Genomic DNA, 47,718 nt, shown 5'->3' on the forward strand with positions numbered 1-47,718 from the left:
TCGAGAAGCTGTCAAACTGACCCAGCAGCCGGGTATCAGTTGTAGCCAAGTTGCCCTCGAAATCGGTGTGGCCGAGGGTGTAACAGTTTCGTCGTTACACTGGGATTGCTTAGAAAAAAGCTTGTTAAAACAGTGGGTTACCCATGGCAGGTATTCAACCCTGGGGTGTAACACGGGTTTTGTTACAGCGCACGATTCTGCTTGTTCATCATGGAAAGTGCCGGGTAGTGCTTTCGCGTTGGGCAGATGACCTGCTGCTCTGAGTGCGGCTGCAAAATGGTATTCAGGAAGCGGCTATTTAGGGTGTAACAAGGATCTTGTTACGCTTACAACTAATGAAAAAATATCAGGAATAACAGCAGGTTGGCTGATGTTGTGGAACCGATGGGATCTGTAACGTCGGATTTGCTACACATCCTGATATAGTAGTTATCCACAGCACCCGCTGAACTCAGCCTTCATGGATGGAGGCGGTTCAGCATCCCAGAGCTCGGTTCCTCACTCACATGCCCACCCTGGTTGGGTTGAGAAACCAGACTGAACAACCTCCCTGTTGTTCAGTGCCGCGATTAAGCGGCATAGCTGACAGGCAACCTGGCAGCAAAGGCCTGTCGTAAGTCTCCCAGGGTTTCAAACATCGGCGGGCGTACCTGCAACTGCAGCTCCACCCACAGCCGTACGGCGTTGTGATTACTGACGTTCGGACAAACATTCAGGTAAGGCGCCAGCCCATACCCCGGCTGAATCTCATAATGGTGAATCAGCCAGTTAGCGATACCGAAGGCACGGTCACTCACCTTCACCGGACGGGCGCAGCCATAAAGAACGTGGTTCATGCTTCATCCTCCATCATCTCAGGCTTGCGCGGTGGTACATCGCTCATGTTGTTCTCATACAGCAACCGGTCAAACGCTGAGCCATCCTGACGGGTCAGGTTCGGCACATAACGGGAGTACACCCGGAACAGCATCTCGGTGGTGGTGTGGCCCATTTGCCGCGCAATCCACTCCGGGCTTTCACCGGCGGCCAGCCACAGCGTCGCTGCCGTGTGGCGGGTCTGATATGGACGACGTTCCTTCAAACCCAGGTAGCGCAACAACGGATACCAGACGCGTTGGGTGACGTTGTTGTGTGAGATGGGCGTATCGTTCCGACTACCAAACACAAACTTCTGGCCGAATGTGTAGGCACGCTGCTGCAGAAAGGCATCGTAAACGGGCTGCGACATCTGGATATCGCGCTGCGAACCATCGGTTTTGGTGTACTCAATCGCACCATCGACCACGGTTTCACGCACCAGAATCAGGCGGCGCTCCATATCCACGTACTGCCATTGCAGGCCATCGATCTCACCGGTACGCATACCGGTGAAGAAGCGAATGGCGTAATACGGGCGGTAATCGGCCCGCACATTGGCAAGGATCAACCGCACTTCATCCAGCGAAAACGGCTCCACGTCGATCTTCTGCTTCTTCAGCGATTTAATCCCACGGTACGGCGAGTTAAACTCATAACGATCAGCGGCTTCATTCATAATCATCCTCAACGGGGTCATGATCTTGTTGATGGTGGCGGCCTTCAGTGGGCTGGATTTCCGTTTCGGGTCTTTGGCGAGGTTTGAACGGAAATTCAGTATGTCGGCCTTGGTGATGTCGCTGATCCTTTTCTCCCCAAAGGCGGGCAGGATGTAGGCGTTCAGGTTAATCATTACCGACTTTTTGTGGCTATCACGCCACTCCACCGACATATCGCTCAACCAGACTTCGGTGAACTCCTTGAATGTCGGAATATCCGAAGTGGTCTGGTTGGGTGACAGCCGGGCGGCAGCGACTTTCTTATCTAAAGCCTCGAAGGCCTCTGCCTTGGGACTGTCGGGGAAATAATCCCGGTACACGAAGGTTCCGAGGGTTATCTCCGCCTCAATCCGCTGCAGAATTTTCTCCATACGTCGACGATTCGGCAGGTTATCTTCCAGTTTGGTGTATTCACGGCAGCGCTCCCCCTTATAACGGAAGTCAAAGTACAGCTTGCCGGTTCGAGCACTGATGCTAGCCATAGCAGCCTCCTTAACGCAGGCCAGTCATCAATGTGTTGATGCTGGGAGCGCGGAACATATCCGCTTCAATCTTCTCCCAAACGTACAGAATCTTGCGGCCGCCGAACGGGCGGAAATAGTGAATCCCCTCCAGCAGGACAGAGTCTTTCAGTTGGTTGCGGATGGTGCGTGGGTCGTACTTGATGCGTACAGCCAGTTCTTCGGTGGTTAAGTAAGTTTGTGACATGAAATCATCCTCATTAGTTGATATTCTGGATGCACTAAAGCTATTCGAGTTGGCTAAATGTCATCCTGAATAACATTTTGCACGACAAAATGTATTTTGCAATGATTATTTGCCATTCTGGATGATTTTTTTTTATTCAGGAGTTATTTTTGTGATTCGATGTCATCTGGCGCGGTTGATGGGCGAGAAGAAACTGAAGATTGTGGATGTGGCCCGGGAGACAGGTCTGAACCGCAATACAATCACGTTGCTGTATAAAGAGACGGCTCAGCGCATAGATCTGGAAGCTATTGATAAGCTCTGTGAATTGTTTGAGTGCGAGGTTGGCGACTTGCTTGAGAAAGTTAACGATAAGTCTGAAAAATAGGGTAAATCACACCCTTGATTGGCATGGCCACATCAAGATGATGTGACTATTGGGTTTTTTATAAGCAGATTGGAGGATTTTAGAGTCTCTAATCACGACGAATCAGATTGCCGTATTACGTTACGCATTCAGAAAATCAACCCGCGACCAGTACAACGCGGTCTTATGTAGCTTCTGACTCTGCGTGCTTCACCGCTTGCGCTGGCAGCGAGAACACCTCTCCATATAGCGGCACCGCTAACACCATCAGGGTAACGGGCCTTCCAAGATTTAATGCCATTCGATACTCCCCCCGAAAACCTGCCTGTTCAGGGTATAGCAGCATTACCTGGTCACAGCAGTAGGCACTGGCATAGGTGCTGAGCTGATAAAGATCGGCAGAGGATAGGGATGCAAGGGGGTTTCCAGAGTCCAGCAGTTTCCACTTGGTATCCAGAATGACGACCGGCTGGTTCAGTGCATTCAAAAGGCTGATATCCGGCCGCATCAGAAGCCGGCCTTTGCCCGAGTCATCGTCGCCCAGATACTTGCGTGGGCCTTGTTCCATCAGGCGCAGGCCCATCTTTCTGGCTGTTGGCCTAAGTTTGACGGCTACAAAGCGCTCGAATAACTGGCTCATATCTAACAACAGGCTGTAAACCTGCTGCTGACCGGCTCTGGCATCGAGATACTGGCCGTCAATAAACAGCCGGGCCAGCTCCACCACGCTGGCATAGCGACGCTGCATCCGGTTCAGGTCGTCGGCGCGGGGTAGGTGTTCGCCTTTGTGAATGACACCGATGCCGCCAAAACGTATCCGCATACTTTGAATGTGTTGGCGGAGCATGGACGAGCTTGCCAAATTGCTCATACAGATCAGGGCGCTGTGTAACAGCCGGTTGACCGGAATATCCGCCACCAGTTCATTGAACCGGCAAGCCAGGCGCTGGGGCTTGAACAGGTTCTCCCGCTGCTGACGGATCAGGTCAATTCTGCCTCGAACCTGGTCGAGTGTATCCTCCACATCTCGGTAGTCCCGAAGCAGCCCCTGTTGAAGTTGAGCTTCAAGCAACTTCAGAAAGTGGCGTATGAATACATCCAGAAGTCGGTGATTGCTGACGCCCAGACCCGCTTGCTGGGCACTCAGTCCCTCGATATCGCCAGCGGTGTCCAGCATTTCAATCAGGGTAGTGCGTTGTTGATCCGGAGTCTGATACGGAAAGACCTTGGGAAGAATTTCGATTTGCAGTATCTGCTGAATCTGAACCACACCACAAAACTGCCGAAACTTTACCCGGTTACGGCCCCATTCAAGACAGTTCCTGGGAAGCGAGCTCTCTGCGCTAGCCAGTGCATCTGCCTCCGGGGCGGTCAGGTCGCCTTCTTTACCAATGGTTAGCCAGCCATGCTCAAAGGCACTAACCAGTTTCAAGATGGCATTTCCAATGAGTCATAGATTTTGCGCAGGGCGTCCGGCGTGATCTCGCCTGGCTGTTTCACCCGGAAATCAGGCTTCTCTGGCAGATCCACCTCTGCGCCCGCAAACAGTTGGCCAGGGTCCAGTATCTTGCGAGTAATAATCTGGTGCTCAACCGGCGCGGTGTCGTCCGCCAGTACTCTGCGAATCTGCTGCCAGTCGTCGTAGAAGTATTCCGCCAGCATGGGGATAATGTCGTACACCATCGCGTGGCGCAGGCTGTCGATATCCTTCACCTCCATAAAGTACGCGTGACCGAAGGTTTGATCCCGGTGCAACAGATAACGCAGGCGCAGGTTAATGGCGTTCAGCAAATCTCGCAGGCTCAGTAAGCCCCCTTCGCCATCCGGTATGTAGCCATCCCCCTGATTGCCGGTGATTTGTTTGGGCTCTGGCATCAGCTCAATAAAGCGGAACCGCCGGCGCAATGCGGCATCCATCAGGGCAATCGAGCGGTCAGCTGTGTTCATGGTGGCGTATATGTCCAGGTTCTTCGGCACACCAAAGCGTTCGCCAGAATAGGGCAGGGTGATTTCCATGCCGTCTACCAGTTGGCCCTCTTCATCCCACCAGGCCCGCTTGTCAGCTTCAATCAGGGTGATCAATTCACCAAAGATGCGGGATATGTTGCCCCGGTTAATTTCGTCGATGAATAGGGCGTAGCGCTGCTTTGGATCTTGCCGGGCCCGATTGCAAAAGGCTTTAAAAAGGCCATCCCGGACTTCGTAGCTGATGCCGCCATCAGTGGTTTGTGGTCTGATGCCTTCTACAAAGTCTTCATAGCTATAGGACTGATGAAAGGTCACCGTCAGGTGCCGCTTGATGCGTGCTTCTTGGCTTTGCGGTCCTTGTTGTAACTTTCGCAGCTGATCCCGCAGGCCGTCGCCAGCTTCATCCCAATCACCCGTCAGTATCCATTTGCCGCCGTGTTGCTTATCGAAGATCAAGGGCGATTGTCGCTTCTCAAGAGCCACATTCACCGTCTCTGATTCAATTACGGTGTGGTTTTGTAGTGAGGCCCAGCAAGTTGCCCGCAAATGCGGGCTGTCTGTCCGCCCCTGAACCCGCGCTTTGGCCTTGAAGAAAGGGTGAATCAGCAGGTCATTAACCGTTGTTCCCGCAGCCTTGCTCACCTGATCGGCCAGGGCCAGTGCAATAGTCTCCCACCAGGAGGTACTGGACAGCTGTTCTTCCAGCCACTCTCCCGTTGTCACATTGCCAGCCTGAGACTCGTATTTTGGCTGCAGGTGGCTGCGCAAGTGATGGGTCTTTCCTGTGCCTGGAGGGCCATAGAAAATATGGTTGACTGGCTTACCAATGTTGATCGCTTGTTGGCGGGGTGTAGGTTTATCTGTCTGAACCAGCTTGACCGGTGGCAGCTTATTCCATAACCCGTTGACCAGCTTTGCGGACCTTGGTTTGATTTCGATACCTGAGCCCTGAGGCGTCCAGTTCTGGCTATCAGTCGTCCCACTTTCCAGGTCAGAGAGGCTGATAGAGGCCTCTGCGTTAGGGTCTCGGAGATCCGTCAAGGTGATATCCACATACAGTGATTTCTCCCCTTGACTTGCCTTCTCTGGGTCGTAGTGGTCGTCCTCGTAGGGCTCGCTGGCTACGGTCCCCCGAGCTAGCAAACCTTTCGGCTTCTGGCCCAATCGCATCAGATAGGCAGTGTCACCTTCTTTGAGTTGTTTCGAGGATGTGCGCCAGGGCAGAGTGACGTTTTCCCCGCGGGCAACCCGAAGCCGGTCATCCTGAAAAGAATTCCACTCCCAATTCCCAGGATTCCAGGCCATTAGCCAGACTCGAGGCGATGGCCGCCACTGGTCGACCCAGGGCAAAGTGTGGAAATCGACCGGTTCGTCTTCCTGATCTTCCAGATTTGTTCTGAGATCCAGGAGCCTCTGATCTACTTCTCGGTGGCTCATGGTCTTCAGTTTGGTCTTGGGCACATCACCCAACACCCGAAGAATTTCTTTTTTGTCGTTTCCGACGGATGTGTGCTCAAAGCTATCCGGGAACAGTAGAAAACAGATGATATGGCGGAACTGTCTGGCGCCGGCATCTGGAATGCTCTCCAGCCAGTCCGCAAAGGACCAGGGGCTCTCAAGCGTTTGGCTTTGGGTTTCCGGCCCCAGCGTTTTGAAGGCTTTTATCAGTTCAATCAGGAATACCAATTCACGCCAACGCAAGGTATTGAAGCCAGTACCAGTGCTGCCGGCCCCACTGAGCGTGGCATCATCCAGCAGCCAGGAGCTGGGCAGGCTATCGCCGCTGATCTCCCAAATGGAACTCACCAGATCACGTTTGGTTGCCGGCTTGATATTGGTTGAAAACAGCAACAGCAGCCAGTGCAATTCGGCCATCAGTTTGATCGCTGCGGGACTGGCATCGGCAAGTTGCCGTTGCAGCTTCTTGATAAAGCTTTCGTCGCCTTCTTGGGGATTCTGGGTAAAGCGCTTATCCAACTCAACCAGATTGTCAGTGCTCCAGTATTGACCGTCATCCAGCAAGGGCCCGTCATTCAGCAGGCATTGGTTCTTCCATAGCTGGGCGGCCTCAAGCATGGCTTTGATGTCATGACGAGGGTTGTAACGACTCATAGGTACTTCCTCGGAAATGAAACTTTTTCATTAAATATCAATGGGAGAAGAGGTCTGGGGTGGGACCAGTCGAGCGCACAAACGCAGCGTCAGACGGAGAGGGCCAGTAACGGCCGCCATCGTATTCGCTGTCCAGGAAGGTGCCGATGTCCTCAGCTCTAGGCTGAATAAAGGAGCGGGTAAAGTCCCGGTAGTCATTAACCAGCTTATCCCTGAATTCAAAAACGTCCATCAGGCTTGGCGCCTCCCTTGCCTTGCTATTGGTGCCCCAACAGGCAGAATGCTGTTGGCATCCGGAGATTTAAACAGCCGCAATTTTTTTGTCAAAGTTTCATTAAGCTTGTCTATAGACAAAAGACATATTATTAGCCGCATACACAGAGAAATTGATGCTCAAAATGTGATCAATATTGGTGGTTCTGTAACTCTAAAGCCGTATAGGTAATGTAAGCTGGACATCAGTAATGCTTGTTAGTGGTCGCTGGAGAGTAGTGATCAAATACGAATGGTCAAAAAACACTCAGAAACCAAAGTGGTCTCAGAATGGTCTCAATCTGGTCTCAACCACTAAAACAGGCTTTTTTGGTCGCGGAGGGAAGCTATCAAATGGCCCGCCCTAGAGGATTCGAACCTCTGACCTCGGCCTCCGGAGGGCCGCGCTCTATCCAGCTGAGCTAAGGGCGGTCGTAGAAAAACCAGCTAAAGACTGTGCCGGTTTTGATATGTGCTCTCCAGTGTCTCTATCTTAGTGATAGCCGCCTCCGGAGGGCAACGCTCTATCCAGCTGAGCTAAGGGCGGTTTACAGTTCTGCCGGGGAGTCTGACGCTGTAAGTGCCCGCATTGTATACGTTTTTATAACCGTGCTCTACTGCCTTTACGGTGGGATTGATTGCCGGGCCGATACTGCTAAAGTCAGGCATCTGACTGATTCTATGATCGAGGATGCTATGACAGACCGTTTTGAAAAGGGCTTAAAAATCCGTCGCGAAGTGATGGGCGATGCTTTCGTTGATAAGGCGTTGGACAATGCCACTGCCTTTACTATGCCGCTGCAGAAGCTGGTCAGTGAGTTCTGCTGGGGTGATGTGTGGGGCCGTGAGGGCTTGTCTAAGCGCGAACGCAGCCTGCTGAATCTGGCGATGATTTCGGTGCTTAACCGACAGCAGGAGCTGGCAGGGCATGTGCGCGGTGCCATCAATAATGGCGTCACGCCGGAGGAGATCCGCGAAGTACTGTTGCAGGTGCTGGTGTATGCCGGTGCGCCGACAGCGATTGATTCATTCCGCACCGCATCTGCTGTTCTTACAGAGCTGGGGATTGATCTGAACGGAATGGAGGCGGAGTAAGGGTTGACCAACCTTTACCCTGCGCTCAGTTCGCTTCCGTTACCATAGTGCCCTTCGGTTTGTCAGAGGCTTCGTAATGTCTTCATCGTCTGTTCGTGTCTGGGATATTTTTACCCGCCTGTTTCACTGGTTACTGGTAGCCGCCATCGGTGTGGCTTGGTGGTCCGGTGAGCAGGGCGGTGAATGGATGAGCTGGCATCTGCGCGCAGGCTATCTGGTGCTGGGGCTGGTCATCTTTCGAGTGATCTGGGGCTTTGCCGGTAGTCACTATGCGCGCTTCGGGCAGTTTTTACGCTCGCCAGCGTCTACCTTGGGTTATCTGAAAAATATGCTCAAGGGGCGTGACGATGCGCACCTGGGTCACAACCCGGCAGGGGGTTGGGGTGTCATCGTGCTGTTGCTGCTATGTGCAGTGCAGGCAGGCACTGGCTTATTTGCCAACGATGATATTTTTACCGAAGGACCGTTAGCGTATCTGGTGGGTTACGACCTCAGCATTGAGATCACCCGCTGGCATAAGCTGATGTTCAATGCTCTGCTGGCGATGATTGCTTTGCATGTTCTGGCGGTGGTTTATCACCAGCGTTTTCGTAAGGAAGCCATCGTTCAGGCAATGATTACGGGTAAAAAGCCTGTGGCTGGTGAACTGGCCGGGGTGACCGTTAATCGCAGCCGTGAATGGCTGCTGGGAAGCACCGCCGTGCTGATCAGCGCGGCGGCGGTATGGGGGCTGATCAGTCTTTGAATTTGTCGTGACAGCCTTTGCAGGTACGGGCTACCTGCATAAAGGCCGGAGCAATCTGGCCTTTATCGCCGCTTTTGGCGGCTTCCGCTAATTCTGCTGTTTTACTCTGGAAGTTTTCCATACCCGCTGCGAAGGTTTGCCAATCGCTTTCGATGGCAGGCAGTGCGGCGGTTGAGCGCTCATAGGTACCCGGAATAAAGCCTTCCAGTGGCATGTGGCTCAGAGCTGCCAGGTTGTTGGCACGACGGGCAAATTCTTCGGCGTTAAATTCCACTTTGCCTTTCATCATGTCGCCCATGGGACCGAAGTTCCACTTCACGGCTTTGAAGATGCCTTTACGGTACTCAACGGCTTCGAAGGGTTTCGGGGCGGCCAGGGCGGCACCGCTGAAACCGATCAGCGCGGCGCTGATTGTTACAGTCAGCAGTTTGTTCATGGTGATTTCCTCTCTGCTTGGTCAGGTTCTGGGTCCCAGTGTATCTGCACAAGGCCTGCAGGCTATAAGCCATTACCAACCTTTACACTTTAACGATCAATCGTGAGTGGCTACTGCTGCTGTCTCATGCCTTCTGATAGATTGCTGTGAAACACAAGTGAGGACAGATCATGGCCTGGATCGTAATGGTAGTGTTGCTGGTGGCAGTCGTCTATTACTGGCGCACGGCGGCTTTGCAACCGCAGCTGGTGTATCAGGATAATCGTCAGAATCAGCAGATAATTCAGGCCTTACCGGCATTGTCGCGACGTTTCTTTCCAACCTTCTGGATGTTCAATACGCACCTGCAGTTGATTGTTCTGGGCCTGAAAAAAGGACTGGGAGCGCGGCTGGAGTACGACCAGGCGCAAACTCTGACCATGAGTGATGGCGGCACCACCGCGTTGTACTGGCTGGGGCTGGATAAACCGGCAGACACGCCAACCATTCTGGTGCTGCATACCATTACCGGTTCGCCGCACAGCATGCGCGGACTGGTGCGTGATGTTGCACGCTTTTCCGGTTTCCGCGTGGTGTTGTGTGTGCGCCGTGGCCACGGTGATCTGCCGTTAACTACGGCACGAATTAATACGATGGGCGACACCGCTGACCTGCGCGAGCAGATCAGTGAAATTCAGCAGCGTTTTCCCCAGTCTCCCTTGTATGCCATTGGCAGCTCTGCGGGGTCTGGCTTGCTGGTACGTTATCTGGGTGAGGCTGGTGATGATACGCCGGTTCAGGCGGCTATGGCCTTTTGTCCGGGGTACAATATTGAGGTCGCGTTTCAGCGCTCCCATTCGTTTTACAGCCGCATGATGGCGAAGAAACTGATTCGTCAGTTTATTACCTCGCATATACCGGCCTTCTCTGGGTTGCGCACCTACCAGCAGTGTATTCAGGCAGAAAATCTGCACGATTTTCATCAGAATTTATACGAATGTGCGGGCTTCGCCACGTTGCAGGATTTTATGGATGCCAGTAATCCGATGAAGGTATTCCGTGACATCCGTGTACCACTGCTGATTCTCAACAGCGAAGACGACCCGGTGTGTCATATCGATAATGCCTGGGAATACGAACAACAGATTCGCGCTATGCCAAACATGCTGCTGGCGGTAACCCGGCGCGGCAGTCATTGTGCCTATTTTTCCGGTCCGTTGGCGCACCCATGGGGTCATCAGCTGGCGGCAGATTATTTCCGCGCCAGCTACGAATCCGCGCAGAAATTACCAGCAACTCAGTCGTAACTGACGTAGCAGACACTGGCGTCGATATCGTGTTGCAGGAAAAAATCTAGCCATAAACGCTGGTGGTCCTGCAGCCGGTCGCCAGGTCCTTTCACTTCGATTAACGACCAGCCCGGTGGCTGTGTCTGCCCGTCGGCGAACCACACCAGATCCGGCAGCCCACGGCTGTGATGGCGCAGTTCGCTGAGCAGATGATGAAAAACAGCCTGTAAATGCGCAGCCGGAATATTCACCAGAGCCTGTTGCAGCAATTCCTTTGTTAGTGTCGGCCAGTGAATCAGCGGACAGCTGATGCCATATTTCTCATCATAGCGGCTGTGAATAATCTGCTGATACCGGCCCTCTTCAATCGCACGAAATGCGTCTTCAATTTCTGCGGTGCGAGCTGTGGAAAAATCATCGCGGAATAAATCAGCCGGCCCCGACTGAAACGGGTGAAAGAAAGCACCCGCCACCGGCTTGTATATTGCCGGCCAGAATAACAGCGCAAATAATGCAGGTAGCAGAGTGTTTTCAACATACCAGCACTGTCCTGAATTCTGCTGATTTAATGCATCCATTACCTGATATTCCACTGCATCAGCATTGTCGCTCAGGCTCAGGTAACGGCTGGGGTATTCCTTAATAGTGCGGCGTTTGGCGCTAACCTTAATGCCACACTTTCTGGCCATACGCTGGTATATGCGCTCCAGTGTAATACGTGATTCCGGGTGCTGAATATTATTGAGAAGCTGGTGAGCTCGTTCGGCAACGGCCTGATAATCGCTGCTGCTGACTGCCAGTAACTCGCTGACACGCAATGCTCTGACCTGTGCTTCACGGTGGCTGGATAACGCATACACTGACAGTGCTGTGTCCAGTGCGCCTGTGCGCTCAAGGTCACGTCCGATATCGGCCAGAAAACGCTGTCGCCGCTGCTCAAGCCAGGTGATGGATGGTGGTTCCGCCGCCGTTGCCTGCTGACTGACAGCCAGCAATGCCGCGGCGCATTGCTCAGCGCTGAGCTGCCGGTTTTTCCAGTCATCAACGCATTGGCTGTGCTGTTGCTGCAGTTCGCCCAGACGCTGAAAAAACAACAGGTCATTGCGCAGCGGAAAAGCCCGTGAAGACTCGGTTAAAGGCACAGCCTCATAGCGCTGGTGGCCGAGTTCGGTGAGAACAAATTCCGACCAGTCCTGCCAGTAATTACCAAAAAATAAAAGACGGATGGTATCGAACAGCGGCATACAGCGCAGTGATATATGTGCTGTGTTTTGGCCGGTCCACTGCTGGTAGGTCATGCGCTGGTCATTGCCTTCGCTGCCGGTGCTCAGCATCAGAGCCAGTTGCCAGAGCGCGTCTTTTTTCAGGGACTTTTTAACCGTTTGCAGGGCCGGGGTAAGATCTGAACGATATTGCTGCTGGTGTTGCAGCAGTTGCAGAATGTCATCTTTTCGCAGCAAGGGGTACAGCTCATCGAGACTGACCTCTGGCTGTTGTTCAATAAATCCGGCGTCGCTCAGCGCTGTCATTGCAGCATCGATATCGACAATCTCAGCGTAGTGAAATGAGCCTGGCAGAAACTGTTCGCCCTTGCGCATCACCATACGTAACAGCAGCGCGCGGGCATCGTCGGTGAGCAACTGAAAATCGTTAATCTGCTGCTGTTCTTCTGCGGCTAAAATATCGCTGCTGTGTTGCAGAACCCAGTTCAGTGCACTGTTAAAGTTATGCAGGTAATACAGAGGGTGATTCACGTCGGCCGGCGTAATCATTGTGCATCCTGTGCTGCTTTGGCCTGACGCAGCAGACTGTTACTCAGGGCAGAGAAGTAGGCTGAAAAGGTCCGGCGAATCGCCAGCCGCTGACGACCCTGAGGATACAAACCTAACTGTGCCTCGGCCGATTTTTGCGTACCGCGCACCAGAAAAGCGTTCTTGATACCTGCGTCCTGTACAAAGGCTTCAAATGCGCGGGCGCACATTTCCTCTGGCTGACTGAAATAAACCACACCCTGTTTTTTATCCTGCGCTACCGATGCTTTAAACATATCGCTGGCGCATTCGCCATCGTCACTGAGCATCACGGCGGAGAAGCACTGGCAGAGCAGGGCGGTCAGGCGGTGGGTCGGCGCTTCGTTGTTTTTAAGCCACAGTTTAGAGGCAAAGGCGAGTGGTTCGGCGCTGCTGAAGGCCTTGCTCGCCATGTGGTGATCAAAGGCATGAAACCACTCATGGGCAATACTGCCCGGGCCCGCGTTCTTGGCCAGCGCAAACGCCCGTTGCTGCGGAGCATAGTGAGCAGAGACACCCGGACGACCGCCTTTACCGTATTGCAGCGACAGCGTGCCACGTAGTGAAATCAGCTGCTGGCCCAGCAGCAGGTTATCGGTGTTGCTCAGCGGTTGCCCGGCCAGAATCTGAGTCAGATCACACAGCGCATCGAAGAACAGACCTGCCGCCTGTTCCTGTTCGCTGTTGGTTACCCATTTGCCGATTTCTACACCACGAAAATCAAACCACTGACGGATTGTGAGGAAATCAGGAATAACACCGCCCAGCAGCGCCCGATGGTCGGGGCCGGCACGATAGAAGGCACGCTTCAGCAGGGTGGATTCATTGGCTTTCATCAGGCACAGTGTGGCAGCAGTGAATGGATGATTATTACACAGGCTTAGCCGAAGTCAGCAATTCAACCGCCAGGCCGTTTTAAAAAGGGAATTGAATGAAAAGCGCAGTTTACGACCGTGAAGGCGATCTGTTTTGTCTGGATGATACGCGCCTGCTGCGCCGGGTTCTTCTCATTTTTGGTTTGCCATTTATCGTCGTTGGCACTCTGATGCTGGCCGACGTGCTCTTCACATGGCTATTCGATAGCGGCCAGATTGCTGGTGGGCAGATCTTTGCGACACTGCTGTTTCTGTTTTTTGGAGGGATGATCAGCACTCTGGAGTTTGGACGTTATCTGAGTGGCGATGGACGCTATCTGATCACCCGTCATCGGTACTTTTTTATCCGCTGGGAAGAAAAACAGCCATTGGCAGCTTACAGCCATATTCAGTTGAAACGTGTTCTGTCGTCTTCTTCTGGCAGTAACCGAACGTCTGCTATGTACGGTATCGTGCTTGATACTCGTTATATGGATACCGAATTATCCGCGGATTCTGATTATGTCAGTGCACGTGCCAAAGCCGAGCAGCTGGTAAAACAATTCAATCTTCCGCTGCAGGATTTTACGGGAGGCAAGCCGGTTATTACTCATCCTGAGGATATCGATCAGACGCTGACCTTGAGGCAGACTGAAATGCCATTACCTCCGGCTAATAGTGGCATTCGCATGACATACGGGCGCGATGGCTTACGGTTTGTCCTGCCATCCCGTAAAGGCTTGCCGTTAGTTGGAATCTTCAGGCTGTTGGTGATTGTGTTTTGTGGATTGTTTATGCAGGAAAAAGTCGGAATTGATGCGCCGCCGGCGTTTATGCTGGCATTCAGCGGAGTGCTGTTTCTGATAGTAGCTATCAGTGTTTTTGAGTCGTTTTATCCGTATTTTTTTCGCCCATGGATTGAGTTCAGTAAGTCCGGAACCCGTGCCAGGCTGTCTGCATTTTCCAAGCCGGTAGACATTAGCCTGAAGGCTTTAGAAGAAGCACGGGTAAGCCCGCGTGGGCGTGTTATTCTTCGTTCTGATCAATTTTATGCCGCGCTGCCGGTGCACAGCAGCCGGGAAGACGCTGAGTTTGTCTTGCAGCTTTTTCAGTGGCTGGCCACTATAGAGGCTGCTTCAGATTCTCAGCCTCTGAATTCAACACCCACAAATTAAGGAGTCATCGATGTCTGAGGACACTATTTTCGGCAAAATCGCCCGTGGTGAAATGGATGCCAACATCGTTTATGAAGACGATCTGTGCCTGGCATTCCGCGATCTGTATCCGGCCGCACCTATGCATATTCTGCTGATTCCACGTAAGCCGATTCCTCGTCTGTGTGATGCGGTGGAAGACGATAAAGAACTGCTGGGTCACTTGATGCTGGTAGCGACCAAAATCGCTGAACAGGAAGGCCTGGGCGATGCTTACCGTCTGGTGGTGAACAATGGCGAGAAGGCCAGTCAGTCGGTATTCCACCTGCACCTTCATATTATTGGCGGTCGTCCGCTGCAGTGGCCTCCGGGCTGAGGTCGGTAACGCATGATCTTTAACGATGTACTGGCTCGTCTTTACGACGGGCGTCATCTGCGTGTTGATCGCTGGCAGGTAAATGCCGGTGAATACTGGGCCATTGCCGGGACCAACGGCAGTGGCAAAACGGTGCTGTCGCGCCTGACCGCTGACGACGTGGTGCTGAATCACGGCGATGTCAGCAATCTGCCTGCGCGGGTGGAATTTGTCTCGCTAGAAGCCCAGGCTGCACAGATCGAAATCGAGCGTAAAGAAGACGAAAGCGATCTGAATGACTCGCCGGATAAAGGCACGCTGATTCGCGAGTATCTGGCACCACTGGCGGAGGTTGAAGAGTGGGTAGAGCGCTTTGGCATTCGTCATCTGCTCGATTCTGGTTTTCGGGCGTTATCCACCGGTGAAAGCCGTAAAGTACTGCTGATTCACGCTTTGCGTGAACGCCCGGATTTACTGGTACTGGATGAGCCGCTGGAAGGTCTGGATCAGGCCAGTCGCGCAGCGTTAACTGAAGCGCTGCAGCAGTTACAGCAGCAGGGGCAGGCCATGTTATGGGTCGCCAACCGTCTGGATGAACTGCCAGACTGGATTACCCATGTTGCCTTTATGCACGATGCCCATCTGCTGTATCAGGGCGAAAAAACGGAGGTGCTGGCAACGCCGGAACTGCAGGGCTTAATGCATTTCGACCGCCCGTTACCGGACTTTCCTGCTAGTGGCCGTGAGCCTCTGCAGCTGGCTGCTGGCGACCCGCTGGTGGGGATGAAAGACGTGTCCATTCGCTATGACGAACGCGAGCTGTTTGCGGGTCTGAACTGGCGCGTCGAGCCCGGCACGCACTGGGCCATTCAGGGGCCGAACGGCTGTGGTAAAACCAGCCTGCTGCAACTGATTACCGGCGATAACCCACAGTGCTACCGCAACGACCTGAAGCTGTTTGGTATTCAGCGTGGTAGCGGTGAAACCATCTGGGATATCAAAAAGCATATCGGCCTGGTGTCGGCTTCCCTGCAATGGGAGTACCGTGCCACCACTAACGTACTGAGCACGGTTATTTCCGGGCTGTACGACAGCATTGGCCTGTATCAGAGCACCGGTGACGACGACAAACAGCTGGCACTGAAATGGCTGGAAATTATCGGCCTGCGCGATAAAGCCAACAAGAGCCTGCAACACCTGTCCTATGGTGAACAGCGTCTGGTGCTGATTGCGCGCGCCCTGATTAAACAACCGCCGCTGCTGATTCTGGATGAGCCGTGCCAGGGGCTGGACGACCCAAGCCGTATGTTAGTGCTCGCTTTCATTAACCGGCTGGCCGAGCAGCAGGCGATTACTCTGCTGTATGTGACCCACCACGCGGATGAAATTCCGGCGGCTATCAGTCATCGACTGCAGTTTCAGTTCGAGGATGGTCACAGCACACTCCATCAGGTTGTGGTCTGACTCGTAATGGCTTGAGCTTGTGAGTTACTCGCAGGTTCAGGCTGAAACCGAACCCCATGGTTCATGAAAGTCACACTCATTCTTCTGGCTTAACGACCGTGCAGCGCTAAACTTAAATAAGTCATTATGGCTTCAGTTCAGGCAGCAACGTGCAGCGATCCGTTACCACGACCCGAGACGGTCGGAAATTCAGAGTACACAAACACCACAGCCGACGTCAGGTTGCCATTGGCGATCTGACCGTTGGTATGTATGTGGTGGAACTCGATATTCCCTGGGAGCAATCGCCATTTCTGTTTCAGGGCTTTCTGATTGAATCCGAAGCCGATATTCATGCTCTGCAGGATGTATGTCGGTGGGTGCTGGTGGATGTGGTTGAAGAAGAATGGGAAGCGATGGAAGGCCATGCCAAAGGCAGCAGCCAGCGCCGAACCCGTTATGTCGAAAAGCAGGACATGGCGAAACAGCTCACCGAAGCCAACCGCACGTATCAAAGCACTAAGTTACAGATCAAACGCCTGATGGCATCCGCTCAGCTGGGCGAAGCTATGAGCCTGAAAGAAGCCCAGGTCGTCGTCAAAGACTGCGTAAACCGCGTGGTCAGTAATCCCAACGCTATGCTCTGGCTGACGCGCCTGAAAAATCAGGATGAATACACCGCCGAACATTCAGTGAATGTTTGTCTGCTGGCTATCGCGCTGGGGCAGCAGCTCGACCTGGCACCTTACGAATTAGAAAACCTTGGCATCTGCGGGCTGATGCACGACATCGGCAAAATGAAAGTGCCGGATGAAATTCTGAATAAACCGGGGCGTCTTTCTCCGGAAGAATTTGAAGAAATGGCGCGCCACACCACCTATGCACGACAAATGCTGATGGGACGTTCCGATATTTACCCCGGCGCTGTCGATGTGGCGTTCAGTCATCACGAGCGATTGGATGGCAAGGGTTATCCGCGTGGTATCGATTCCACCAAAATATCCATGTTCACCCGCATCATTACCGTGGTCGATGCCTACGATGCCATGACCAGTGATCGCTGTTACAAGCCGGGGATGTCGTCGCTGGATGCGATGAAAATTCTGCACAAAAACTGCGGCACACAGTTTGACGAACAAGTGGTGCGCAAATTTGTTGCGATGGTGGGCTTATACCCGCCGGGTCATTTACTGGAAATGAGCAACGGCGAAGTGGGCATTATTATGTCGTGCGATCCGGGTTTTCAGTTAAAACCCAAAGCCATCATGATTCTCGGGCCGGATAAACAACCGCAGCCAGAGCGCATCATTAACCTCGCTCATAACCCGGTGGATGATCGCGGTGAAACCTACCGGCCTGCAGGTGTGTTTCGCAGTGGCTGCTTTGGTGTAAACGTCGCAGATTACATCCAGCGCGGCTTACGCATTAAAGGCTTTGAATACAGCCTGGCGGATTAATCCGCCAGACTGTTATGTTTAATTACTCTTAGTAGGTTCTTCTGCAGTTGCTTCTTCAGCGGCTGGTTCTTCAACCGCTGCTTCTTCAACTGCTGCTTCTTCAACCGCTGGTTCTTCAACAGCTGGTTCTTCAACAGCTGGTTCTTCAACAGCTGGTTCTTCAACAGCTGCTTCTTCAGCAGCTGCTTCTTCAACGGCTGCTGCTTCTTCAACAGCTGCTTCTTCGGAAGCAGGTTCTTCAACCACAGTCTCTGTGATAGCTGTTTGCTGCCGTACAGCTGAGATATGACTCTGCTGTTGTTCCTGAATAAACTGAATCAACGCCAGGGTCTGATCTTTAAAGGCCATATTACGGTTGTCGCCGGCACCTGCAGCAGTAGCAATCTGATGCAGCATATCTTCGTGGTTCAGTGCTGCTTGTTCGGCACCATCGGCAGTGAGCTTTTGCAGTTTGCGTGCCTCGCGTGCGATATACAGGGCGTGTTGCGCAGCCGTTAATGCACTGCGTCCCAGTGCTTCACTCTGAGCACGGTCGCTGTAGTTCTTGCTGATAAAGCGTTCGGCTTCTTCCGTTTGCTCTTCTGCCTGAACGAAGGTTTGTGGCGCATGATCATCTGCATCTTCGTCTTCGGCCTTATCCAGAGTATCGGCCGCTGGCTGCCAGTGAATGGCCAGCATGGTGTCGCGCTCCAGCTCCTGCAGGTCTTCCAGCAGACCCGGGGATTTTTCCAGAGCCTTGTTGCTCTCGCCGGCTTCAATCAGGCTGACCAGATCACGCAGATCATCCATGTTGTCGCGGTATGCTTTGGGGAGAACATTCTCGGCACGGATTTCGTTCAGCGTGGCCTTCTGTTGAAACAACGGCGCCAGCAGTTGTTTGGCGGTGGTTTTATTTTTCAGGCCATTGTCGAGCAGCGTCAGCACACGGGCAGATGCCTGAATGCTGGTATCGTTTTCACTTTTCAGTTCGGCTTCCTGTGCTGTTTTCAGTGCTTCTTCCAATTGCTGCATGGTCAGCGGAGCAAAGAACGCGAGCTCTTCTGCAACGGCGGTTTGATAAGCGGCCTGGGCTTCTTCCAGCGCTCGTTCACTATCGCTGCCAAGCTCGTTCGCTTTGGCAGTGGCTAATGCTGTTAAGGTTTCCTGGTTGGCAAGTTGCTTTGCGGCGCAGCCGGTAAACAGCAAGGCTGCCAGAAGTAATGTGGTAAAGCGCAACATAAGGTTTATCCCTTTTCCTGGGCAAAAAAATACCCGTACAAACAATCATCTGTACGGGCATTATACCGACTATTAAGAATGAGTCGTATGGCTCAGCACATTAGTCGAGCAGGCTCTTATCGCGAACGGCACCTTTATCGGCGCTGGTGGCGAATTTGGCGTAAACCTTCAGCGCAGTGCTCACTTTACGTGGGCGCTCGGCTGCTGGTTTCCAGCCTTTTTTGTCCTGCTCATGACGACGATGAGAGAGTTCTTCAACACTCAGGTCGACATTAATAGAACGGTTCGGGATGTCGATATTGATGATATCGCCGTCCTGCAGCAGGCCGATGGCACCGCCGGAAGCCGCTTCCGGAGAGCAGTGACCAATCGACAGACCCGAGGTACCGCCGGAGAAACGGCCGTCGGTCAGCAGTGCACAGGCTTTGCCCAGCCCCTTGGATTTCAGGTACGAGGTCGGGTACAGCATTTCCTGCATGCCCGGGCCGCCTTTCGGGCCTTCGTAACGGATAATCACGATATCACCGGCAACCACTTCATCGGCCAGAATGCCTTTTACCGCATCGTCCTGACTTTCGAAGATTTTCGCTTTGCCCTGGAATACCAGAATGGATTCATCCACACCGGCGGTTTTTACCACACAGCCATCGAGGGCGATGTTACCGTACAGAACCGCTAGGCCGCCTTCTTTCGAATAGGCGTGTTCCAGATCACGGATACAGCCGTTTTCACGGTCGCCGTCCAGTGTTGGCCAGCGGGTGCTCTGGCTGAATGCCGTCTGGGTCGGGATACCAGCCGGGCCAGCTTTATAGAACTTCACAACCTCTTCGCTCGGGCTGCGCATGATGTCCCATTTATCCAGCGCTTCTTTCATGGTCTTGCTGTGTACGGTTGGCAGGTCGCTGTGCAGCAGACCGGCGCGGTCGATTTCACCCAGAATACCCATGATGCCACCGGCACGGTGAACGTCTTCCATATGGTACAGCGGCGAGTTTGGCGCCACTTTACACAGCTGTGGAACCACACGTGACAGACGGTCGATGTCTTTCAGGTCGAAGTCGCACTCAGCTTCCTGAGCAGCAGCCAGTAAGTGCAGAATGGTGTTGGTTGAACCACCCATAACGATATCCAGCGTCATCGCGTTCTCGAACGCTTTAAAGCTGGCGATAGAACGTGGCAGAACCGACTCATCGTTCTCTTCGTAATAACGCTTGGTGATTTCCACGATGCGGCGACCTGCTTCAAGGAACAGCTGTTCGCGGTCGGCGTGCGTCGCCAGCAGCGAGCCGTTACCCGGCAGAGCCAGACCCAGCGCTTCGGTTAAGCAGTTCATCGAGTTGGCGGTAAACATACCGGAGCAGGAACCACAGGTCGGGCAGGCACTGCGCTCGTATTCGGCCACTTTCTCATCGCTGGCAGAATCGTCGGCGGCGATAACCATCGCATCCACCAGATCCAGCTTGTGCTCAGACAGCCTGGTTTTACCGGCTTCCATCGGACCACCGGACACAAAGATCACCGGAATGTTCAGACGCAGCGACGCCAGCAGCATCCCAGGGGTGATTTTGTCGCAGTTGGAAATACACACGATCGCATCGGCGCAGTGCGCATTCACCATGTACTCAACCGAATCGGCAATCACTTCACGCGATGGCAGGCTGTACAGCATACCGTCGTGACCCATGGCGATACCGTCATCCACAGCAATGGTGTTGAACTCTTTCGCTACACCACCGGCTTTCTCGATCTCGCGCGCAACCAGCTGACCCAGGTCTTTCAGGTGCACGTGGCCAGGTACGAACTGGGTAAAGGAGTTCGCAACGGCAATGATTGGCTTCTGGAAATCTTCGTCTTTCATACCGGTCGCACGCCACAGGGCGCGGGCTCCGGCCATATTGCGGCCGCCGGTAGACGTCTTGGAACGATACTCAGGCATGGTGTCTCGTCTCTCAATGCATGAAAAATGGCCGACATTGTATCAGCCACCGGGCAAATGCTCATCAGTGGATTTTGCTTCTAATAGCAGGAGCACTAAAGGACAAACTGCACAGTTATGCCCAGATTGTGTGGATAACTTTGTGGTTAAGTTCTTAGCAGATGGCTGCAGGCACGACAAAACGGGCCACGCGTTCAGATTGGTGAAAGTTTGAACGCTTGAACAGAAAAGCTGAAAACTCAGAAAAAGCCTGATGCAGCAAGGGTTTAATTAAGATTTTTTGTAACGCTTTCAGCGGGTTGCTGAAAAGTAATGAGGTTGGATGTCAAGTCTTGACATGCTGCTGTTGGTAAATCTTTCTGTGGATAAGTTTGGGGGTAAGGTGGTGGTGAATTGGGGAAAAGGCTGACTTAATTGATACGTAACGGTTTAGTGGTTAGATTCACCCTATCAAAAATGGAATGATGAACATGACCTTCGAAGAATGGATGCTCGCTCAGGGATTATCGGCCTCGTCAGTTAAAAAATATTTGTCGAGTGTTAATGGCGTAATGAGTACTTGGGCGAAAGATGCAGGATTAATTCACGGACCACTAACGTCGGTCACAAGCCTCAGTCAGTTTCATATCGTTGCGGAACAGTTATCGCTTTTGCCGCTGTTCGTTGAGCGCAACTCGGTTGGCAAGGGAATGTACAGCAGTGCATTAAATCGATACCGCGATTATCTTCAGTCAGGGTTCGACAACGATATAGAGCGCGATATCGATGATATTTTCCGCATAGCTAATATCGAAGAAACGGAGAAAAGTCGCTTGGTAAAAACCCGCGTTGGACAAGGGGACTTTCGGGCACGCTTGATTGAGTATTGGCAAGGCTGTGCTGTTACCCATTACCAAGACCCTGGCCTATTGGTTGCTTCACACATTAAGCCTTGGCGAGCATCTTCTAATAGAGAGAAGCTCGACCATTTTAATGGTTTATTGTTGCTACCGACGTTAGATAAAGCGTTTGATGCGGGCTTTATTAGCTTTCAAAAAACGGGTGAAATTTTACTGTCACCGCAGCTGTCCCAGCCAGATGTGTTAGGTATCAAAGGCGACATGAAAATTCAGCTCAATGCTTCGCACCTACCTTACATGGAATACCATCGAGATGAGGTGTTTCGCGTTAGTCACTATTAATTCGATGACCACTGTATACTCCCCCTTTCCCCAGCACACTGACGGACTGTAATGACCCCCACGGATAAGGACTTACTTTTCCTGCCTCTCGGCGGCACCGGCGAGATCGGCATGAACATGAACCTCTATGGCCACGATGGACAGTGGCTGATGGTGGATTGCGGCGTCACCTTTCCCAAACCCGGGCGGGTGAGTGCCGATGGCACTGTGCATCATTCCGGCGAGCCGGATATTCAGATGCCGGACCCGGAGTTCATCAGCAGTCGCCGCGATCAGCTGGCGGGGTTGGTGATTACTCACGCCCATGAAGACCACGTCGGTGCGGTGCCTTATTTATGGCCGAAGCTGCGTTGCCCTATTTATACCAGCCGGTTTACCGCTGAAGTGCTGAAAAAGAAGCTGGCCGAACATGCCATGCTGCATCAGGTCAAAATCATCATTGTTGAGGTGGGCGAGCGTGTGCATATCGGCCCGTTCGAGGTTGAGTGGTTGCCAATTACCCATTCTATTCCGGACCCCAATGCACTGATGATTCGCACGCCACTGGGTAATATTTTCCACAGTGGTGACTGGAAGCTGGACCCCGATCCGGTGGTCGGGCATGGCTATAAAGAAGACACCTTCCGCGCTCTGGCCGACGAAGGTGTGCTGGCCATGGTGTGCGATTCCACTAATGCCACCACGGTTGGCCATTCGGTATCGGAAAGTGAGTTGTACGATGGCCTGCGCCATTACATTGAGGGTGCCAAAGGCCGGGTGATCGTGACCTGTTTCGGCAGTAATATCGCGCGCCTGCTGACGTTGTCACACATTGCCGATGATACCGGTCGCTATATGGGACTGTATGGTCGTTCGATGGTGAATATGTATCAGTGCGCCAAACGTGCGGGTGTCTGGCCTTACAGTGCCGGCACTGTGGATACCGGCCACCTGGGTTATCTGCCGCGCCATGAAGTGCTGGCGGTGGCGACTGGTAGCCAGGGCGAACCACGCACGGCGTTGCGCCGTCTGGCGGCGGGTACACATCCGGACTTCGAGCTGGAACCCGGCGACCGTGTGATTTTCAGTGCCCGTGCCATTCCCGGTAACGAGCAGGCGATTCAGGGCTTAATCGACCAGCTGACGGCAATGCAGGTTGAGGTGGTTACTGTTGATGAGGCCGAGTACCTGATTCATGCTTCTGGTCATCCGGCGCAGGAAGAGCTGAAAACTCTGTATCAGTGGGTGCAACCTGAGATCTCGATTCCGGTACATGGCGAAGACGTACATATGAAAGCCCATGCCGGGGTGGCACGCAGTTGCGGTGTGCCGCGCAGCATGACGGGTCGCAATGGCGATCTGTTTATGTTGCGGCCGGTGCCTGGCATTCAGCGGCAGAAGGTGAAAACCGGGCGTCTGGGCTGGGAGAAGGGTGGTCTGGTCAGAGTGGAATAACACTTCTGAATTTTAGAAAGGTACGTTTCAATATTTGCCATTTTTTATCGAAAAAACTAATAGCAGAATAGCCTCATTCACTTCTGAGGAGATATTCTGATGGCAACACTTCTGTATGTTAAGGGCAGTATTTTTGGTGATCATGGTCAGTCCAGCCAACTGGCCGACAAGCTGATTGCCAACTGGAAAGCGAAGAATCCGGGCGGCGACGTCGTGGTTCGTGACCTCAGTGTCGATGTGCCACCGTATCTGGATGCCGAGCGTGTCACTGCGCTGTTTACTGCTGCCGACCAGCAGAGTGACGAGCAGAAAGCGGTTACGGCATATTCCGATAACCTGATTAACGAAATCCGCTCAGCCGATGCCATTGTGCTGGGTATGCCGATGTACAACTTCACCATTCCGGCGCAGCTCAAGTCTTACCTGGATCACCTGTGTCGCGCCGGTGTGACCTTTAAGTACACCGAAAACGGCGCGGTGGGTCTGCTGGAGAACAAGCCAGTGTATGTTGTCACCGCGCGTGGTGGTCATTACAAGGGCACTGAGATGGACACCCAGACGCCGTTCATCAAAACCATTCTTGGTTTTATCGGCCTGACCGATGTCACCATGATTCACGCTGAAGGCCTGAACATGGGCGATGAGGCTAAGGCAGCGGCACTGTCTGCCGCAGGTAAAGAACTGGAAACTCTGTTCTGAGCCGGGCTGGTTTTACACAAAGCACCCTGCGGGGTGCTTTTTTGTATCTGTGAGTTACGTAGTTTATCCGCAGATTCTGTGGATAAGTTTTTGGATAAGTTTGGGGTAACCGTCTGCAGGCACCGTTATCCGGGGCTGCATGACAGAATGGTGAAATTTTAAACGCTTATTTGAATTTCGCTGGAAGCCTTGCTGTATCTGAATTTTCAAGTGTTTTTTATTTTAATTTTCAATGCCTTAAGGGTTGACGTAAAAGCATAAAGTTAATAACGGTGAATAAATCTTTCTGTGGATAACCTTGTGTATTTCCTTTGGGAAAAGTGGGGAGAACCCGCTTAAGCCACGATAGTGCCTGATATCCCGATGTTGCTTCACCCACAATGGCATTTTTGCGATAATCCCCGCCTTTTCACGGCCCCGTTAAGACCTGCGCAAGGCTTAGCCCGGCCCCACCATCCCGAGCAGATACAGATTCTTCTATGAAACCGCAAATTGCAGAGCTTTTGTCCGCCGCCGTTGATTCACTGAAAACCCAGAATGTTGTTCCAGCGGATCTGGAACCACGCATTCAGGTCGAGAACACCCGCGACAAAGCGCATGGTGATCTGGCGACCAACCTGGCGATGATGCTGGCCAAGCCTGCCGGTAAAAACCCACGTGAACTGGCGCAGCTGCTGGTGGATGCTCTGCCGGACAACACTCTGGTGGAAAAAGTGGAGATCGCCGGTCCGGGCTTCATTAACTTCTATCTGTCGGATGAGTCCACTGCCAGCCTGATCAAAGCGGTACTGGAGCAGAAAGCTCAGTACGGCCGCAACAACGATGGTGAAGGCCGTAAGGTGCAGGTGGAGTTCGTATCGGCTAACCCGACTGGCCCACTGCATATCGGCCACGGTCGTGGTGCGGCGGTAGGCGACTGTCTGTGCCGTCTGCTGGAAGCGACCGGCTGGGATGTAACCCGTGAGTTTTACTACAACGATGCCGGTGCGCAGATTAACAATCTGGCGCTGTCGGTACAGGCGCGCTGCAAAGGCCTGACTCCGGACGACGCGGGCTGGCCGGAGGATGGCTACCGTGGTGACTATATCGTCGAGCTGGCCAACAGCTACATGAACGGCGATACCGTTGAGTCTGCCGACCAGAGCTTTACCGGCGCTAAAGACGCCGACGATCTGGAAGCCATCCGTCACTTTGCGGTGGCTTACCTGCGTCGCGAACAGGATCTGGATCTGAAAGCCTTTGCTGTGGATTTCGATGTGTATTTCCTCGAATCGTCCCTGTACAGCGATGGCAAAGTTGAAGATGCGGTACAGCGTCTGATCGCTAACGGTTACACCTACGAAGATGGCGGCGCCCTGTGGCTGCGCACCACCGACTTCGGTGATGACAAAGACCGCGTGATGCGGAAAACCGACGGCGGCTACACCTACTTCGTGCCGGACGTGGCCTACCACCTCGACAAATGGAACCGTGGCTTTACTCGTGTTGTGAACGAGCAGGGTGCCGACCACCACAGCACCATTACCCGTGTGCGTGCAGGTCTGCAGGCACTGAATACCGGTATTCCTAAGGGCTGGCCAGACTACGTACTGCACCAGATGGTGACGGTAATGCGTGGTGGCGAAGAAGTGAAAATTTCCAAGCGTGCCGGTAGTTACGTGACTCTGCGCGACCTGATCGACGAAGTAGGCCGTGATGCCACCCGTTACTTCCTGGCGGCGCGTAAAGCTGACAGCCAGCTGACCTTTGATATCGACCTGGCGCGCTCACAGTCTTCCGACAACCCGGTTTACTACATCCAGTACGCCCACGCTCGCGTATGTTCCATCTTCCGTAAGCTGGCTGAAGCTGGTCAGAGCTGGAGCGAGGAACTGGGTCTGGCGTCGCTGGCGGCACTGGAACTTGAGTCAGAAAAAGAACTCATTGTTAAGCTGGGTCGTTACCCTGAAGTGGTTAAGCGTTCGGCGTCCATCAACGAGCCGCATAACATCGCTACTTACCTGCGTGAGCTGGCCGGTGATTTCCACGCCTGGTACAACTCCGAGAAAACGCTGGTAGAAGACGATGCCGTGCGTAATGCACGTCTGGCTCTGGCGGAAGCCGTACGTCAGGTAATTAACAATGGTCTGGATCTGCTGGGTGTTTCTGCACCGGAAGAGATGTAAGCTCTGGTTATTGAAGCTTACGCATACGTCGTTAAAGTTTTACTCAAAATGCTCACTTATAACCACATAAGCTGTGCTTTTTCGTAAAACTTTGCCTTGTCTGCGAGGCGCTCAATACGCCAGAAAAACAGACAGAAGCTGTTCAACAATTTATGCGACAGGTAAACAGGAAGCACCATGTCAGAAGGCGGTAGCAAAATTCCAAAGTGGGTGTGGATTACCACACCGACCCTGGCATTGGCGTTTGTCGGTTTTATTCTGTACCTGACCACCATTCCGGCCGGTGATGAACTGGATGCGGTGAAAGGCGATGCACGCAAAGCGCTGCAGCTGGGTGTGGAAAAGGCGAAGGAAGAGACCGCTAAACAGGTGAGCAAACCGGCTTACGAGTTCTACAAACTGCTGGAAAACCAGACGGTTGAAGTGCCAGAGGTCGAGGCTTATCAGTCCACGCCGAAAGACGATGTGAATTATCAGTATCGTCTGCAGGCGGGTTCTTTCCGCTCTGCCGATGATGCTGAGCGCCTGCGTGCCAGTCTGTTGCTGGAAGGGTTAACGGCCTACCGCCAGGAATCGACGGTGAACGGCAGTACCTGGCACCGGGTATTTGTCGGGCCTTTTACCGATCGCTCGAAAATGAATAAAGCGCAGGATTTACTGGCAGAGCGCAGCATCAGCCCGCTGGTGCTGAAAGAAGAAGTTAAAAAGCAGTAATTAACTGTGAAAAAACGCCTCAACTGAGGCGTTTTTTTATGCACCACCCTATAGTCGCTATTCTCGTTTTTTCACAAGGAAAGGCACGTATGACACAGACGGCCTGGCAGGATGTATTACAGCAACAGTTTGGCTTCGCGCAATTACGCACCGGACAACAACCCGTGGTGGAAGCCTTGCTGGCAGGTAAATCAGCCGCTGCTATTTTTCCCACCGGTTCCGGGAAGTCGTTGTGTTATCAGCTGCCTGCGTTAATGCTGCCACATCTGACGCTGGTGATTTCACCCTTGCTGGCCTTGATGCAGGATCAGGTGCAGTTTCTGCGCAGCAAAGGAATTAACGCTGCCACTATTGATTCCAGCCAGAGCCGGGACGAAACACAGGACGTGATGAACGGCGTACGCAGTGGCACCGTAAAAATCTTAATGGTGTCGGTCGAGCGCCTGAAGAACGAGCGCTTCCGTCAGTTTATTAATCAGATACCGATCTCGTTGCTGGTGGTGGACGAAGCCCACTGTATTTCTGAATGGGGTCATAACTTTCGCCCGGATTATTTAAAGCTGCCCGATTACTGCCGTGAATTTCAGGTGCCACAGGTGTTGCTGTTAACCGCAACGGCGACCACTGCGGTTATTAATGATATGCAGCGGCATTTTGCTATTGCACCGGAAAATGTCGTTTGTACCGGCTTTTACCGACCCAATTTACGCTTGCTGGCACAACCAACACCCTTGGCGCAGCGTGCCGATAAATGCACTACCTGGCTGAATTATCTGGCGCGTAAAAGCGCGGAAAAACAGCAGGATTTTGCGGCTATTGTATACGTTACTTTGCAGGCAACTGCCGAAGACGTTGCGGCGACATTAAACAGCCGCTTACCGTTCGCGGTAGAGGCTTATCACGCCGGACTGGATGCCCCGACCCGTGAAGCAATTCAGCAACGTTTTATGCAGGGCCAGACGCCGGTTATTGTCGCCACCATTGCTTTTGGTATGGGCGTGGATAAGAGCAATATCCGTCAGGTGATTCACTACGATCTGCCGAAATCCATAGAGAACTACAGCCAGGAAATCGGCCGCGCCGGACGAGATGGCAACGCGTCTGATTGCATTATGCTGGGCGATAGCAGTGGCCTGACGGTACTGGAGAACTTTGTCTACGGCGATACGCCGGAGGCCAGCTGTATTCGTCTGGTGCTGGATACCATTAAAGCGCAGCAAAGCGGCGGTCAGTGGGAAGTGCTGATGACGCCGCTGTCGGCGGCCAGCAATATTCGTTTATTACCACTGAAAACCCTGCTGGTTAATCTGGAAATGCGTGGCGTATTAACCTCGCTGTACAGCTATTTTGCCGAATATAAATACCGCCTGACGGTCAGTGAAAGTGAATTGCTGGCGCATTTTCAGCCTGAGCAGCAACAGTTTTTGCAGGCCATTCTGTCCAGCAGTGATAAGGGACGGGTGTGGTACAGCCTGAATACCGAAGCGTTATTTAAAACCGTAGGCAGCGATGATATTCAGGTGCGTACGCGGGCGCTGACAGCACTGGAGTTTTGTCAGGAGCGTGGCTGGTTGCAGCTGGAAAGCAAGCAGATGACTGATGTATATCGGGTGAATGAGCAGGCATTGAATGCAGCTGAATTGGCCGACGAGTTGTACCAGCATTTTCTGCATAAGCAGCAAAGTGAGATTGGGCGTATTCACGCCATGCTCGATTTATTCCGCCAGCCAAAGTGTCTGAGCCGGCAGCTGGCGGCTTATTTTGCTCAGCCACTGGCGCAGAATTGCGGTCATTGTTCGGTTTGTCGCGGCCAGTTTGTGGCGTGGAACGATGCCCCCGCCACGGTGCTGTGCCCGCCTGATCTGCCTGCCTTGTGTCAGCAACTGGATCAGCAGGTGACGGCCACCTTCGGCTGCGCGGCCAGTGATGAGCTGTTAACCCGTTATTTCTGTGGTATTCATGTGCCATGGCTGAGCAAGGTTAAGGCGCGTTCTCTGGGCTCTATGGGGCGGCTGGAACAGGTGCCTTACGCTCAGGTGAAGCAGTGGGTCAGCGGCAGCCGACGCTGACAGCAGGAGAAATGCATGGCGATTGAGCAGACAACGGAATACCTCAGCATTCAGACCGCAGAAGGCCCGCGCCGTATGGCCTGGCAGTGCTGGCGCGACAGTAGTGCTGAGCCACGGCCATTGCTGATCTGTGTACATGGTTTGACGCGCAACAGCCGCGATTTCGACCTGCTGGCAGAGAGGCTGGCCGCACAGTATGTCGTTATATGCCCCGATGTACTGGGGCGTGGCGACAGCGACTGGCTGCAGAATCCGGCGCTGTACGGTTACCCGCTGTATATCAGCCAGATGCAGCAACTGCTGAGCCATCTGTACAGCCAGTTTGGCGTTGCGGAATGCGACTGGCTGGGCACCTCTATGGGCGGTCTGATTGGCATGATGCTGGCTGCCAATCCAGCTTCCGGTATTCGTCGGCTGGTATTGAACGATATTGGCCCTTTTATTCCCTACAGCGCGTTGCGGCGTTTGGGTGACTATGTGGGTAAGGCGGGTACGTTTGTCGATGTGACAGCGGTAGAGGCCTATCTGCGTAAGGTGGCTGCGCCTTTTGGTCCACTGACGGATGAACAATGGCAGCATCTGGCCCGGCATGGTTCAGAGCCCTGCGATGAGGGGCTGCGTCTGCGTTATGACCCGGGTATTGCTGATGGGCTGAAGCTGGTTACTGAAGATGTTGATCTCAGTGCGGTGTGGCAGGTAGTGAGTTGTCCGGTGCTGGTATTGCGTGGTGCAGAGTCAGATTTGTTGCTTGCAGCAACCGCGCGCAGCATGCTGCAACGGCCGGATACACAGTTGGTCGAATTTCCAGGTGTAGGCCATGCGCCTATGCTTATGGCCAAAGATCAGATAAATGCAGTAGAGCATTTCCTGTTCGGCTGACCTGCCTGGCCGGATTACAGAATCCGTACAAAATAACAACAAAAACCCGCCACGAATGACAGAACGGCTGTTCAACAGTGTTCTACACTCATAGTAATGAAAGTTAATTTGGGTGTATGTGGTGAATCACTTCAAACTTACCGACATCGAAAGCGATGATCTGACTGAGGAGCAGATGCTCCACATTCATATTGTTGCGGCCCTCGCCAGCAGTTTGCTGTTGTTTGCGGTGGCCTACATGACCATCAGCTGAACTGGCTGATATGCAGCAGGCTGGGTCCTGCTGATCTCAAAGCCTGCCCTTACGGCAGGCTTTTTTGTGCCTGTTTTCCGCCAGTGCGCAGCCCGAAGGCCACGCAGAGGGTGGTGAATCAGGCGTACGCGTCTTCAAGGATGGCGCGACTGATATCCAGCGTCAGGTCACCGCTTTCAGACAGCGCTGTCATACCGTGTTTTTCCAGCGCATCGATCACATCACTGAGCTGCTCCTGAGCGACACCATACTCTGACAGGCGGGTTTTAATTCCCACAGATTCAAAGAACGCGCGGGTTTTGCCGATAGCGGCATCAATGCGCTGGTCTTCACTGCCATCACGGATGTCCCATACACGCTCAGCATACTGCAGTAACTTGGCGCGCTTTTTATCCTTGCGCAGCTTCCAGGCGGATGGCTGCACAATGGCCAGCGTCTGCGCGTGATCAATGCCGAACAGAGCGGTCAGCTCATGGCCGATCATGTGCGTACTCCAGTCATGCGGTACGCCTGCACCGATAAAGCCATTCAGAGCCCAGGTTGCGCTCCACACCAGGGCTGAGCGCGCTTCGTAGTTATCTTTCTCGGCCAGCGTAAGCGGGGCTGTTTCGATCAGGGTTTTCAGCAGACCCTCGGCAGTTCGGTCCTGTACCGGCGCATTGGCCGGGAAGGTGACGTACTGCTCGAGAATATGCACGAAGGCATCGACGATACCATTGGCAACCTGGATATCTGGCAGCGTGAAGGTCAGTGACGGGTCCAGAAACGAGAATTTCGGATAGTTCAGCGGACTCATTACCGGGAACTTGCCGCCCTGATAAGAAACCACCGCACCCATATTCATTTCGGAACCGGTGGCCGGCAGGGTAGCGACTGTGCCCATCGGAATGGCTGTACTGATCGGCAGTGGACCAAAGCCATGATAGAGCAGGCTGGCTTCATCTCCCTCAAATGGCGCTGCTGCGGCAACGAACTTGGTGCCGTCCATTACTGAGCCGCCGCCTACGGCGAGCAGGAAATCGACGTTCTCGCGGCGCACAATTTCGACGGCTTGCATCAGGGTTTCAAACTTAGGGTTGGGCTCAATGCCGCCGAACTCCACGACGCTGCGCTCGCCAAGGCTGCTGATGACTTTGTCGAGGGTGCCGAAGCGTTTAACACTGCCACCGCCATACAGCACCAGTACCTTGGCCTCGGCGGGAATCAGCTTATCCAGTTCTGCCAGACGATCCCGGCCAAAGACGATATGGGTAGGATTGTAGTAATCGAAGTTTTGCATGTGACGGTTCTCCCGAAGGTGTGGTCAATTCATCTGATGTGTACAGATTAAGCCTTTGGGAGTTTTTCAGAATGGGCTATACACCCAGAATCATGCCTAAAACTATCACTTGTGATTTTTTTTGCGAGATCCTGGTGCATGTCAGCGGTACACTTTGCTTTCGGTAAATGATTGATACAGCGGGAGCTGGAGATGAGTTCGTTAGTCGATAATCTGAGCGTTCTGGCAGCGAAAGAAGGCTATAACCGCACGGCTCTCAGTGGTGTGGGGGTATTTCGCTCTGATTCATCCTCGGCGCGAGAGCCGCTGTGTTACAGCCAGGGCGTTATTATCATGGCGCAGGGGAGTAAACGTGTGTACCTGGATGAGCAGGCATACGACTACAACCCGGATAACTATCTTGTACTGACGCTGCCATTGCCTGCTGAATGCGAGACGCTGGTCGAGCCGGGTAAGCCAATGCTGTCACTGATACTCGATATAGACATTACCCTGCTGAATGAGTTGGTGCGTTTGTTTGATGAGCATGGCCCTTTAGGTCAGCGTGCGCGTCAGCCTGATAACAAGGGGCTGTACGTCAGTCAGTGCACGGATGAGCTGTCGTGCGTGGTTGAACGGCTGGCGCAGGTACTGCGTTCGCCGATGGAAAGCGCTGTGCTCGGAGCCGGGCTGAAGCGCGAAGTGCTGTTCCATATTCTGAAGGGGCCGAATGCGGCGCCACTGTTTGCGCTGGTTTCTCACAATACTCACCTGGCTCGTCTGGAGCGGGCGATGAAGTATCTGCATGAGCACTATGATCAGAACCTGGATGTAGAGCAGCTGGCAGCGATGGCCAATATGAGCCCGTCGAGTTTTCACCGTAATTTTCGCCAGATCACTGCGTCCTCACCGATTCAGTATGTGAAGAAAATTCGCCTGACGCGTGCACGTGAGCTGCTGATGGATCAGGGGGTAAAAGTGAAGCAGGCGGCGGCCCGCGTTGGTTATGAAAGCCCGACACAATTCAGCCGGGAATTTAAGCGCTATTTCGGCCATAGCCCGCAGGAAACACTGTCGGCATGAACGGAGAGGCTGGCTGAATAAAGTCAGACTGCAGAAACGAAAAAGCCCCGCTCTTTTAAATGGTGATGAGCAGCGCATTTGGCTTTACTTGAGTTTTGCCCCTTTGCTTTTCATGTGGGCTTTTATTTGCGCAGCAATCTGGTTGGCCCGAGCTGCAGCATTTTCAGGAGAAGCCTCACCGGCTAAAGGCGAGTATTGCTTTTCGTGATCCATGACGGATGGATTAGTTGTTTTCTGTGTCATCCTGACTGATCTCCTTCATTGTCTTTTGTGTGCCGGAAGCAAGGTAGTCTGGCTCATTATTACCCTTTGCCAGCCTTTCTAGTTCCTGTGCTCGTCGTTTAGCGAACTCTTCTATTTCCTTTTGAGTCCAGCCCTTTTTTTGTCTTGCATCAGCTAAGCGCTTTTCGTCTTTTGAATCAGTCATCACAATATGTCTCGTGTGAGATAGTCGCCTTTAGTGACGTAGGTGTATCCGTACTTTTCGTAGAAAGCTTTTACAGTGTCATTAACAGGATTCATGATTCTAATATGATTGGCATTTATCATTCGAGCGTAGATCTCGTAAGCCAGAATGATGACGTCAAATACGTTTGACCTGCTGCCCAGGTCTCTCGGCATTGCCTCGACTACATCAAGCCTCATGCCAGTCGCATTGTACGTTGGACGACCAATCGATATTGCAGACAACTGAGATTGCTCCCACACAGCTATTTCAAAGCGTTTCGGGTAGTTCGCACGGTAAAAATTATAGTTACTGATCCAATCCCAATCGTACTGCCTGAGAGATGATAAGCTCCAGGCTTGAGTTGCCTGCAGGGCTTGGCTGGTTATCGGCGTTAGCCTGAATCGTTCACCTGCTGACCGTTCTGCAACTTGCAGTGTTAGCTCGCGAATTTTCGCGTAGCGCATTTCAGCCTCGGTTCTCGATGGTGGAGCCATTGCCATATCACTCCTTGATTGTGGCTTTGGCTATTCTATTGCGCAGCTTGTTGAGTACTTAATGAAGTAGAGAAAAATCAACCGCAATGCTTAGGGCTGTTAGGTAGTGAGGGCGGGAGAGTCGTACGTCCAGAAACGAAAAAGCCCCGCTCTTTTGCAAGTAGCTAGGCTCTTAGAATAAATGGTGCCCAGAGGTGGACAAATGGGTAGGGAGCCCATTTGCACAGCCGCAGGCTGCCCGCAGGGGCATAGCCATGGATGGCTATGATGAATCGAACCTGTGAGGTGACGCCTGAACGAAACGCCAGAAACGAAAAAGCCCCGCTCTTTTGCAAGTAGCGAGGCTCTTAGAATAAATGGTGCCCAGAGGCGGACAAATGGGGAGGGAACCTATTTGCACAGCCGCAGGCTGCCCGCAGGGGCATAGCCATGGATGGCTATGATGAATCGAACCCGTGAGGTGACGCCTGAACGAAACGCCAGAAACGAAAAAGCCCCGCTCTTTTGCAAGTAGCGAGGCTCTTAGAATAAATGGTGCCCAGAGGCGGAATCGAACCACCGACACGGGGATTTTCAATCCCCTGCTCTACCGACTGAGCTATCTGGGCACTGCGTGGTCACTAGGTCGTGATCAGCAAGTGGCGCGTATTAAACCGTTTGCCCGGGTTGCTGTCAAGCACCTGAAACACTTTATTTATCTTTATTTTCAGGCACATAGCCTTCGGCTTTGTCGTAATCGTCGCCGCTGAGGAATTTTGCCCTCTGTTCGGTCAGATATTTACGTGCCTGCATATCCATCATGTTCAGATGCTTCTCATTGATCAGGCGGGTCTGGTGTTCAGTCCACTCGGCCCATGCTTTGCGGGATACCTGATTGAAGATTTCTTCGCCCTTAGGGCCGGGAAAAGGCGGCGCGTCCAGACCTTCCAGTTCCTGTTGGTACTTCTGGCAGAATACGGTTCGGCTCATAGCAATATCTCTGTCTGATGGCTGTCGAGCAGCATTTTTACCGGGGCAGCCAGCCCCAGCGTGCCGGGTTGTTGGGGATTGTACCAGTAACCCATGTCCTGTTCGCGCACTGCGGCAGGTGTACTGTTTAAGCGGAATACAACCGGCTGAATATCCAGGTGATAGTGACTGAAGGTATGGCGGAAAGGCGTCAGCCACTCTTCTTTGTAATCACAGCCACTGATATTGGCTGCCAGCCACTGTGTCGCTTCGGCGCTATCAGCGGCTTCCGGGAAACTCCACAGACCGCCCCAGATTCCTTTTTGCGGGCGTTGCTGCAGCAGAAAGTGGTTATCCGGGGTGCAGGCCATAATCAGTAGCGTGCTGCGTACCGGCTTCTGTTTTTTCGGTTTGCTGTTGGGGAACTGAGTCGGTTTACCAGTTTGCAGGCCTGCACATTGTGGCTGCAGCGGGCAGATGCCACAGGCTGGTTTGCTGCGGGTGCAGAGTGTCGCACCCAGGTCCATCATTGCCTGGGTGTATTCGCGTGAGCTGTGGTCTGGCGTAAGTTGCTCGGCAATTTCCCACAACTGGTTCTGCACGCGGGTTTCACCGGGCCAGCCTTCAATGGCGAGAAAGCGGGTCAGCACCCGTTTAACGTTGCCATCGAGAATGGGGGCATTGATACCCATGCTGATAGAAGCAATGGCAGCTGCGGTTGAGCGGCCGATGCCAGGCAGGCTTGCCAGTTGGTCAACGCTTTCCGGGAACTGGCTGTTATAGTCGTTTACTACTTTCTGCGCGCAGGCGTGCAGGTTTCGTCCGCGAGCGTAGTATCCAAGCCCGGTCCACAAGTGCAGGACTTCGTCCTGTTCTGCTGCAGCCAGGCTTTGTACATCAGGAAAGCGCGCCATAAAGCGTTCGTAGTATGGAATGACGGTGGTGACCTGGGTTTGCTGCAGCATGATTTCAGACACCCACACCCGGTAGGGGGTGATATTTTGTTGCCACGGGAGGTCTTTACGGCCGTTCTGGTGATACCAGTTCAGTACCGCTTCCGAGAAGGTAAATGCACTGCTCATGTTGGCGAATATTCAGGCGTGTTCAGACAGATGGCCGTAGTATACGGCATCTGTCACAGGGTGATGTCGTTGTTGTCTTTCAGGCGTTCATTTTCACTGAGGAACTGGTGCAGCTGTCCCAGCGACAGCGGACGGCTGAACAGGTAGCCCTGACCTTCGTCGCAGTTATTCTGACGCAGGAACTGCAGTTGCTCCTGGGTTTCCACGCCTTCGGCGACCACTGTCATCGACAGCTTGTGTGCCATCGCAATGACCGCCGCGGTAATCGCCATGTCGTTTTTGTCTTCCGGAATATCCATAACGAAGGATCGGTCGACCTTCAGAACATCAATCGGGAAACGCTTGATGTAGGCCAGAGAGGAATAACCGGTACCGAAGTCATCAATGGCAATCGCTACGCCGGTTTTCTTGATTTCCTGCATGATCTGAATAGCCGACTCAACGTCTTCCATCAGCGTGCTTTCGGTGATCTCAAGCTCGAGACAGTGCGGCGGAATATTGGTGATTTCCAATACGCTGCGAATACGCTGTAACAGATGCGGATCGGTGAACTGTCGGGCCGACAGGTTAACAGCCACCTTAGCGTGTTCCGGCAGAACGTTGCTGCGAATCAGTGAGCTGATCTGACGACAGCTCTGTTCCAGTACCCAGCTACCAATCTCCAGAATCTGTCCGGTTTCTTCCGCCACCGGAATGAAGCGGTCAGGGGTAATCATGCCTTTTTCAGGGTGCTGCCAGCGGATCAGTGTTTCAACCCCGGTGATGCCGAAGTCGAACAAGCTGATTTTCGGCTGGAACACCAGGCTGAATTGCTGACGGGCAATGGCTTCGTTGATTTCCTTCTCCAGCGACAGGTGCTCGAGAATGGAGTGATTCATATCTTCTGAGAAGAACTGGAAATTGTTACGGCCAAGTTCCTTGGCGCGATACATCGCCAGGTCGGCGTTTTTCATCAGGGTGTTGGCGTCAGTTGAATCTTCCGGCGTCATCGTGATGCCGATACTAACGGTGGTAACGATATCCTGACCTTTGATTCGAATCGGTTTGGCCATGGCGTGCAGCAGTTTCTCTGCGACCACCAGTACGTCAGATGTGTGGTGGACATCGGTCAGCAGAATCGTGAATTCATCGCCACCAATGCGCGATACCGTGTCATTTTCGCGTACGGTATTACTCAGTCGGTGGGCGACTTCCTTCAGCAGGATGTCGCCGGCGTCGTGCCCCAGAGTATCGTTAACGCGTTTGAACTGGTCCATATCGAGGAACATCAGTGCCATGGACGAGCCTGAGCGCAGAACGCTTTTCACCGACTTTTCCAGTCGGTTACGGAACAGACGGCGGTTAGCCAGGCCCGTCAGCGGGTCGTAGAAGGCCAGGGTTTCCATCTGAATCTGCGCGGCTTTCAGCTCGGAGATATCAGAAATCGCGCCGAGGTAGCCAAGCAGTTCGCCGTTGCGGTCGTGCAGCGCACTGGCCAGCATATGGATCCACAGAGGGCTCTGGTCGCGGCGCAACAATCGCAGTTCCAGTGCAATACTTTCCTGTTCGCAAATCAGTCGATTCCAGGCGTGCTGAACGGCGGAAATATCATCGGGGTGAATACGGGCAAACCATTCCTGCATGCCTGGCAGATCGTCCTGTACGCCGTGGATGTCGCGCCAGCGCTGATTAACGTACTGCAGGTGCTGTTTCGGATCGACCTGAAAGATGCCAACCGGCGACAGGGCCGTCAGTTTACGGAAGCGCTCTTCACTGGTTTTCAGCGAGGCGTTTTCTTCTTCTACGGTACGCAGCAACGAGTTAAACAGATCAACCAGATCACCCAGTTCATCATTGTTTTCTTTACTGGCGCGGATCGAGTAATCCTTGCGTAGCATGATGTTACGCAGGGTATCGCTCAGCTCGCGCATTGGTCGCGCTACGACTTCCTGCAGGCGTGAGGCGAGTAATAACGACAGAATGCTGGCAGCGGCGAGAATGATGCCGGAGAAAATCAGAAACTGCTGAATACGGTGAATCAGATCCTGCTGACTGATTTCTATATACAGGGTGCCGATGGGGGTGTCATCGAGCAGAATCGGAAAAAACTGACTGAATGTCGACTGGCGATTTGCCTGCAACGAATGCAGCTGTCGTGGACATTCGGGGGCAGAATCCTGACTGCGGTAACCAGCTGCCAGGGTTTGCGGATCGGCGTAAATACAGCCACGTTGTACGCTGGTGTCAGCTTTCAGGGTGTTGAGGTTTGTTTTCAGCAGATCAAAATCGCCGAACGTCAGTGCTGCGGTAGCACGGTTGGCAATCACTTCACCAAGAATGGTCAGCTTACGCTCCACATCCTGGCGTGCGAGATAGTACTCCAGCGAAATAAAAGCGAGGTTGGAGGTGAGAAGCGTCAGTCCGGTAGTGATAAGGGCTACCATGACGAGTTTGCGTCGCAGCGACTGGGTACGCAGGGTGCCAATCATAGTGCTGAGCCCCTCATTCCCTGACGGCGGTTATTCCTGAATTTACTGTGGCTGTAGCCAACAGACTGACTGACCATAGAGTGCTGTGATCCTGCTGGTGAACGACTGATAGTGTCAATCCGGATGTCTGCGTGCAAGTGTGAATGTCGGAAGAGACTGTCATTTTGCGCAACAAGTCTCTAACAGAGTAGGTACAGAAGGGCTGTTTGTCAGTAGCGCGGGCAAAAAAAACTGGCCGCAGGGGCCAGTTAACAAGGGGGAGGAAAAACAGAAGCAGTATGTGCTTTCTGTTAGTTTGCATCCTCAACCGAAAGTTCCGCCAGCAGGTCATTCATGCTGATGTTCTGCAGGCGTTCACTCAACTGATCCCGGTAGGTTTTCACCATGCCAAGTCCGGCGACTACGGCGTCGTATACTTTCCACTCTGCCGTTTGCTTGTCCTTGTAGAGACGGAAATCAATCGGAACTGTCTGGCCACTGGTCTGGGTCAGTGTGCCCTTAACCAGGGCACGATCGCCACTGTCATTGAACATTGGCTCTTCAAATACGAACTGTTCGCCATTAAAGGCTTTGAAAGCGCCTGCGTAGGTACGGATCTGACGTTCGCGGAAGCGATCGATAAATGCCTGACGCTGATCCGGTGTAGCACGACGCCAGTATTTACCCAGAGCACCCATGGCGATTTTTTCCTGATCGATGGCTGGCACGATGTAGGTTTCTACCAGACGGCGTACTTCCTCTTCTGTACGTTGCTCAGGTGTCAGCTTGTTCAGCTCTTCAATAACACCAAAGGTCGCAGTGGTGACGACGTCTTTAGGGGATGGTATGTCAGCTGCAAAGGCCTTGGTGCCGATCAATGCGGTGATCAGCAGGAGAAAGGCGGATACAGACTGCAGGGCGATTCTCATCAGCGGTTGCTCCGGTCGTATTCGATCTGAGGACAGTATGGCTTTGTCAGAGTTCTAATTAAAGCCACGCTGTCCGAATATTTTGTTGCAACAGTGGGATAATTTGCACTCTTTATTGTGGATTGTAGAAGGTTTTGTCCTCAAAAGACTCAAAGCCCCGACGGATCAGCGCCTGCTGCAGTGCTTCCGGGCAGTTTGGTTCAATGGCCAGTTGCAGGCCTTCGCTGTCTGCCCAGCGCTGGATGAAGTGAATCATCTGGTGCATAACGCCGCGGCGCTGGGTCACAGCCCGTACCCCGGCGGCAGACAATACGACCGTATCGGGCGAGGTTTTCTCGGCCAGCAAGGCGCCGATCAGACGGTCGTTAAAGCGGCCGGCAATTACCCAGTGATCGTTATCCAGCCATTGGCTGAGTGCAACCTGATCTTTGTTCAGACCATCGGGGCTGGTTTCCTGCTGGATCTTGGAAAGATCGGTCCAGTCAGCCTCGCTGGGCTGGTGGATATGTTCGAGTTTAACGGGCACAGCGGGCTCCCATTAAGGTGTGTGTTTAGCGGGCGAGATTTTTAGCGCTGTCAGCCTCAGTCTGGCCTACTTTCTTAAGCGCTTTGCTTTATAATGCTTTCTTTTCCATTTTGCGAGAGTTGGAGCTAGCCCATGACCCGCGCCGCAACGGTCGAGCGTAATACGCTGGAGACCCAGATCAGCATCACCATTGACCTCGATGGTACCGGTAACGCTAAGTTTGATACTGGTGTGCCTTTCCTCGAGCACATGCTGGATCAGATTGCCCGTCATGGTCTGATCGACCTCGACATCACCTGCAAGGGTGATAATCACATTGATGATCACCACAGCGTTGAAGATATCGGTATCACGCTGGGTCAGGCGTTTGCCAAAGCCGTTGGTGATAAGAAAGGTATCGTTCGCTACGGTCACTCTTATGTGCCGCTGGACGAAGCTTTGTCACGCGTTGTGATCGACTTCTCTGGTCGTCCGGGCCTGTTTATGAATGTTGAGTTCACCCGCGCCTCTATTGGCAAACTGGATACTCAGTTGTTCTGGGAGTTCTTCCAGGGCTTCGTGAATCACGCCGGCGTGACTCTGCACATTGATAACATCAAGGGCTTTAACGCTCACCACCAGGCCGAGACCATCTTCAAGGCTTTCGGTCGCGCACTGCGTATGGCGCTGGCTGAAGATCCACGCATGGCGGGTGTTATGCCTTCCACTAAAGGTTGTCTGTAAGGAAGTAATGTCATGAGCAGTAAAATCTGTGCTGTCATCGACTATGGCATGGGCAACCTTCACTCCGCTCACGGTGCGCTGCAAACGGTCGCGCCGGATACCAAAGTGGTTGTGACCAGTGATCCTGAAGTCATTCTGAAAGCCGACCATGTGGTTCTGCCGGGCGTTGGTGCTATTCGCGACTGTATGGCTGAAATCCGTGCTCAGGGTATTGATCAGGTGGTAGCCGAGGTCCGCAACAGCAAACCGTTACTGGGTATCTGCGTTGGCCTGCAGGCGATGATGGATAGCAGTGAAGAAAACGGTGGTGTTGACTGCATGGGGCTGTTTTCTGGTCAGGTGAAGTTCTTCGGCAACGATCTGGTTGAGAACGGTGAGCAACTGAAGGTTCCGCATATGGGCTGGAACCGGGTTGAGCAGGTAGCGCACCCGTTGTGGTCCGGCATCGCTGACAACAGCCGTTTTTACTTTGTGCACTCCTATTATGTGCAGGCGGCAGATGCCTCGCAGGTAAAAGGTCGTGGCCACTACGGCGTCGATTTCGCCGCGGCAATGGGTCAGGACAATGTTTTTGCTGTGCAATTCCACCCGGAGAAGAGCCACAACGCTGGTCTGGCGTTGCTGCGTAACTTCCTCGCCTGGGACGGTCAGGCCTGAGCGTAAACGAATTTCCGATTTTTGAAGGTAAGGTAAAACAATGCTGGTAATCCCTGCGATTGATTTAAAAGATGGTCAGTGCGTGCGTCTGCGTCAGGGCCGTATGGATGATTCCACGGTATTCGGTGACGATCCTGTGTCCATGGCTAAGCGTTGGGTTGATGCTGGCTGTCGTCGCCTGCACCTGGTGGATCTGAATGGTGCGTTCGCCGGTGAGCCGGTGAATGGTGAAGCTGTGACCGCAATTGCTAAAGCATTCCCGGGTCTGCCAATTCAGATTGGCGGTGGTATCCGTACACTGGAAACTATTGAGCACTACATCAAAGCCGGTGTGAGCTACGTCATTATCGGAACGAAAGCAGTGAAAGAGCCTGAGTTCGTGAAGGAAGCCTGTAAAGCATTTCCGGGCACTGTGATTGTGGGTCTGGATGCGCAGGACGGCTTTGTTGCTACCGATGGCTGGGCTGAAGTGTCTGAAGTGAAAGCGGTTGATCTGGCTAAGCAGTTTAAAGATGACGGTGTGACTTCCATTGTTTACACCGATATCGCTCGTGACGGCATGATGCAGGGCGTTAACGTTGAAGCGACGCTGAATCTGGCGGTTGAAGGCGGTATTCCGGTGATCGCTTCTGGCGGTGTTACCAATATCGAAGACATTCGTGCGCTGTCGAAAGTGGCGGGTCAGGGCATTCTGGGTGCGATCACTGGTCGCGCTATCTATGAAGGCACGCTGAACGTTGCTGAAGCTCAGGCTCTGGCCGACGAACTGACAGGAAAATAATCATGGCACTGGCTAAGCGCATCATTCCTTGTCTGGATGTGGATAAAGGTCGCGTTGTTAAAGGCGTGAACTTTGTTGGTATTCGTGACGCCGGTGACCCGGTTGAGATTGCCAAGCGTTACAACGACCAGGGTGCAGACGAGATTACCTTTCTCGATATTACGGCCAGCCATGAAGGTCGCGATACCACGGTGCATATGGTGGAAGCCATTGCCGAGCAGGTGTTTATTCCGCTGACTGTTGGTGGCGGTATTCGCGAGCTGGAAGATATCCGCCGTATGCTGAATGCCGGTGCTGACAAGGTGTCGATCAACTCTGCGGCGGTATATAACCCTGAGTTTGTTAAAGCGGCATCGGATAAGTTTGGCGCGCAGTGCATTGTGGTGGCGATTGATGCCAAGCAGGTGGCTGATGACCGCTGGGAAATCTTCACTCACGGTGGCCGTAAACCAACCGGTATTAACGCGGTTGAGTGGGCGGTGAAAATGGCTGAGTACGGCGCTGGCGAGATTCTGCTGACGTCGATGGATCGTGATGGTGTGAAGTCTGGCTTTGATCTGGGCGTGACCCGTGCAATCGCCGATGCGGTCAATATTCCGGTGATTGCCTCCGGTGGCGTGGGTAATCTGGACCATCTGGTGGATGGCGTTAAGCAGGGCCATGCTGATGCAGTGCTGGCGGCGAGTATTTTTCACTTTGGTGAATACACGGTGCAGCAAGCGAAGGAACATATGGCAGCGGCCGGCATTGAGATGCGGCTGGACTGACATAGTGAAATGTTGACGAAAGCCCGGTTTCGATAAGAAATCGGGCTTTTTTTTGAACTGAAGGAAAAGCTGCCGCAATTTCGCATTTGAAAATGCAGAGTCATGCGGTGTAATGAGCAGCCTGATGTATAAGGGTTCAGACAGGAAATGAGTACACGGAAATCCCTGGCGCAGTTCGGCGCGTTATTGGTACTGGCCAGTTCAGGTCAGTTCGCTTTTGCGGAGTCAGATATGATTCCGGAGCTGATGTTCGAGCCTGAAATTCCAGAAGTGCTTACCCCGGTGAGATTGCAGCAACCGCTGGCCGAGGTGCCTGCCAGTGTTACTGTGATAACGGCAGAGCAGATGCGCTTATGGGGTGTCTCTGATCTGGTATCAGCATTCCGCTTTGTTCCGGGTTTCTTTGTTTCAACCGAGCTGATTTCTAACTCCTCCAGTGTGGTTTATCACTCCGGTGAAATGACCCTGGCTCGTCGTCTGGAAGTACTGGTCGATGGACGGTCTGTGTATAAAGCGTCGTTTGCTAACGTCGATTGGGACAAGCTCAATATCGCTGTTGAGGATGTGGAGCGGATTGAGATCACCCGCGGCCCCAGTGCGGCAAGTTACGGCACCAATGCTCTGCAGGGTGTTATTAACATTATTACCCGTCACCCGGCGGACAGTGAGGAAGTGAGCGCTCGTCTGGAATACGGCAGCGAAGCGCGACGCAGGGCCTATCTTAGTTCAGCACTACGCGGTTTGACGGCTCAGTCCAGGGTCAGTGTTTATGCCGCCAAAGAAGGGCAGGGCGGTGATTATCATGCGGACGTGGGCACGATCGGAGGTTACCCCGATTTGAATCAGTCACTGGGAGTTAACTGGTCCGGAGCCTGGCAGCCATCAGCGGATAATAGTCTGCGCTGGCAGGTCGGACGTCAGCAGCAGAAACGTGACAATATGGCGGATTCGGATTTCCAGCTGAACTCGCCCCTGGAAAGAACCCTGTCGGATATGGCCTGGTTGCGCTGGAGCAGTCAGCGCTCAGCGGATCATCAGTGGCAGCTGCAGGGCTACTGGCAAAGTGAGAATACAGAAAACGAGTTTGATGCCTGTCTGCCAACCCTGTCACTGGATGGACAGATGGCTGTGCTGTATGAAATGAACCCTGAACTTGCCGATACGCTGGCACGTGGCACTCTGATGCTTCAGCCGGGAGCTGCCGATGATGCCACCCAGTTGCAGATTACGCAGGTGTACCAGGGATTGGCATTAGGGCTGATTGATGCGCAGCAGTTGTCGGTGTTGCTGTCGGGACTGGGTGGTGATGCGATCAGCGTGTCGGACGAGGAATATCAGGTCGCTCAGTGGAGTATTGCGCAGGCGGTTATGGCTGATGGTCTGGCAGAGATCGCCTGTGGTACTGCAAACTACGACCTCTACGAAGAGCGTGCGCATATCGAATGGCAGGATACCCGCCGCTGGAATGACGTATTGCGCTCGGTGCAGGGAATTGGCTATCGCGAAGATCGCATTAACAGTGATACCTACTTCGGTGGAAAGCTGAAGAAGACGCAATGGATGGCGTTCAGTAACGTTGAATATCGAATGTTCAGCGATCTTATCTGGTCTTTGTCGGTAATGGCTGAGTACATCCCGGATGAGAAAGTTCGTTATTCGCCACGTTTCGGTATGAACTATCTGCTCAGCGATCATCAGAGTGTGCGTATGCAGGTGGCGCGTAGTCGTCGTACGCCGGATCTTGCAGAGCAATATCTGGATGCTCGACTGACGCTGCGCGGCCTGAGTGAGAACTACCTGGCGGCGCCTTCTGCAGACCTTCTGTACCGTGCTCAGGCATCAGGCTTAGAAGACAGTCTCGAAGATGAGCGTATCCTTGCCTGGGAGCTGGGCTACTTCCACTACTTCAGCAATCCATCGCTGCAGCTGGATGTGAAGCTTTTCCGCGAGACTATGACGGATCTGATCAGTACCAGTATCACGCTGAGTGATGTGGAGATCGTAAACAACGGTACGCTGACTCTGACCGGTATCGAAGGGCAGATGAGCTGGCAGCCGGTGCAGGGACAAAGTTTGTTACTGGGCTGGTTGCTGCAGGATCGTGAGTTTGATGCTGAAAACGAAATGGCGCTCGGGGCAGAGACCAGTCTGAAAGCCTCCTGGACACGCAATACCGGTTCAACCGAGCAGATGCTGGCGGCTTTCTGGGATCGCTCGCGTTATCTTAAATCCGGTGATGCAGCTCAGGGGCATTATGGTCAGAAACGTATCTCCGGTCGTACGGCCTTCAATACCGATCTGGGAACCTTGTCGTTAACCGCAGTTTACAATGCTCTGGCAGAGCGGGTGCTGTATGAGCGTGATCCGCGCTGGCTGGTGAAGGCTGGCTGGAGTGTTGACTGGTAAGTTAAAGGCAAAAAAAACGGCAGCTCAGGCTGCCGTTTTTTTGCTGCTGGAAAGCAATCAGTACAGTACGCGGGCGCGGATAGTGCCTTCGACTTCTTTGATTTTTTCCAGAGCCAGTTCAGAAGCATCTGCTGCAACGTCGATCACAACGTAACCCACTTCTTCAACTGTCTGCAGGTACTGACCTGAGATGTTGATGTTGTTGTCGGCGAAGATGCTGTTGATTGCATTCATAACGCCAGGCACGTTTTTGTGGATGTGCAGGATACGGTGAACGTTCGGGTTGGATGGCAGTGCCACTTCCGGGAAGTTCACAGAAGACGTGGTGGTACCGTTGTCGCTGTACTGAGCCAGCTTCTCGCCCACTTCCTTACCGATGTTTTCCTGCGCTTCCATGGTGGAGCCACCAACGTGTGGAGTCAGGATCACGTTGTCGAATTCACGCAGCGGAGTCAGGAACTCTTCGTCGTTAGAGCGTGGTTCAACCGGGAATACGTCGATGGCAGCGCCCAGCAGTTTCTTGCTGCGAACCGCTTCAGCCAGAGCATCGATATCAACCACAGTGCCGCGGGAAGCGTTCAGCAGGATAGAACCCTGCTTCATTTCTGCGAACTGTTCAGGACCCATCATCCATTTGGTTGCTGCTGTTTCTGGAACGTGCAGAGACACAACGTCAGCGATGTTCAGCAGTTCGTTCAGTGAGCCAACCTGCTTGGCGTTACCGATAGGCAGTTTGGTAACTACGTCGTAGAAGTAAACTTCCATGCCCATGCTTTCAGCCATAACAGACAGCTGAGTACCGATAGAACCATAACCAACGATACCCAGTTTCTTGCCACGGATTTCGAAAGAGCCGTTGGCAGACTTGTCCCAGCCACCGCGGTGACACTGAGCATTCTTGGCCGGAATACCACGCATCAGCATGATGATTTCAGCCAGAGACAGTTCGGCTACAGAGCGGGTGTTGGAGTATGGCGCGTTGAACACAGCAACACCGCGCTTGGTCGCTGCTTTCAGGTCAACCTGGTTGGTACCGATGCAGAAACAACCAACTGCGATCAGCTTCTCAGCGGCCGCGAAGATCTCTTCGGTCAGCTGGGTGCGGGAACGAATGCCAATGAAGTGTGCATCTTTGATGCGCTCTTTCAGTTCATCGTCCGGCAGGGAAGTTTTCAGGTAGTCGATATTGGTGTAGCCCGCTGCATGCAGAGTGTCGAGTGCAGACTGGTGTACGCCTTCCAACAAGAGAAATTTGATCTTGCTTTTATCGAGTGACGTTTGAGCCATGGTGATACCTATAGACAGTAAGTAAACCTGTTCAGTGGCCAGCGGTTGATGACAGGGCGCCGATGTTACTACGGGGGCGCGATGTTGGCCGACTCACCGGGAGTGAAAACCACTCCGAAAAATAAGGCGCGTATGCTAGCATAACCCGCCTGTTAACGTGAGCCTCAAACCCGGTTTTCATCACGAAGATTACTCATTTTGAGGTGAATACCTTTCATCTAAGCGGAATTTTCCATGACTGCTCTGACTCAAGACGCCCTTATTGAACGGTTATCTGCCATTGTGGGCAGCGACAAAGTTCGTACCGACGCCGATTCTCTGCAAACCTTCGGTAAGGACTGGACCAAGATCTACGAGCCAAAGCCATCGGCCATCGTTTTTCCTAAGACTACTGAGCAGGTGCGCGACATCGTCCTGCTGGCCAACGAGCATGGCCTGGGTCTGGTGCCATCCGGCGGCCGTACTGGTCTGAGTGCAGGTGCTGTCGCGGCCAATGGAGAGGTGGTTGTAGCGTTCGACTACATGAATCAGATCGCAGAATTCAATGCGGTTGACCGCACGGTTAAATGCGGTGCGGGTGTGATTACTGAGCAGCTGCAGACCTATGCCGAAGATCAGGGGCTGTTCTACCCGGTGGATTTCGCATCTGCTGGTTCAAGTCAGATCGGCGGTAACATCGGCACCAATGCTGGTGGTATTAAGGTGATTCGCTGGGGGATGACCCGTGACTGGGTTGCGGGCCTGACAGTGGTTACTGGTAAAGGCGATATCCTGCGCCTGAATAAAGACTTGCTGAAGAACAACACCGGCTACGATATGCGTCAGCTGTTTATCGGTGGTGAAGGTACGCTGGGTTTTGTTACCGAAGCGACAATGCGTCTTACTCGCCCGCCAAAGAATCTGACCGTTCTGGTACTGGGAGTGCCGGAGCTGGATGATGTGATGAAAGTGCTGAATCAGTTCCAGTCACAAATGGATCTGACTGCTTTTGAGTTCTTCTCTGATAAGGCTATGCAGAAAGTGCTGGCGCGCGGCGATGTGCCGGCGCCGTTTGAAAGCAGCACAGATTTCTATGCGCTGATCGAATTTGAAGCCATTGCTGAAGCCGATATGGATCTGGCCATGACCATCTTTGAACAGTGCGTTGAAAACGGCTGGGTGATGGATGGCGTGATCAGTCAGAGCGAAACTCAGGCGGCTAACCTGTGGCGCCTGCGTGAAGATATCTCTGAAACCATTTCTGAGTGGACGCCATATAAGAACGATATCTCTGTGGTTGTATCGAAAGTGCCGCCGTTCCTGCGCGATATTGATGAGATCGTTACCCGCGAATACCCGGATTTTGAGATTATCTGGTTCGGCCATATTGGCGACGGTAACCTGCACCTGAACATTCTTAAGCCGGAAAACCTGCCCAAGGAAGAGTTCTTCCAGCGTTGCGCTAAGGTATCGACCTGGGTGTTCGAAATCGTTGAGAAGTACGATGGTTCGGTATCCGCTGAACACGGTGTTGGTATGACCAAAAAGCCATATCTGGAATACACCCGCTCGGCTGAAGAGCTGGCGTATATGAAAGCGGTTAAAGCAGTATTCGACCCGAATAACGTTATGAACCCGGGTAAACTGGTGGATATGTAATCCACCTGTCTACCGATAAAAAAACCGGTATCAGTTGCCTGATACCGGTTTTTTTATGGTTCATCGCATTTAAGCGTGAAAAATGAGAACGGCAGTAAAATCGGTTAAGTTTGCATTCGCCAAAACCCAAACAAAACCG

Annotated in this window: 44 protein-coding genes and 2 tRNA genes; 24 read left to right on the forward strand and 22 right to left on the reverse strand. The window is 53.0% G+C overall.

Annotated features, from left to right (window positions below; translation table 11 throughout):
* The coding region (locus I9W95_RS09215; protein ID WP_225674202.1) for a hypothetical protein at positions 1-250 on the forward strand (250 nt) is incomplete at its 5' end.
* Positions 251-569: 319 nt separating this feature from the next.
* On the opposite strand, the gene I9W95_RS09220 is transcribed toward I9W95_RS09215, so the two are convergent.
* From I9W95_RS09220 to I9W95_RS09230, 3 genes are read right to left on the reverse strand one after another with little or no spacing between them, the layout of a single operon-like run.
* The gene (locus I9W95_RS09220) at positions 570-836 is read right to left on the reverse strand and encodes a hypothetical protein (protein WP_225674118.1); all 267 of its coding nucleotides are present in this window, start codon (positions 834-836) and stop codon (positions 570-572) included.
* Positions 833-2,056: an Arm DNA-binding domain-containing protein gene (locus I9W95_RS09225; RefSeq protein WP_225674120.1), complete on the reverse strand. Its 1,224-nt coding sequence runs from the start codon at positions 2,054-2,056 to the stop codon at positions 833-835. Before I9W95_RS09225 ends, I9W95_RS09220 begins: the two co-directional genes overlap by 4 nt.
* Positions 2,057-2,066: 10 nt before the next feature.
* Positions 2,067-2,282 carry a hypothetical protein gene (locus tag I9W95_RS09230; RefSeq protein WP_225674122.1) on the reverse strand — a complete coding sequence of 72 codons (216 nt, stop codon included), beginning with the start codon at positions 2,280-2,282 and terminating at the stop codon, positions 2,067-2,069.
* Between the two features lie 151 nt (positions 2,283-2,433).
* On the opposite strand from I9W95_RS09230, the gene I9W95_RS09235 reads away from it, so the two are divergent.
* Positions 2,434-2,649: a helix-turn-helix domain-containing protein gene (locus I9W95_RS09235; protein WP_225674125.1), complete on the forward strand. Its 216-nt coding sequence runs from the start codon at positions 2,434-2,436 to the stop codon at positions 2,647-2,649.
* Positions 2,650-2,812: 163 nt separating this feature from the next.
* Here I9W95_RS09235 and I9W95_RS09240 read toward each other — a convergent pair whose 3' ends face one another.
* The 3 genes from I9W95_RS09240 to I9W95_RS09250 all read right to left on the reverse strand — a co-directional run bounded on the left by I9W95_RS09240 (position 2,813) and on the right by I9W95_RS09250 (position 7,392).
* On the reverse strand, positions 2,813-4,060 hold the full coding sequence (locus I9W95_RS09240) for an McrC family protein (protein ID WP_225674127.1): 1,248 nt from the start codon (positions 4,058-4,060) through the stop codon (positions 2,813-2,815).
* Positions 4,057-6,708, reverse strand: coding sequence for an McrB family protein (locus I9W95_RS09245; RefSeq protein WP_225674129.1), 2,652 nt, complete (start codon positions 6,706-6,708; stop codon positions 4,057-4,059). The genes I9W95_RS09240 and I9W95_RS09245 overlap by 4 nt, the downstream gene beginning before the upstream one ends.
* Positions 6,709-7,315: 607 nt before the next feature.
* A tRNA-Arg gene (locus I9W95_RS09250) sits at positions 7,316-7,392 on the reverse strand.
* Between the two features lie 264 nt (positions 7,393-7,656).
* Between I9W95_RS09250 and I9W95_RS09255 the strand changes: the two genes are divergently transcribed.
* A complete protein-coding gene (locus I9W95_RS09255; RefSeq protein ID WP_225674130.1) occupies positions 7,657-8,055 on the forward strand; it encodes a carboxymuconolactone decarboxylase family protein in 399 nt (132 codons plus the stop codon).
* Positions 8,056-8,131: 76 nt separating this feature from the next.
* A complete protein-coding gene (locus I9W95_RS09260) occupies positions 8,132-8,800 on the forward strand; it encodes a cytochrome b/b6 domain-containing protein (protein WP_225674132.1) in 669 nt (222 codons plus the stop codon).
* Here the strand turns inward: I9W95_RS09260 and I9W95_RS09265 are convergent.
* Positions 8,790-9,236: a c-type cytochrome gene (locus I9W95_RS09265; RefSeq protein ID WP_225674134.1), complete on the reverse strand. Its 447-nt coding sequence runs from the start codon at positions 9,234-9,236 to the stop codon at positions 8,790-8,792. The two genes, I9W95_RS09260 and I9W95_RS09265, sit on opposite strands and share 11 nt — an antisense overlap.
* 170 nt (positions 9,237-9,406) lie before the next feature.
* Between I9W95_RS09265 and I9W95_RS09270 the strand changes: the two genes are divergently transcribed.
* Positions 9,407-10,522 (forward strand): YheT family hydrolase, encoded by a 1,116-nt coding sequence (locus tag I9W95_RS09270; RefSeq protein WP_225674136.1) that lies wholly within the window; start codon positions 9,407-9,409, stop codon positions 10,520-10,522.
* Here the strand turns inward: I9W95_RS09270 and I9W95_RS09275 are convergent.
* Entirely contained in the window at positions 10,513-12,276 is a 1,764-nt protein-coding gene (locus I9W95_RS09275; protein WP_225674138.1) for a VRR-NUC domain-containing protein, read from the reverse strand. The two genes, I9W95_RS09270 and I9W95_RS09275, sit on opposite strands and share 10 nt — an antisense overlap.
* Positions 12,273-13,130 carry a CLCA_X family protein gene (locus I9W95_RS09280; RefSeq protein WP_225674140.1) on the reverse strand — a complete coding sequence of 286 codons (858 nt, stop codon included), beginning with the start codon at positions 13,128-13,130 and terminating at the stop codon, positions 12,273-12,275. Before I9W95_RS09280 ends, I9W95_RS09275 begins: the two co-directional genes overlap by 4 nt.
* Before the next feature lie 95 nt (positions 13,131-13,225).
* Here I9W95_RS09280 and I9W95_RS09285 point away from each other — a divergent pair, with 95 nt between their 5' ends.
* From I9W95_RS09285 to I9W95_RS18500, 4 genes are all read left to right on the forward strand, one after another.
* Positions 13,226-14,323 (forward strand): hypothetical protein, encoded by a 1,098-nt coding sequence (locus I9W95_RS09285; protein WP_225674142.1) that lies wholly within the window; start codon positions 13,226-13,228, stop codon positions 14,321-14,323.
* A gap of 10 nt (positions 14,324-14,333) precedes the next feature.
* Entirely contained in the window at positions 14,334-14,678 is a 345-nt protein-coding gene (locus I9W95_RS09290; RefSeq protein ID WP_225674143.1) for a histidine triad nucleotide-binding protein, read from the forward strand.
* A gap of 12 nt (positions 14,679-14,690) precedes the next feature.
* On the forward strand, positions 14,691-16,121 hold the full coding sequence (gene modF, locus I9W95_RS09295; RefSeq protein WP_225674145.1) for a molybdate ABC transporter ATP-binding protein ModF: 1,431 nt from the start codon (positions 14,691-14,693) through the stop codon (positions 16,119-16,121).
* 149 nt (positions 16,122-16,270) lie between these two features.
* The gene (locus tag I9W95_RS18500) at positions 16,271-17,557 is read left to right on the forward strand and encodes an HD-GYP domain-containing protein (protein WP_225674147.1); all 1,287 of its coding nucleotides are present in this window, start codon (positions 16,271-16,273) and stop codon (positions 17,555-17,557) included.
* A gap of 18 nt (positions 17,558-17,575) precedes the next feature.
* On the opposite strand, the gene I9W95_RS09305 is transcribed toward I9W95_RS18500, so the two are convergent.
* Positions 17,576-18,775: a hypothetical protein gene (locus I9W95_RS09305; protein WP_225674149.1), complete on the reverse strand. Its 1,200-nt coding sequence runs from the start codon at positions 18,773-18,775 to the stop codon at positions 17,576-17,578.
* A gap of 100 nt (positions 18,776-18,875) precedes the next feature.
* Positions 18,876-20,711, reverse strand: a complete 1,836-nt coding sequence (gene ilvD, locus I9W95_RS09310) for a dihydroxy-acid dehydratase (protein ID WP_225674151.1) — start codon at positions 20,709-20,711, stop codon at positions 18,876-18,878.
* Between the two features lie 470 nt (positions 20,712-21,181).
* Here ilvD and I9W95_RS09315 point away from each other — a divergent pair, with 470 nt between their 5' ends.
* The 8 genes from I9W95_RS09315 to I9W95_RS18385 all read left to right on the forward strand — a co-directional run bounded on the left by I9W95_RS09315 (position 21,182) and on the right by I9W95_RS18385 (position 30,105).
* On the forward strand, positions 21,182-21,892 hold the full coding sequence (locus tag I9W95_RS09315; protein ID WP_225674153.1) for an HNH endonuclease: 711 nt from the start codon (positions 21,182-21,184) through the stop codon (positions 21,890-21,892).
* 51 nt (positions 21,893-21,943) lie between these two features.
* Positions 21,944-23,326 (forward strand): ribonuclease J, encoded by a 1,383-nt coding sequence (locus I9W95_RS09320; protein ID WP_225674155.1) that lies wholly within the window; start codon positions 21,944-21,946, stop codon positions 23,324-23,326.
* 99 nt (positions 23,327-23,425) lie between these two features.
* Complete coding sequence (locus I9W95_RS09325) at positions 23,426-24,025, forward strand: FMN-dependent NADH-azoreductase (RefSeq protein WP_225674157.1); 600 nt, start codon at positions 23,426-23,428, stop codon at positions 24,023-24,025.
* A gap of 479 nt (positions 24,026-24,504) precedes the next feature.
* Entirely contained in the window at positions 24,505-26,190 is a 1,686-nt protein-coding gene (gene argS, locus I9W95_RS09330; RefSeq protein WP_225674159.1) for an arginine--tRNA ligase, read from the forward strand.
* 177 nt (positions 26,191-26,367) lie between these two features.
* Positions 26,368-26,904: an SPOR domain-containing protein gene (locus I9W95_RS09335; RefSeq protein ID WP_225674161.1), complete on the forward strand. Its 537-nt coding sequence runs from the start codon at positions 26,368-26,370 to the stop codon at positions 26,902-26,904.
* Between the two features lie 89 nt (positions 26,905-26,993).
* Positions 26,994-28,973 (forward strand): RecQ family ATP-dependent DNA helicase, encoded by a 1,980-nt coding sequence (locus I9W95_RS09340; RefSeq protein WP_225674163.1) that lies wholly within the window; start codon positions 26,994-26,996, stop codon positions 28,971-28,973.
* 15 nt (positions 28,974-28,988) lie between these two features.
* Positions 28,989-29,852 (forward strand): alpha/beta fold hydrolase, encoded by an 864-nt coding sequence (locus I9W95_RS09345; RefSeq protein ID WP_225674165.1) that lies wholly within the window; start codon positions 28,989-28,991, stop codon positions 29,850-29,852.
* A gap of 121 nt (positions 29,853-29,973) precedes the next feature.
* Positions 29,974-30,105 carry a hypothetical protein gene (locus I9W95_RS18385; RefSeq protein WP_263866151.1) on the forward strand — a complete coding sequence of 44 codons (132 nt, stop codon included), beginning with the start codon at positions 29,974-29,976 and terminating at the stop codon, positions 30,103-30,105.
* Positions 30,106-30,223: 118 nt separating this feature from the next.
* Here the strand turns inward: I9W95_RS18385 and I9W95_RS09350 are convergent, their stop codons facing one another.
* Positions 30,224-31,384, reverse strand: coding sequence for an iron-containing alcohol dehydrogenase (locus I9W95_RS09350; RefSeq protein WP_225674167.1), 1,161 nt, complete (start codon positions 31,382-31,384; stop codon positions 30,224-30,226).
* 192 nt (positions 31,385-31,576) lie between these two features.
* Between I9W95_RS09350 and I9W95_RS09355 the strand changes: the two genes are divergently transcribed.
* Complete coding sequence (locus I9W95_RS09355) at positions 31,577-32,446, forward strand: AraC family transcriptional regulator (protein WP_225674168.1); 870 nt, start codon at positions 31,577-31,579, stop codon at positions 32,444-32,446.
* An 84-nt stretch (positions 32,447-32,530) separates the two neighbouring features.
* Here I9W95_RS09355 and I9W95_RS09360 read toward each other — a convergent pair whose 3' ends face one another.
* From I9W95_RS09360 to I9W95_RS09400, 9 genes are all read right to left on the reverse strand, one after another.
* Positions 32,531-32,689: a hypothetical protein gene (locus tag I9W95_RS09360; RefSeq protein WP_225674170.1), complete on the reverse strand. Its 159-nt coding sequence runs from the start codon at positions 32,687-32,689 to the stop codon at positions 32,531-32,533.
* A complete protein-coding gene (locus tag I9W95_RS09365; protein WP_225674172.1) occupies positions 32,670-32,873 on the reverse strand; it encodes a hypothetical protein in 204 nt (67 codons plus the stop codon). The genes I9W95_RS09360 and I9W95_RS09365 overlap by 20 nt, the downstream gene beginning before the upstream one ends.
* Positions 32,873-33,394, reverse strand: coding sequence for a hypothetical protein (locus tag I9W95_RS09370; protein WP_225674174.1), 522 nt, complete (start codon positions 33,392-33,394; stop codon positions 32,873-32,875). Before I9W95_RS09370 ends, I9W95_RS09365 begins: the two co-directional genes overlap by 1 nt.
* Before the next feature lie 526 nt (positions 33,395-33,920).
* Positions 33,921-33,996 (reverse strand) — tRNA-Phe (locus I9W95_RS09375).
* 82 nt (positions 33,997-34,078) lie between these two features.
* Entirely contained in the window at positions 34,079-34,357 is a 279-nt protein-coding gene (locus I9W95_RS09380) for an oxidative damage protection protein (protein WP_225674176.1), read from the reverse strand.
* Positions 34,354-35,418 carry an A/G-specific adenine glycosylase gene (gene mutY, locus I9W95_RS09385; protein ID WP_225674178.1) on the reverse strand — a complete coding sequence of 355 codons (1,065 nt, stop codon included), beginning with the start codon at positions 35,416-35,418 and terminating at the stop codon, positions 34,354-34,356. Before mutY ends, I9W95_RS09380 begins: the two co-directional genes overlap by 4 nt.
* Before the next feature lie 53 nt (positions 35,419-35,471).
* On the reverse strand, positions 35,472-37,886 hold the full coding sequence (locus I9W95_RS09390; protein ID WP_225674181.1) for a bifunctional diguanylate cyclase/phosphodiesterase: 2,415 nt from the start codon (positions 37,884-37,886) through the stop codon (positions 35,472-35,474).
* 290 nt (positions 37,887-38,176) lie between these two features.
* Positions 38,177-38,794, reverse strand: a complete 618-nt coding sequence (locus I9W95_RS09395; RefSeq protein ID WP_225674183.1) for an MlaC/ttg2D family ABC transporter substrate-binding protein — start codon at positions 38,792-38,794, stop codon at positions 38,177-38,179.
* Between the two features lie 112 nt (positions 38,795-38,906).
* A complete protein-coding gene (locus I9W95_RS09400) occupies positions 38,907-39,320 on the reverse strand; it encodes an acetyl-CoA sensor PanZ family protein (RefSeq protein WP_225674185.1) in 414 nt (137 codons plus the stop codon).
* Between the two features lie 132 nt (positions 39,321-39,452).
* Here I9W95_RS09400 and hisB point away from each other — a divergent pair, with 132 nt between their 5' ends.
* From hisB to I9W95_RS09435, 5 genes are all read left to right on the forward strand, one after another.
* The gene (hisB, locus tag I9W95_RS09405; RefSeq protein WP_225674187.1) at positions 39,453-40,043 is read left to right on the forward strand and encodes an imidazoleglycerol-phosphate dehydratase HisB; all 591 of its coding nucleotides are present in this window, start codon (positions 39,453-39,455) and stop codon (positions 40,041-40,043) included.
* Positions 40,044-40,055: 12 nt separating this feature from the next.
* Positions 40,056-40,700, forward strand: a complete 645-nt coding sequence (gene hisH / locus I9W95_RS09410) for an imidazole glycerol phosphate synthase subunit HisH (protein ID WP_225674189.1) — start codon at positions 40,056-40,058, stop codon at positions 40,698-40,700.
* A 40-nt stretch (positions 40,701-40,740) separates the two neighbouring features.
* Entirely contained in the window at positions 40,741-41,481 is a 741-nt protein-coding gene (gene hisA / locus I9W95_RS09415) for a 1-(5-phosphoribosyl)-5-[(5-phosphoribosylamino)methylideneamino]imidazole-4-carboxamide isomerase (RefSeq protein WP_225674191.1), read from the forward strand.
* Between the two features lie 2 nt (positions 41,482-41,483).
* Complete coding sequence (hisF, locus tag I9W95_RS09420) at positions 41,484-42,248, forward strand: imidazole glycerol phosphate synthase subunit HisF (protein ID WP_225674193.1); 765 nt, start codon at positions 41,484-41,486, stop codon at positions 42,246-42,248.
* A gap of 147 nt (positions 42,249-42,395) precedes the next feature.
* Positions 42,396-44,654, forward strand: a complete 2,259-nt coding sequence (locus I9W95_RS09435; RefSeq protein WP_318653605.1) for a TonB-dependent receptor plug domain-containing protein — start codon at positions 42,396-42,398, stop codon at positions 44,652-44,654.
* 57 nt (positions 44,655-44,711) lie between these two features.
* Here I9W95_RS09435 and serA read toward each other — a convergent pair whose 3' ends face one another.
* A complete protein-coding gene (serA, locus tag I9W95_RS09440; protein ID WP_225674194.1) occupies positions 44,712-45,941 on the reverse strand; it encodes a phosphoglycerate dehydrogenase in 1,230 nt (409 codons plus the stop codon).
* 234 nt (positions 45,942-46,175) lie between these two features.
* On the opposite strand from serA, the gene I9W95_RS09445 reads away from it, so the two are divergent.
* Positions 46,176-47,579 carry an FAD-binding oxidoreductase gene (locus I9W95_RS09445; RefSeq protein ID WP_225674196.1) on the forward strand — a complete coding sequence of 468 codons (1,404 nt, stop codon included), beginning with the start codon at positions 46,176-46,178 and terminating at the stop codon, positions 47,577-47,579.
* Positions 47,580-47,718: the final 139 nt, after the last annotated feature.

The organism is Thalassolituus marinus (assembly GCF_020320395.1).
In the GTDB taxonomy this organism is placed as follows: Bacteria; Pseudomonadota; Gammaproteobacteria; order Pseudomonadales; family Oceanobacteraceae; genus Venatoribacter; species Venatoribacter marinus.

Bases quoted from the DNA above. Each gene is read 5' to 3' on its own strand.
- I9W95_RS09225 (WP_225674120.1), bottom strand. From the start codon at position 2,056: ATGGCTAGCATCAGTGCTCGAACCGGCAAGCTGTACTTTGACTTCCGT.
- I9W95_RS09255 (WP_225674130.1), top strand. From the start codon at position 7,657: ATGACAGACCGTTTTGAAAAGGGCTTAAAAATCCGTCGCGAAGTGATG.
- I9W95_RS09355 (WP_225674168.1), top strand. From the start codon at position 31,577: ATGAGTTCGTTAGTCGATAATCTGAGCGTTCTGGCAGCGAAAGAAGGC.
- hisF (WP_225674193.1), top strand. From the start codon at position 41,484: ATGGCACTGGCTAAGCGCATCATTCCTTGTCTGGATGTGGATAAAGGT.
- I9W95_RS09265 (WP_225674134.1), bottom strand. From the start codon at position 9,236: ATGAACAAACTGCTGACTGTAACAATCAGCGCCGCGCTGATCGGTTTC.
- serA (WP_225674194.1), bottom strand. From the start codon at position 45,941: ATGGCTCAAACGTCACTCGATAAAAGCAAGATCAAATTTCTCTTGTTG.
- hisH (WP_225674189.1), top strand. From the start codon at position 40,056: ATGAGCAGTAAAATCTGTGCTGTCATCGACTATGGCATGGGCAACCTT.
- I9W95_RS09435 (WP_318653605.1), top strand. From the start codon at position 42,396: ATGAGTACACGGAAATCCCTGGCGCAGTTCGGCGCGTTATTGGTACTG.
- I9W95_RS09340 (WP_225674163.1), top strand. From the start codon at position 26,994: ATGACACAGACGGCCTGGCAGGATGTATTACAGCAACAGTTTGGCTTC.
- hisA (WP_225674191.1), top strand. From the start codon at position 40,741: ATGCTGGTAATCCCTGCGATTGATTTAAAAGATGGTCAGTGCGTGCGT.
- I9W95_RS09230 (WP_225674122.1), bottom strand. From the start codon at position 2,282: ATGTCACAAACTTACTTAACCACCGAAGAACTGGCTGTACGCATCAAG.
- I9W95_RS09325 (WP_225674157.1), top strand. From the start codon at position 23,426: ATGGCAACACTTCTGTATGTTAAGGGCAGTATTTTTGGTGATCATGGT.
- modF (WP_225674145.1), top strand. From the start codon at position 14,691: ATGATCTTTAACGATGTACTGGCTCGTCTTTACGACGGGCGTCATCTG.
- I9W95_RS09370 (WP_225674174.1), bottom strand. From the start codon at position 33,394: ATGGCAATGGCTCCACCATCGAGAACCGAGGCTGAAATGCGCTACGCG.
- I9W95_RS09290 (WP_225674143.1), top strand. From the start codon at position 14,334: ATGTCTGAGGACACTATTTTCGGCAAAATCGCCCGTGGTGAAATGGAT.
- I9W95_RS09220 (WP_225674118.1), bottom strand. From the start codon at position 836: ATGAACCACGTTCTTTATGGCTGCGCCCGTCCGGTGAAGGTGAGTGAC.
- I9W95_RS09390 (WP_225674181.1), bottom strand. From the start codon at position 37,886: ATGATTGGCACCCTGCGTACCCAGTCGCTGCGACGCAAACTCGTCATG.
- I9W95_RS09320 (WP_225674155.1), top strand. From the start codon at position 21,944: ATGACCCCCACGGATAAGGACTTACTTTTCCTGCCTCTCGGCGGCACC.
- I9W95_RS09350 (WP_225674167.1), bottom strand. From the start codon at position 31,384: ATGCAAAACTTCGATTACTACAATCCTACCCATATCGTCTTTGGCCGG.
- I9W95_RS09345 (WP_225674165.1), top strand. From the start codon at position 28,989: ATGGCGATTGAGCAGACAACGGAATACCTCAGCATTCAGACCGCAGAA.
- I9W95_RS09395 (WP_225674183.1), bottom strand. From the start codon at position 38,794: ATGAGAATCGCCCTGCAGTCTGTATCCGCCTTTCTCCTGCTGATCACC.
- I9W95_RS09315 (WP_225674153.1), top strand. From the start codon at position 21,182: ATGACCTTCGAAGAATGGATGCTCGCTCAGGGATTATCGGCCTCGTCA.
- I9W95_RS09270 (WP_225674136.1), top strand. From the start codon at position 9,407: ATGGCCTGGATCGTAATGGTAGTGTTGCTGGTGGCAGTCGTCTATTAC.
- I9W95_RS09285 (WP_225674142.1), top strand. From the start codon at position 13,226: ATGAAAAGCGCAGTTTACGACCGTGAAGGCGATCTGTTTTGTCTGGAT.
- argS (WP_225674159.1), top strand. From the start codon at position 24,505: ATGAAACCGCAAATTGCAGAGCTTTTGTCCGCCGCCGTTGATTCACTG.
- ilvD (WP_225674151.1), bottom strand. From the start codon at position 20,711: ATGCCTGAGTATCGTTCCAAGACGTCTACCGGCGGCCGCAATATGGCC.
- I9W95_RS09275 (WP_225674138.1), bottom strand. From the start codon at position 12,276: ATGATTACGCCGGCCGACGTGAATCACCCTCTGTATTACCTGCATAAC.
- I9W95_RS09260 (WP_225674132.1), top strand. From the start codon at position 8,132: ATGTCTTCATCGTCTGTTCGTGTCTGGGATATTTTTACCCGCCTGTTT.
- I9W95_RS09445 (WP_225674196.1), top strand. From the start codon at position 46,176: ATGACTGCTCTGACTCAAGACGCCCTTATTGAACGGTTATCTGCCATT.
- I9W95_RS09365 (WP_225674172.1), bottom strand. From the start codon at position 32,873: ATGACTGATTCAAAAGACGAAAAGCGCTTAGCTGATGCAAGACAAAAA.
- I9W95_RS09360 (WP_225674170.1), bottom strand. From the start codon at position 32,689: ATGACACAGAAAACAACTAATCCATCCGTCATGGATCACGAAAAGCAA.
- hisB (WP_225674187.1), top strand. From the start codon at position 39,453: ATGACCCGCGCCGCAACGGTCGAGCGTAATACGCTGGAGACCCAGATC.
- I9W95_RS09305 (WP_225674149.1), bottom strand. From the start codon at position 18,775: ATGTTGCGCTTTACCACATTACTTCTGGCAGCCTTGCTGTTTACCGGC.
- I9W95_RS09380 (WP_225674176.1), bottom strand. From the start codon at position 34,357: ATGAGCCGAACCGTATTCTGCCAGAAGTACCAACAGGAACTGGAAGGT.
- mutY (WP_225674178.1), bottom strand. From the start codon at position 35,418: ATGAGCAGTGCATTTACCTTCTCGGAAGCGGTACTGAACTGGTATCAC.
- I9W95_RS09245 (WP_225674129.1), bottom strand. From the start codon at position 6,708: ATGAGTCGTTACAACCCTCGTCATGACATCAAAGCCATGCTTGAGGCC.
- I9W95_RS09335 (WP_225674161.1), top strand. From the start codon at position 26,368: ATGTCAGAAGGCGGTAGCAAAATTCCAAAGTGGGTGTGGATTACCACA.
- I9W95_RS09280 (WP_225674140.1), bottom strand. From the start codon at position 13,130: ATGAAAGCCAATGAATCCACCCTGCTGAAGCGTGCCTTCTATCGTGCC.